This window comes from Mesorhizobium sp. M3A.F.Ca.ET.175.01.1.1, from assembly GCF_004791945.1.
Lineage (GTDB): Bacteria > Pseudomonadota > Alphaproteobacteria > Rhizobiales > Rhizobiaceae > Mesorhizobium.
On sequence record NZ_SRTP01000009.1, the window covers coordinates 115,344 to 170,580 of the forward strand.

The 55,237-nt window shown below is 64.5% G+C and carries 55 protein-coding genes, 1 tRNA gene and 1 pseudogene (2 of these 57 only partly in view); 15 read left to right on the forward strand and 42 right to left on the reverse strand.

Annotated elements, in window-relative coordinates:
- Nucleotides 1–689 carry the 5' end (the start) of a glutamate synthase large subunit gene (gene gltB / locus EN818_RS20490; RefSeq protein ID WP_095806281.1) on the reverse strand. It extends 4,033 nt beyond the left edge of the window, so only the first 689 of its 4,722 coding nucleotides appear in the window; its start codon is at nt 687–689; the stop codon falls past the left edge of the window.
- Nucleotides 690–1,178: 489 nt separating this feature from the next.
- Here gltB and EN818_RS20495 point away from each other — a divergent pair, with 489 nt between their 5' ends.
- Nucleotides 1,179–2,231, forward strand: coding sequence for a low specificity L-threonine aldolase (locus EN818_RS20495; protein WP_095806280.1), 1,053 nt, complete (start codon nt 1,179–1,181; stop codon nt 2,229–2,231).
- A gap of 8 nt (nt 2,232–2,239) precedes the next feature.
- Here the strand turns inward: EN818_RS20495 and EN818_RS20500 are convergent, their stop codons facing one another.
- Nucleotides 2,240–2,992 (reverse strand): sulfite exporter TauE/SafE family protein, encoded by a 753-nt coding sequence (locus tag EN818_RS20500; RefSeq protein WP_095806279.1) that lies wholly within the window; start codon nt 2,990–2,992, stop codon nt 2,240–2,242.
- Between the two features lie 125 nt (nt 2,993–3,117).
- The gene (locus tag EN818_RS20505; RefSeq protein ID WP_095806478.1) at nt 3,118–3,585 is read right to left on the reverse strand and encodes an Hsp20 family protein; all 468 of its coding nucleotides are present in this window, start codon (nt 3,583–3,585) and stop codon (nt 3,118–3,120) included.
- A gap of 467 nt (nt 3,586–4,052) precedes the next feature.
- On the opposite strand from EN818_RS20505, the gene EN818_RS20510 reads away from it, so the two are divergent.
- A complete protein-coding gene (locus tag EN818_RS20510; RefSeq protein ID WP_095806477.1) occupies nt 4,053–5,009 on the forward strand; it encodes an alpha/beta hydrolase in 957 nt (318 codons plus the stop codon).
- A 34-nt stretch (nt 5,010–5,043) separates the two neighbouring features.
- On the opposite strand, the gene hisN is transcribed toward EN818_RS20510, so the two are convergent.
- Together hisN and EN818_RS20520 are read right to left on the reverse strand one after the other, a co-directional pair.
- Complete coding sequence (gene hisN, locus EN818_RS20515) at nt 5,044–5,817, reverse strand: histidinol-phosphatase (RefSeq protein WP_095806278.1); 774 nt, start codon at nt 5,815–5,817, stop codon at nt 5,044–5,046.
- Nucleotides 5,818–6,116: 299 nt separating this feature from the next.
- Nucleotides 6,117–7,073: an N-formylglutamate amidohydrolase gene (locus tag EN818_RS20520; RefSeq protein WP_095806277.1), complete on the reverse strand. Its 957-nt coding sequence runs from the start codon at nt 7,071–7,073 to the stop codon at nt 6,117–6,119.
- A gap of 150 nt (nt 7,074–7,223) precedes the next feature.
- Here EN818_RS20520 and EN818_RS20525 point away from each other — a divergent pair, with 150 nt between their 5' ends.
- A complete protein-coding gene (locus EN818_RS20525) occupies nt 7,224–7,586 on the forward strand; it encodes a response regulator (RefSeq protein ID WP_129554087.1) in 363 nt (120 codons plus the stop codon).
- A 116-nt stretch (nt 7,587–7,702) separates the two neighbouring features.
- A tRNA-Val gene (locus EN818_RS20530) sits at nt 7,703–7,777 on the forward strand.
- Nucleotides 7,778–7,885: 108 nt separating this feature from the next.
- Here the strand turns inward: EN818_RS20530 and EN818_RS20535 are convergent.
- The 3 genes from EN818_RS20535 to EN818_RS20545 form a co-directional block, all read right to left on the reverse strand.
- Complete coding sequence (locus EN818_RS20535; RefSeq protein ID WP_095806276.1) at nt 7,886–8,092, reverse strand: hypothetical protein; 207 nt, start codon at nt 8,090–8,092, stop codon at nt 7,886–7,888.
- 127 nt (nt 8,093–8,219) lie between these two features.
- Nucleotides 8,220–9,695: a hypothetical protein gene (locus EN818_RS20540; protein WP_245420352.1), complete on the reverse strand. Its 1,476-nt coding sequence runs from the start codon at nt 9,693–9,695 to the stop codon at nt 8,220–8,222.
- A gap of 362 nt (nt 9,696–10,057) precedes the next feature.
- Nucleotides 10,058–10,696 carry a 2-dehydro-3-deoxy-phosphogluconate aldolase gene (locus tag EN818_RS20545; RefSeq protein ID WP_095806275.1) on the reverse strand — a complete coding sequence of 213 codons (639 nt, stop codon included), beginning with the start codon at nt 10,694–10,696 and terminating at the stop codon, nt 10,058–10,060.
- A gap of 160 nt (nt 10,697–10,856) precedes the next feature.
- Here EN818_RS20545 and EN818_RS20550 point away from each other — a divergent pair, with 160 nt between their 5' ends.
- The 3 genes from EN818_RS20550 to EN818_RS20560 all read left to right on the forward strand — a co-directional run bounded on the left by EN818_RS20550 (nt 10,857) and on the right by EN818_RS20560 (nt 13,633).
- Nucleotides 10,857–11,786 carry a rhodanese-related sulfurtransferase gene (locus EN818_RS20550; protein WP_095806474.1) on the forward strand — a complete coding sequence of 310 codons (930 nt, stop codon included), beginning with the start codon at nt 10,857–10,859 and terminating at the stop codon, nt 11,784–11,786.
- Between the two features lie 117 nt (nt 11,787–11,903).
- Nucleotides 11,904–12,635 (forward strand): tellurite resistance TerB family protein, encoded by a 732-nt coding sequence (locus tag EN818_RS20555; protein ID WP_095806274.1) that lies wholly within the window; start codon nt 11,904–11,906, stop codon nt 12,633–12,635.
- A 236-nt stretch (nt 12,636–12,871) separates the two neighbouring features.
- A complete protein-coding gene (locus tag EN818_RS20560) occupies nt 12,872–13,633 on the forward strand; it encodes an SDR family oxidoreductase (protein WP_095806273.1) in 762 nt (253 codons plus the stop codon).
- An 11-nt stretch (nt 13,634–13,644) separates the two neighbouring features.
- On the opposite strand, the gene EN818_RS20565 is transcribed toward EN818_RS20560, so the two are convergent.
- On the reverse strand, nt 13,645–14,829 hold the full coding sequence (locus tag EN818_RS20565; RefSeq protein ID WP_095806272.1) for a pyridoxal phosphate-dependent aminotransferase: 1,185 nt from the start codon (nt 14,827–14,829) through the stop codon (nt 13,645–13,647).
- Nucleotides 14,830–14,912: 83 nt separating this feature from the next.
- Between EN818_RS20565 and EN818_RS20570 the strand changes: the two genes are divergently transcribed.
- Genes EN818_RS20570 through denD form a run of 4 tightly spaced genes read left to right on the forward strand, consistent with a single transcriptional unit; the run spans nt 14,913 to nt 17,879 of the window.
- Nucleotides 14,913–15,599 carry a GNAT family protein gene (locus EN818_RS20570; protein ID WP_095806473.1) on the forward strand — a complete coding sequence of 229 codons (687 nt, stop codon included), beginning with the start codon at nt 14,913–14,915 and terminating at the stop codon, nt 15,597–15,599.
- A 13-nt stretch (nt 15,600–15,612) separates the two neighbouring features.
- Nucleotides 15,613–16,644 carry a cation diffusion facilitator family transporter gene (locus EN818_RS20575; protein ID WP_095806271.1) on the forward strand — a complete coding sequence of 344 codons (1,032 nt, stop codon included), beginning with the start codon at nt 15,613–15,615 and terminating at the stop codon, nt 16,642–16,644.
- A 52-nt stretch (nt 16,645–16,696) separates the two neighbouring features.
- Nucleotides 16,697–16,903 (forward strand): hypothetical protein, encoded by a 207-nt coding sequence (locus tag EN818_RS20580; protein ID WP_095806472.1) that lies wholly within the window; start codon nt 16,697–16,699, stop codon nt 16,901–16,903.
- Nucleotide 16,904: 1 nt separating this feature from the next.
- Nucleotides 16,905–17,879 carry a D-erythronate dehydrogenase gene (gene denD, locus EN818_RS20585; protein ID WP_135904630.1) on the forward strand — a complete coding sequence of 325 codons (975 nt, stop codon included), beginning with the start codon at nt 16,905–16,907 and terminating at the stop codon, nt 17,877–17,879.
- Between the two features lie 28 nt (nt 17,880–17,907).
- On the opposite strand, the gene EN818_RS20590 is transcribed toward denD, so the two are convergent.
- The 4 genes from EN818_RS20590 to EN818_RS20605 all read right to left on the reverse strand — a co-directional run bounded on the left by EN818_RS20590 (nt 17,908) and on the right by EN818_RS20605 (nt 22,032).
- On the reverse strand, nt 17,908–19,110 hold the full coding sequence (locus EN818_RS20590; RefSeq protein ID WP_095806269.1) for a nickel/cobalt transporter: 1,203 nt from the start codon (nt 19,108–19,110) through the stop codon (nt 17,908–17,910).
- Nucleotides 19,111–19,117: 7 nt separating this feature from the next.
- Complete coding sequence (locus EN818_RS20595) at nt 19,118–19,786, reverse strand: DUF1007 family protein (RefSeq protein ID WP_095806268.1); 669 nt, start codon at nt 19,784–19,786, stop codon at nt 19,118–19,120.
- 143 nt (nt 19,787–19,929) lie between these two features.
- The gene (locus EN818_RS20600) at nt 19,930–20,829 is read right to left on the reverse strand and encodes a LysR family transcriptional regulator (protein WP_095806267.1); all 900 of its coding nucleotides are present in this window, start codon (nt 20,827–20,829) and stop codon (nt 19,930–19,932) included.
- 3 nt (nt 20,830–20,832) lie between these two features.
- Complete coding sequence (locus EN818_RS20605) at nt 20,833–22,032, reverse strand: amidase (protein WP_129553815.1); 1,200 nt, start codon at nt 22,030–22,032, stop codon at nt 20,833–20,835.
- A 542-nt stretch (nt 22,033–22,574) separates the two neighbouring features.
- On the opposite strand from EN818_RS20605, the gene odc2 reads away from it, so the two are divergent.
- Entirely contained in the window at nt 22,575–23,708 is a 1,134-nt protein-coding gene (gene odc2 / locus EN818_RS20610) for an ornithine/lysine decarboxylase (RefSeq protein ID WP_095806265.1), read from the forward strand.
- A gap of 217 nt (nt 23,709–23,925) precedes the next feature.
- A complete protein-coding gene (locus EN818_RS20615) occupies nt 23,926–24,540 on the forward strand; it encodes an N-acetyltransferase (RefSeq protein WP_095806471.1) in 615 nt (204 codons plus the stop codon).
- A 77-nt stretch (nt 24,541–24,617) separates the two neighbouring features.
- On the opposite strand, the gene EN818_RS20620 is transcribed toward EN818_RS20615, so the two are convergent.
- The 4 genes from EN818_RS20620 to EN818_RS20635 form a co-directional block, all read right to left on the reverse strand.
- The gene (locus EN818_RS20620; protein ID WP_095806470.1) at nt 24,618–24,902 is read right to left on the reverse strand and encodes an SCP2 sterol-binding domain-containing protein; all 285 of its coding nucleotides are present in this window, start codon (nt 24,900–24,902) and stop codon (nt 24,618–24,620) included.
- Nucleotides 24,903–25,128: 226 nt separating this feature from the next.
- Nucleotides 25,129–25,653, reverse strand: coding sequence for a hypothetical protein (locus EN818_RS20625; protein ID WP_095806264.1), 525 nt, complete (start codon nt 25,651–25,653; stop codon nt 25,129–25,131).
- Between the two features lie 79 nt (nt 25,654–25,732).
- Nucleotides 25,733–26,155, reverse strand: coding sequence for a hypothetical protein (locus tag EN818_RS20630; RefSeq protein WP_095806263.1), 423 nt, complete (start codon nt 26,153–26,155; stop codon nt 25,733–25,735).
- Between the two features lie 8 nt (nt 26,156–26,163).
- Nucleotides 26,164–26,733: a rod-binding protein gene (locus EN818_RS20635; RefSeq protein ID WP_245420351.1), complete on the reverse strand. Its 570-nt coding sequence runs from the start codon at nt 26,731–26,733 to the stop codon at nt 26,164–26,166.
- A gap of 447 nt (nt 26,734–27,180) precedes the next feature.
- Between EN818_RS20635 and EN818_RS20640 the strand changes: the two are divergent.
- Nucleotides 27,181–27,766: pseudogene (locus EN818_RS20640) on the forward strand (transglutaminase-like cysteine peptidase).
- 31 nt (nt 27,767–27,797) lie between these two features.
- Here EN818_RS20640 and EN818_RS20645 read toward each other — a convergent pair.
- From EN818_RS20645 to flhA, 3 genes are read right to left on the reverse strand one after another with little or no spacing between them, the layout of a single operon-like run.
- Nucleotides 27,798–28,181, reverse strand: a complete 384-nt coding sequence (locus EN818_RS20645) for a hypothetical protein (RefSeq protein WP_095806261.1) — start codon at nt 28,179–28,181, stop codon at nt 27,798–27,800.
- A 1-nt stretch (nt 28,182) separates the two neighbouring features.
- Nucleotides 28,183–28,935 carry a flagellar biosynthetic protein FliR gene (gene fliR / locus EN818_RS20650; protein ID WP_095806260.1) on the reverse strand — a complete coding sequence of 251 codons (753 nt, stop codon included), beginning with the start codon at nt 28,933–28,935 and terminating at the stop codon, nt 28,183–28,185.
- Complete coding sequence (flhA, locus tag EN818_RS20655; RefSeq protein ID WP_095806259.1) at nt 28,932–31,019, reverse strand: flagellar biosynthesis protein FlhA; 2,088 nt, start codon at nt 31,017–31,019, stop codon at nt 28,932–28,934. Before flhA ends, fliR begins: the two co-directional genes overlap by 4 nt.
- A 220-nt stretch (nt 31,020–31,239) precedes the next feature.
- Between flhA and EN818_RS20660 the strand changes: the two genes are divergently transcribed.
- Nucleotides 31,240–33,021, forward strand: coding sequence for a chloride channel protein (locus EN818_RS20660; RefSeq protein ID WP_095806258.1), 1,782 nt, complete (start codon nt 31,240–31,242; stop codon nt 33,019–33,021).
- Between the two features lie 3 nt (nt 33,022–33,024).
- Here the strand turns inward: EN818_RS20660 and EN818_RS20665 are convergent, their stop codons facing one another.
- The 22 genes from EN818_RS20665 to EN818_RS20770 all read right to left on the reverse strand — a co-directional run.
- Nucleotides 33,025–34,668: an MFS transporter gene (locus tag EN818_RS20665; RefSeq protein WP_095806468.1), complete on the reverse strand. Its 1,644-nt coding sequence runs from the start codon at nt 34,666–34,668 to the stop codon at nt 33,025–33,027.
- Between the two features lie 174 nt (nt 34,669–34,842).
- The gene (gene asnB, locus EN818_RS20670; protein WP_095806257.1) at nt 34,843–36,705 is read right to left on the reverse strand and encodes an asparagine synthase (glutamine-hydrolyzing); all 1,863 of its coding nucleotides are present in this window, start codon (nt 36,703–36,705) and stop codon (nt 34,843–34,845) included.
- Between the two features lie 246 nt (nt 36,706–36,951).
- Entirely contained in the window at nt 36,952–37,218 is a 267-nt protein-coding gene (gene fliQ / locus EN818_RS20675; protein WP_135904628.1) for a flagellar biosynthesis protein FliQ, read from the reverse strand.
- 20 nt (nt 37,219–37,238) lie between these two features.
- Nucleotides 37,239–37,646 (reverse strand): flagellar hook assembly protein FlgD, encoded by a 408-nt coding sequence (gene flgD / locus EN818_RS20680; protein ID WP_095806256.1) that lies wholly within the window; start codon nt 37,644–37,646, stop codon nt 37,239–37,241.
- 6 nt (nt 37,647–37,652) lie between these two features.
- The gene (gene flbT, locus EN818_RS20685; RefSeq protein WP_095806255.1) at nt 37,653–38,090 is read right to left on the reverse strand and encodes a flagellar biosynthesis repressor FlbT; all 438 of its coding nucleotides are present in this window, start codon (nt 38,088–38,090) and stop codon (nt 37,653–37,655) included.
- Nucleotides 38,087–38,434 (reverse strand): flagellar biosynthesis regulator FlaF, encoded by a 348-nt coding sequence (gene flaF, locus EN818_RS20690; RefSeq protein ID WP_095806254.1) that lies wholly within the window; start codon nt 38,432–38,434, stop codon nt 38,087–38,089. Before flaF ends, flbT begins: the two co-directional genes overlap by 4 nt.
- Before the next feature lie 22 nt (nt 38,435–38,456).
- Nucleotides 38,457–39,506, reverse strand: a complete 1,050-nt coding sequence (locus EN818_RS20695) for a flagellar hook-associated family protein (RefSeq protein ID WP_095806253.1) — start codon at nt 39,504–39,506, stop codon at nt 38,457–38,459.
- Nucleotides 39,507–39,509: 3 nt separating this feature from the next.
- Nucleotides 39,510–40,964 carry a flagellar hook-associated protein FlgK gene (flgK, locus tag EN818_RS20700; RefSeq protein WP_129553817.1) on the reverse strand — a complete coding sequence of 485 codons (1,455 nt, stop codon included), beginning with the start codon at nt 40,962–40,964 and terminating at the stop codon, nt 39,510–39,512.
- Nucleotides 40,965–40,996: 32 nt separating this feature from the next.
- Nucleotides 40,997–42,250, reverse strand: a complete 1,254-nt coding sequence (locus tag EN818_RS20705; RefSeq protein WP_095806251.1) for a flagellar hook protein FlgE — start codon at nt 42,248–42,250, stop codon at nt 40,997–40,999.
- 88 nt (nt 42,251–42,338) lie between these two features.
- Entirely contained in the window at nt 42,339–43,007 is a 669-nt protein-coding gene (locus EN818_RS20710) for a response regulator transcription factor (protein WP_095806250.1), read from the reverse strand.
- A gap of 224 nt (nt 43,008–43,231) precedes the next feature.
- Nucleotides 43,232–43,822, reverse strand: a complete 591-nt coding sequence (locus tag EN818_RS20715) for a transglycosylase SLT domain-containing protein (protein WP_095806249.1) — start codon at nt 43,820–43,822, stop codon at nt 43,232–43,234.
- A complete protein-coding gene (locus EN818_RS20720) occupies nt 43,752–45,134 on the reverse strand; it encodes a flagellar hook-length control protein FliK (protein ID WP_095806248.1) in 1,383 nt (460 codons plus the stop codon). Before EN818_RS20720 ends, EN818_RS20715 begins: the two co-directional genes overlap by 71 nt.
- Nucleotides 45,131–46,594, reverse strand: a complete 1,464-nt coding sequence (locus EN818_RS20725) for a chemotaxis protein MotC (RefSeq protein WP_095806247.1) — start codon at nt 46,592–46,594, stop codon at nt 45,131–45,133. The genes EN818_RS20720 and EN818_RS20725 overlap by 4 nt, the downstream gene beginning before the upstream one ends.
- Nucleotides 46,591–48,051, reverse strand: coding sequence for a MotB family protein (locus tag EN818_RS20730; protein WP_095806467.1), 1,461 nt, complete (start codon nt 48,049–48,051; stop codon nt 46,591–46,593). The genes EN818_RS20725 and EN818_RS20730 overlap by 4 nt, the downstream gene beginning before the upstream one ends.
- Entirely contained in the window at nt 48,048–48,665 is a 618-nt protein-coding gene (locus EN818_RS20735; protein ID WP_095806246.1) for a hypothetical protein, read from the reverse strand. The genes EN818_RS20730 and EN818_RS20735 overlap by 4 nt, the downstream gene beginning before the upstream one ends.
- Nucleotides 48,666–48,668: 3 nt before the next feature.
- Nucleotides 48,669–50,336 (reverse strand): flagellar basal-body MS-ring/collar protein FliF, encoded by a 1,668-nt coding sequence (gene fliF / locus EN818_RS20740; protein ID WP_095806245.1) that lies wholly within the window; start codon nt 50,334–50,336, stop codon nt 48,669–48,671.
- A gap of 170 nt (nt 50,337–50,506) precedes the next feature.
- Nucleotides 50,507–51,391 carry a flagellin gene (locus EN818_RS20745; RefSeq protein WP_095806244.1) on the reverse strand — a complete coding sequence of 295 codons (885 nt, stop codon included), beginning with the start codon at nt 51,389–51,391 and terminating at the stop codon, nt 50,507–50,509.
- 239 nt (nt 51,392–51,630) lie between these two features.
- The gene (locus EN818_RS20750; RefSeq protein ID WP_095806243.1) at nt 51,631–52,515 is read right to left on the reverse strand and encodes a flagellin; all 885 of its coding nucleotides are present in this window, start codon (nt 52,513–52,515) and stop codon (nt 51,631–51,633) included.
- 224 nt (nt 52,516–52,739) lie between these two features.
- Nucleotides 52,740–53,471, reverse strand: a complete 732-nt coding sequence (gene fliP, locus EN818_RS20755) for a flagellar type III secretion system pore protein FliP (protein WP_095806242.1) — start codon at nt 53,469–53,471, stop codon at nt 52,740–52,742.
- Nucleotides 53,468–53,962 (reverse strand): flagellar basal body-associated FliL family protein, encoded by a 495-nt coding sequence (locus EN818_RS20760; protein WP_095806241.1) that lies wholly within the window; start codon nt 53,960–53,962, stop codon nt 53,468–53,470. Before EN818_RS20760 ends, fliP begins: the two co-directional genes overlap by 4 nt.
- Before the next feature lie 18 nt (nt 53,963–53,980).
- On the reverse strand, nt 53,981–54,685 hold the full coding sequence (gene flgH / locus EN818_RS20765) for a flagellar basal body L-ring protein FlgH (RefSeq protein ID WP_095806240.1): 705 nt from the start codon (nt 54,683–54,685) through the stop codon (nt 53,981–53,983).
- On the reverse strand, nt 54,682–55,237 hold the 3' portion of the coding sequence (locus EN818_RS20770; RefSeq protein ID WP_095806239.1) for a MotE family protein. Its footprint extends 2 nt past the window's final position; the window shows 556 of its 558 coding nt (coding positions 3–558); its start codon straddles the right edge of the window (only 1 of its three bases is visible, at nt 55,237); it ends in the stop codon at nt 54,682–54,684. The genes flgH and EN818_RS20770 overlap by 4 nt, the downstream gene beginning before the upstream one ends.

Consider the following 55,237-nt stretch of genomic DNA (forward strand, 5'->3'; position numbering starts at 1 on the left):
TAGACGATGGTGCGCGCCGACAGCGACACGCAGTAGGCGCCGATATCCTTGTTGTCGTTCTCGGCGTAGATGCGGCCGGAGATGACCTTGCGCAGCAGATAGAGCCTTGCCTCGTACTCCTCGTCATCGGGAATGTCCGGCGTGCGGCCGATGAATACCTGCCGGTGGAACGGCTCGGACGCCACGATGCCGGGCGCCTTCGACAGCGATGAATTGTCGACCGGTACATCGCGGAATCCGAGCAGCGGCAGTCCTTCGGATTGCGCCGCTTCGGCGATGATGTCCTCGATATGGGAACGAAGGGTCGCGTCCTGCGGCATGAACCAGTGGCCGATGCCGTATTGGCCGGCAGGAGGCAGTTCGACGCCCCGGGCCGCCATCTCCTCGCGGAAGAACCGGTCCGGAATCTGCACCAGAACGCCGGCGCCGTCACCGACCAGCGGATCGGCGCCGACGGCGCCGCGATGGGTGAGGTTTTCCAGCATCGCCAGACCGTCCTCGACAATCTGGTGCGACTTGGCGCCTTTCATGTTGACGATGAAGCCGACGCCGCAGGCGTCATGCTCGTTGCGCGGATCGTAAAGGCCTTGTGCGGTGGGACCGTCGGCGGTGCGGGTCAGATTTTTGACGGCTGCCGCTTTCGTCTGCGCGGCCTGGCCGTCGATCGCAGATGGCGTCAGTTGCGTCATCGTCCTGTCCTCCGTTCCGTCCTCTTGGCGCTGATTGCCTTCGGGCGCTGGTTTGCCTTGGGAAGCGCAACGCTTCCCTTCATCCTTGCTGCACGTCTCGCGAAATCTACCGAACCATACGGCTATACGCCCGGTTCGCATCCGGTATCGTACAGGCCAGAGCCGAGCCGTCTACCCATCGCTCGCGACAATGGCCGGGATGGCAGCAATGATACGCCAGTCCAGCCTGCTTTGCGCGATAAAATAAGACAGCACTACTGTCCTAAATTTTTATGACAGAAATCAGGGGAGCGCACAAGACCGATTCACAAAAAACTTGGCTCGGCGGCGACACAAAATTTCGTGAGAATGGCGCAACACGAAAGCTTCGGTCTCGATCGTTTCCGTCAGAGGACTGGCTTTACCGGTTTTGAGCCGGCTGGCCCTTGCGCTTGGAAAACCAAAGCGATCAAGTCGCGCCCGTTTCAGCAATCAGCTACGGACCATTCGATGTTCTTTGCATCCGACAACTGGGCGGGCGTCCATCCCGACATTTCGGCCAACCTGTCCCGCCACGCCACCGGCATTGCAACCGCCTACGGCGACGGCGACCTGGACCGCGCCGTCTACCAGCGCTTCAGCGAGATCTTCGAACGCGACGTTCAAGTGTTGTTCGTGGCGACCGGCACGGCAGCCAACGCGCTCTCGATGGCGGCGTTGAACCGCATCGGCGGGATCGCGCTTTGCCATTCCGAAGCACATATGAATGTCGATGAATTCGGCGCGGCGGGTTTTTACACCGGCGGAGCACGCATGGCGCCCGTGCCCGGGCCTTTGGGGCGCATCCACCCGCATGCTCTCGACACGGCAATCAGGCGCTATTCGCGCGATCTCGCGCCCGCCGGCCAGCCGATGGCGGTGACCATCACCCAGGCGACGGAAGTCGGCACGGTCTATACCGTGGACGACGTCAAGGCGATTGCCGAGGTCAGTCGCCGGCACGGGCTGCCGCTCCACATGGATGGTGCCCGCTTTGCCAACGCGATCGCCGCCACCGGTGTCTCGCCCGCTGAAATGACCTGGAAGAGCGGCGTCGACCTCGTCTCCTTCGGTGCGACCAAGAATGGTTGCTGGATGGCCGACGCGGTCGTCATCCTCAATCCCGACCTCGGTCGGGATCTGCGCCTGTTGCGCCAGCGCGCCGGGCAGACCTTTTCCAAGGCGCGCTTCATCTCGGCCCAGTTCGAAGCCTATTTCACCGACGAACTGTGGCTGAGAATGGCGCGTCACGCCAATGCCATGGCTGCGCATCTGGGCGAGACGATCGAGGACGCGCCGGCGGGCAGGCTCGCCTGGCTGCCGCAGGCCAACGAAGTGTTCGCCGTCCTCGACCGCGCCGTTGCCGAACGGCTGCAGGCGGCCGGTGCCAAGTTTTATGAATGGGGCGTGCCGCAGGGTTTTGATGGCCACCTCGGCGACAGCGAAGCGATCTATCGCTTCGTCGCCAGCTTCGCGACCACGACAGAAGAAGTCGATCGCCTCGGTCGGTTGCTGGCTGGATAAACTCTGGTCTAGGCGAAAATGGGCCGCGTCAAAAGCTCGAGCCCCAGCAGGATCAGGAACATCAGGAACCAGCGGCGGAACGTCGCCGGACTGATCCGCTGCCGCAGCACCTGCCCCAGCCACATGCCGAGCAAGGCAGGCGCTACCGCAAGCGACGACATCGCCAGATGTCCGACATCGAAGGCGCCATGCGATGCAAGGCCCAGCGCCAAGGCGATGGTGGAAACCGTGAAGGAAAGGCCGAGCGCCTGGATGAGATCGTCCCGGCTCAGGCCGAGCGCCTGGATGTAGGGAACGGCTGGAACCACGAACACTCCGGTGCCGCCGGTGACAAGGCCGGTGAGAAAGCCGACAAAGGGGGAAGACCAGCGCTCGGCTTTCGCGGGAACGCTGGGCTGCCGAGCCAGCAGCGTGTAGGCAGCGTAGAGCACGAGCGCGGCGCCGAGGCCGGCGGTCGTCCATTCGACATTGTCGCTGGCGAGCAGTTGCGAACCTGCAACGGTGCCGAGCACGATGCCCACCATCATCAGCCAGAGCCGGCGCAGGATCGCAGCGACGCTTGGGCCGGCGAACAGTTGCCAGACATTGGTGATGAAGGATGGAGCGATCAGCAGCGAGGCGGCGGTGACCGGCGGCATGACAGTGCCGAGCAATCCCATGGCCAGCGTCGGCAGCCCCATGCCTGTGACGCCCTTGACGATGCCCGCCAGCAGGAAGGTGATTGCGATGGTGGAGGTGAGAGCCAGGGAAGAATCGAACATGGCCCTTCATGAACGGGCAATACGGGCTTCAAAAGGGCCACAAGCGCCGGTTGCCGATGGCACAAGGAAAAAGCGGCGCCTCGCGGCGCCGCTTCGTCTGGGAACAAGACGGCTCTTTTCCTGGGTTACGCCGCGGCCTTGGCTTCGATCTGCTTGGCCTTGTCCGAAGACGAGGTGATAGCGATCTTGCGCGGCTTCAGCTCCTCGGGAATGTTGCGCTTGAGGTCGACGAAGAGCAGTCCGTTCTTCAGCGTGGCGCCCTCGACCTCGACATGGTCGGCGAGCTGGAAGCGGCGCTCGAAGGCCCTCGAGGCGATGCCGCGGTAGAGCAGCTCGGAACCTTCGCCATTGCCCTCTTCCTTGCGTTCACCCTTGACGGTCAGCACATTGCGGTGCGCCTCGATCGAGATCTCGTCTTCCGAGAAACCGGCGACGGCCATCGAGATGCGATAGGCGTTCTCGCCGGTGCGCTCGATGTTATAGGGCGGATAGGTCTGCGCGGTCTCGGGCTGGCCGAGCGAATCGAGCATGGTGAACAGCCGGTCGAAGCCGACGGTCGAACGATAAAGCGGGGAAAAATCAACGTGACGCATGGTGTGTTCTCCTGTGAGCAACATGGTTTGCGTATGGCCGGTGCGAAACCCTTCAAAGGCGTTCCGGATGGGCCAGCGACCCCATGGTTGGCGGCCGCAAAAGTCATTTGGGGATGGGCAAAAGCCATTTCAAGACTTTTTCAACCGATCAAATTGGCGGGACCTGCGCGCCGATGAACGCCAGATGAACCGCGGCTTCGGCATCCGTTCAGCCACGATGCGCTAGTTCTGTGGCCAGGATCCCAGACAAGCGACGCTGTTGGCGCCGCATGAGGCCGAGCCGGGTGCTAACGTCCCTTCCTCCCGGATCGACAGAGGCCGGAAGCGCCACAGGTGCTTCCGGCCTTCCCTGTTCAGGGCAATTCCCACAACGCCTTTGCTTTTGCCGCATGGCCGTCTATCACCATGCCGACGCCTCGCCCCAGGCGGCTGAGAAACAATCGGGCGACAACGCGACGAAGCGCCGAATGACGGATCTCTTCCATCAGACCGAGGACAACCCGGCACCGCAGAACGCCGGCGGCGGGCTCTTCACCACCCGCGACGGCAAGAAAATTCGCTACGGCGTGTTCGGCGCCGTCTCCCGGCCGCTGCAGGGCACGGTGGTGCTGCTCACCGGCCGCAACGAGTGCATCGAAAAATATTTCGAGACCATCCGCAACCTTGCCGACCGAGGCTTCGGCGTCGCCACACTCGACTGGCGCGGCCAGGGTGGATCAAGCCGGCTGATCCGCAACCGGCAGCGCGGCTATGTCCGCAGCTTCTTCGACTATGCCGGGGATCTGGAGCAGTTCTTTGGAGAGGTGGTGCTGCCGGATTGCCGCGGCCCCTATTACATCCTGGCCCACTCGGCCGGAGCGGTGGTTGCGCTGCTTGCCTCGCCTTCAATGGTCAACCGGGTGCGGCGCATGGTGCTGATTGCGCCATTCCTGACCCTGCCGGATCTGCCGGTCTCGATCACCACCGTGCGGCGCATCTGCACGGTGCTTTGCTGGCTCGGCCTTGGCCGCCTCTATGCCGCGTGGGGGCCTCGGCCAAGAGAAACCTTGCCCTTCGAAGCCAACAAGGTGACGTCGGATCCGCAGCGCTACAGGCGCAACACGCGCATCTACGAGACGTACCCGGAGCTGGCTCTTGGCGGCCCGACCATTCGCTGGCTGAGGGCTGCCGCCAAGGCTTCCGAGGCGATCAGCGATCCCGGCTTCATGGCAAGGATCCAGGTGCCGATGCTGATCGTCGCCGCCGGCGCCGACCAGGTCGTCTCCACAAAGGCGGTTGAGGTCTATGCGAGGCGGCTGCGCGTCGGTTCGCTGCTGATGATCGACGGCGCTCGTCATGAGATCCTGCAGGAAAGGGATCTCTATCGCGAGCAGCTTCTCGCGGCCTTCGATGCCTTCATTCCGGGAACCGGCGACGCCGACTGATCGCCCGATCGCAGCCGCTTGCCCCGACTGCCGATCAGTTCCGCAGCGCGGCCATCGCCGCGGCGTGCAACTCCGGCGTTGCGGCGGCCAGTATGTCGCCGCCATTTTCCGCCGGTCCGCCCTCGAAGGTGGTCACGACACCGCCGGCCTTCTCGATGATCGGGATCAACGCCACGATATCATAAGGCTTCAGCCCTGGATCGGCGACGATGTCGACGCTTCCCGCCGCGACCATTGCGAAAGCATAGCAGTCGGTGCCGTAACGGGCGAGCTGGACCTGCTTTTCGAAGGCATCATAGCGCAAGCGCGCGTCGCCCTTGAACAGCGCCGGCGTGGTGGTGAACAGCGTCGCCTTGGCAAGCTCCGTCGTCTTGCGGGTGGCGAGCCGGCGCGGTCCGCCCGGACCTTCATAGTGCGATCCCGAGCCATTGGCGTAGAACAGCTCGCCGGTGAAGGGCTGCGACATCAGACCGGCGACGGCATCCCCGTCGACCGTCAGCCCGATCAGCGTGCCCCACACCGGCAGTCCGGAGATGAAGGCACGTGTGCCGTCGATCGGGTCGATGACCCAGACATGGCGGCTGGCGATATTTTCGCTGCCGTGCTCCTCGCCGAGGATGCCGTGCTCAGGAAATTCCGCGGAAATCAGTGACCGGATGGCCCGTTCGGCTTCGCGGTCCGCTTCCGTCACGGGATCGAAGCTGGCAGCCTCCTTGTTGGTCACGGCGCCCTGGCTGCGAAAGCGCGGCAAGGTCTCGGCGGCGGCGGCATGCGCGATACGCCGCATGAAGTCGATGCTGATATCCACGTGATTCTCCCGCTTGCAGCAACCTGTCGTTTGCCGCTGTTTCCGGGCTGGGACAAGGCCCTTGGGCCTGCCTAACGCCGCGGCAACTGTTGCCCGAATGCCACGTACGCGTCAACGAATCGCAATTTCCACATCATGTTGAATCAAAAAAGACTGAAGTCGATTGACATTTGTGCATCGCACAATAGTTTTGTTCTTGGACAGGCTGTCCTGTCCATGCCCTCCTTGGGCGTTTCCTCCCTAGACTTCGACCGTGTCGTGAAAACGATGCGGTCTTTTTTTGACCCGCTATCGGCTCATCACTCCGCGGCAAGCGGCAGGTCGACGAAGTGATGGTCGGGCATCGACATGAGGTCGGCCGCAAATCGCGTCAGATCGTCGGCGAGTGCATCGAAGCCGCCTGACTTCTGAAATGTCCGCTCATTCATGTAAAGGCCGCGATTGACCTCGATCTGCAGGGCATGCAGATGACGCGCGGGCCGACCGTAGTGCTCAGTGATGAAGCCGCCTGCATAGGGCTTGTTGTGCGCGACCGTGTAGCCCAGGCCGGTAAGCAGGCCGATTGCCGTCTCGGTCAGCGCCGCGCTCGCCGAAATCCCGAAGCGGTCGCCGATGATGAAGTCCGGCCGCGCCCCGTTGTCGCCGACCCGGATGCTGGCCGGCATGGAGTGGCAGTCGATCAGCACGGCATAGCCGAACCTGGCATGGGTCCGCGTCAGCAACCGCTTCAGCGTTTCGTGATAGGGCTTGTAGACGGTCTCGATACGCCCGACGGCCTCGGCCAGCGGCAAGCGCCCGGGATAGATGTCGAGACCCTCGCCAACCAGCTTGGGCACGGTGCCCAGGCCGCCGGCGACGCGGGCCGAGCGGATGTTGCAGAAGGATGGCACCGGTTCCGCGAACATGCGCGGATCGAGTTCCCAGGGCTCGCGGTTGACGTCGAGATAGGCGCGCGGGAAGTTTGCCGCCAGCAACGGCGCGCCGAGCGCAACGGCGCCACCGAACAGCTCATCGACATAGCAATCTTCCGAGCGGCGGATGGCATTGCGGTCCAGCCGCGCCATGGCAAGGAAGCGTTCGGGATAGTGGCGGCCGCTGTGCGGCGAGTTGAAGAGGAAGGGGACGCGTTGCTCGGCGCCCGATCGGATTTCGAAGGGTGGAACGACCGAAAAATCCTCGGCTGCCGTCTTCAATTTGAACGAACCAGGAAACAGCACTGCATCATGATTTGAAGCCTGCCATTCCGGGGCCCGCATGTCCAGCTTTTCGGTAGCCGGAACGCCCCTTGGAAGTAGGCCTGATACGCCCATCGTTCACTTGATGTTTACCGTCACATCCTCATATACAGGATGGTTAACGGGCTTGCCCGGCGGCAGGCTTGGGGCGGGTGATTCGGACGGGATATGATGGCACGCATTCTGCTGGCGGAAGACGACGAGGATATGCGCCGGTTCCTGGTCAAGGCGCTCGAGCGCGCCGGCTATCAGGTCAGCGATTTCGACAATGGCGCCAGCGCCTATGAGCGGTTGCGCGAGGAGCCTTTCTCGCTGCTTCTGACCGACATCGTCATGCCGGAGATGGACGGCATCGAGCTTGCCCGTCGCGCCACCGAGATCGATCCCGACCTCAAGGTGATGTTCATCACCGGCTTCGCCGCGGTCGCGCTCAACCCGGACTCCAAGGCGCCGAAAGACGCCAAGGTGCTGTCGAAGCCGTTCCATCTGCGCGACCTCGTCAACGAGGTCGAGAAGATGCTGCAGGCGGCCTGAAATATTCGTCGGGCGTCGCATCGGCGGCTCCCGCCGGTGCGGCAAAGCGAAGCTTTCTTTTCCCATTCCTGCTATTGACGCGCCGAACCAAAAATGGTGTATGCGCGGCTTCGGATGGGCGTGTAGCTCAGCGGGAGAGCACTGCATTGACATTGCAGGGGTCACAAGTTCAATCCTTGTCACGCCCACCATCCAGCCAAACCAATTGATCGATAGACGCCGATTGCCGTCTTGTGAGAGCACGGCTACGGCTCCGCCCGCCCCGGCAGGACCAGGGCAGGCGAGAACGGTCTGGCGGCTTATTGCGGCGTCGGATCAGGTGAATGCCCCTGGTTGCCGCCCTTGCCTTCGCGGCAGGGCGCATCGCCCACCCCGCAGCACTTGCCGTGGTAGGTGACGGTCGGCTTCAGCTGGTCGCAGGTCCTTGTGGTGGTTGTCTTGCAGCCGGCCAGTAGCGAAACGGCGACGACGGCGAGGAAGACGTTTCTCGAAACAGCGTAGTTCATATGCTCTCCTTGGTGGAACCGCTTTGGTTGTGCAGCGCTGGGTCGCATGCCCCAAGGAAATGGTTCACGGAAATTTCGAGACGCCGGCGAAAAAAGATGCCGGTGACCGACACGATCGTCGAAGGGATCAGCGCCAGCGCAGCAGGCCCAGCCGCCAGCGCGCCTTCGCCAGCCGGCCCGACCTCGGCTTCTTGCCCTGCGCTGCACGACGCCTGATTTGCCGGAAGATTCGGTTGTTCGGCTCTGCCTCAACCAGCCTCGTCGCCATCTCCAGCGCCTGCCGCGCCTCTCCCGCTATGTCGGCCAGCATGTAGGCCGCGCAGGCCATGGCGTGCGGATGCCCGGCCCTTGCCGCGGCAAGGAAAGCCTCAAGGTCCCTGGTGAACATGCAGCGCCCCCCAACCACCTTGATCAAGAGCTCCAGCATCGGCAGGATCCTCCTGCGCGTCCGGCTCCCGTGTTGGCTCCCCATCAATGATTTCAGCCTGGCCTCGCCGGCAGCATGGTCGCCTTGGCGAAAGCACACCGCGGCGAATTTCAGGTCATAGGCGTCGTTTGCCGGATCCAGCGCCGATGCCCTCTCCAGGATTTCTCTTGCCCGCGCGGGGCTCAGATCGTCTTCCATGGCCAGGAAGGCCCATTGATATCCGAAGGCGGCATCGAGCGGATGGTAGTCGGACCCATGCTTGCGCAACTCCTCGAGGATGATCCCGGAAGCCTGGGAATTGCCGAAAACCGCGGCAGCGCTGGGCACATCACCCATCGCCGACGCAACCGCCGCGTAGATGCTGCCTCCTGCATGGATCTGCTGGCATCTGGCCATCAGCGCCATTTCAAAGAAGGTATGCTGGGTCTCGTCGTTGAATTCGCCGGCGCCGAAATCGTCGGTCCGCCATGCTCCTGTCTCGGCCTTGAGATAATCGAGCGTGGTGCGATCCTGGCCGATCAGAAGCGTTCTCAGTCCCCGGGCTGAAAGCTCCGCAACGATCGCTTTGGCCAAGGTGGACGGGATGGCCTTCTCGGCGAAAACCAGCCGTCGGCGATGATGACCGTAGATGATGTCACCGCTGCGCAGGTGAAGGGCGGCCATTGGGCCGGGGAAGCGGCATTTGCCGGCGGCTTCAAGCGCCTGCCGCACCTCGCGCGAGAAGCCGAAGCTCCGCAGGGCTTCGGATCTGCGGACCGGTTCGGCCCCACCGTCACGGAAGTAGTCGAGGACGTCGAAATGATCGCAGACCCAGCCGCGCAGCTTGCCCTGCCTTGCTACGGCATCGAGGTCCGACGGTGTGAAAGGAGCCCCGCCGAGCACGCCAAATTTGGACGCCTTGATCTTGTCGCCCAGCCAATACCGATCGATGAACTCGGCCGAGAATATCTTTTCGACCACGTCGACCGTGTGGGATTGCTGGTCGGTGACGGCCTTGCTGTTCCAGCTGAAGCCGAAGCGGTAGCCAAGCCTGTCGGCCAGGGATTTGGCGTTCGCCATCGCCAGCAGGCGACCGCCGAGCCCGTCGTCCCTGTTGACGGCGATCAACATCGATCGCGGGTCGCCGGGCGCCTTGGCGAGGATCGCCCTTTTCAATATCGCCGCGAAGCCGTGCATTCTTCTATTCCGGTTTGCTGCCAGGCGGATGCCGGTGAAGGTCCGCCTGAGTCGCCCTTGCTTGTCGCTGCGATAGTGTTGGTGAGAAATTCATTGGCAGATTAAATCGCCCACGTCCCCACCTGGGGAAATTCATGACGAACACTTTATTGGCATCGGTTTCTTGCTCGGCCGCATCGGCTGCGTGGCAGCGAGGCAGGCCGAAACCGTTGTCGTCAACGGGGCATTGCATGACCAGATTGGTGATGCACTCGGCTCACCGCCGCCAGGGAATGTGGAGAAGGTCAAGGTCTGCTGCTGACTGCACCCCAAGCCCGTTGCCAGATCGGCGAAAGGCGGTCGGATTTGCGCCGGGGGAGGGGCTATTTCTTCAGCCTGCTGGCCTCACGCGCAAGCGCTTCGATCTCGTCCCACTTGCCGGCCTTGATGAGATCGTCCGGCGCCACCCACGAGCCGCCGACGCAAATGACGTTGGGCAGACTGAGATAGTCGGGAGCATTCTTGGCGGTGATGCCGCCGGTGGGGCAGAACTTCACGTCGGCGAGCGGCGAGGCGAAGGCCTTCAGCGAGGCGATGCCGCCGGACTGCTCGGCCGGGAAGAACTTCAGGAAGCGCAGACCAGCCTCGCGCGCGGCCAGGATTTCGCCGGGCGTGATGGCGCCGGGCAGAAGCGGCACGGCACTGTCCTTTACAGCATCGAGAAGCTGGCCGGTGACGCCGGGGCTGACGATGAATTTCGAGCCGGCGCGCGCTGCCTCGTCGAACTGCTGTGCGTCGAGAATGGTGCCGGCGCCGACAACAGCCTCCTCGACTTCGGCGGCCACGCGGCGGATCGCTTCCAGCGCGTCGGCGGTGCGCAGGGTGATCTCGATCGCCGGCAGGCCGCCGCGCGCAAGAGCCCGTGCAAGCGGCACGGCATCGGCAACACTTGCGATCTTGAGCACCGGAATGACCGGCTGGCCGTTGAGCAGCGACAGGAGCTTCTCGGTCTTGCTGGGCATTCGCTGGTCTCTCCGTTCCGATCGATTTCAACCGATTAGCAGATGGGGTATCCCAAGTCCACGAAGGCAGGCGTGTCGCGATGTCACGCAGCGGACCGCAAAGCCGGGCCCATTTTCCCCTGCCTTGAAACCGCTTTCAGCACGGTCTAGTGGCATGGCCATGACAACAGCCAAGGAAATTCAGCCGGTCCGCGTCGCCGCGCTTTACAGGTTTGCCCGACTTGAGGGCCTCGAGGCCTTGCGCGCGCCGCTTGCGGCCTTCTGCTGCGGCCGCGGCATCAAAGGCACGCTGCTGTTGGCGCATGAGGGCATCAACGGCACGGTCGCAGGCAGCGAAGACGCGATCGCCGCCTTGATCGACCACCTTCAGGCGATCGAAGCGCTGGCCGGCCTGGAGGTCAAATACAGCGGCGCGGCCGAGATGCCCTTCCATCGCATGAAGGTTCGGCTGAAGCGCGAGATCGTCACCATGGGCATAGACGATATCGATCCTGCGACAAGCGCCGGCACCTATGTCGCGCCGGCGGACTGGAATGCGCTGATCTCGGATACGGATACGCTGGTGATCGACACGCGCAATGCCTACGAGGTATCGATCGGTACATTCAAGGGCGCGATCGATCCGAAAACCGCCAGCTTTCGTGAATTTCCGGCCTGGGTGGAACAGCACCGAGAGGAACTCGAGGGCCGCAAGGTCGCGATGTTCTGCACCGGAGGGATACGCTGCGAGAAGGCCACGGCCTATGTGAAGTCTCTCGGCTTTCAGAACGTCTTTCATCTCAAGGGCGGCATCCTGAAATATCTCGAAGACGTACCCGCCGCCGAAAGCCTGTGGCAGGGGGAGTGCTTCGTCTTCGACGAGCGGGTGTCCGTGTCGCATGGCTTGGCCGAGGGCGAGGCCGAACTCTGCCGCGCCTGCCGGCATCCGCTCACCGTCGAGGACCGGCTTTCGCCGCGCTATGCCGCCGGCATTTCCTGTCCGCATTGCTTCGAGACGCGTTCGGACGAGGACCGCGCCCGCTATGCCGAGCGTCATCGCCAGGTGGAAATGGCTCAAGCGCGCGGCGGCAGGCGTCACATCGGAAGCTGAGCGCCGCAGTTTCACCAAAACGCTTCCCGTCATTGTAATGTCAAAGCCTGAAGCCTACCTCTTGCCGGTCCGACACCCCGCCCGGCGTATTCGGCCGGGCCAATTCTGGAGGCATTGATGCTCGACCCCAAGAAGCTGCTCGACGATCTTCTCGGCTCGCAAGTTCCTGGCACGGGATCGACGGTCCGCGACAAGGCGGGGCAGGCGGTGCAGATGGCAAAGGACAATCCGCTGGCCGCCGGCGCGCTGGCCGCCGTGCTGCTCGGCACAGGCGCCGGCCGGGAAGTGACGGGTGCCGCCATCAAGCTCGGCGGACTGGCCGCTATCGGCGGCCTCGCCTACAAGGCCTACCAGAACTACAAAAGCGGACAGCAACCGGCCCAGGCACCGGCAGCCGGCGAGCCCGAACTGCTGCCGCCGCCGGCCGATACCGCTTTCCATCCCTCGCAGGCGCCGCAGGGCGAGGACGAGTTCACCCTGACCCTGGTGCGGGCGATGATCTCGGCGGCAAAGGCCGATGGTCACATAGACGACGAGGAGCGGCAAAAGATTGCCGACAAGCTCAAGCTTGCCGGCATCGGCGCGGAAGCGGAAAAGTTCCTGATGGACGAGCTCGAGCGCCCGCTCGACCTCGACACGCTGGTCGCAAGCGCCAAGACCGACGCACAGAAGCTCGAACTTTATACCGCCTCGCGCCTCACCATCGATCCCGATACCCGCACCGAGCGCGGCTATCTCGACCTGCTCGCTGGCCGCCTCGGCCTGCCGGACGCGCTGGTCGACCATGTCGAGGCGACAGTGGCGGCTGCCAAGGTGCCGGCGGGAACCTCGCCCAATCCGCGCTGGTAGCCCAGCTTGGTAAACGCTGGAGGAGAGCCTTTTCCGGTCGTTAAGCCTTGGTTAACCCCGCAAGCGCATCATTCTAACCAGTCGGACCGGCTTTCCTCCTCCCAAGCACGGTTCAGATCAGGGCGGTCGACAATGACCGCCCTTTTTGTCGGCCCCTGTCGACAACAGCTGCTTGCCACGGCCCGCGTCATTTGCGATGCCACACGTTCTTCCAGCAATGACCCGGGAGCACGTCGATGACCGCCATGCCAGAGAAGACCGCTATCGTCACCGGCGCCGGCACCGGCATCGGCAAGAGCGTCGCCACGGCGCTGCTTACGGCTGGCTGGAACACGGTGTTCTGCGGCCGCCGCAAGCAGGTGCTCGAACACGCGATCGCCGAGGCGGGGAAGACAGAGGCCAAGGCGCTGGCCGTTGCCTGCGACATCAGCAAGGCCGACCAGGTCGATGACATGTTCGAGACCGTGCTGGAGGCTTTCGGGCGCGTCGACCTGCTCTTCAACAATGCGGGCATGGGCTACAAATCGACGCCGATCGACGAAATCCCGGTCGAGGTCTGGAACGATATCGTCGGCGTCAACCTCACGGGCTCGTTCCTGTGCGCCCGCGCCGCCTTCGGCGCCATGCGCCGGCAAAAGCCGATGGGCGGCCGCATCATCAACAACGGCTCGGTCTCGGCCTATGCGCCCCGGCCGGGCTCGGTGCCCTATACCGCGACCAAGCACGCCATCACCGGGCTGACCAAGACACTGGCGCTCGACGGCCGGCCCTATGACATCGCGTGCGGCCAGATCGACATCGGCAATGCGCTGACCGACATGGCGCAGGCGATGACGGTCGGCGTGCCGCAAGCCAACGGCTCCATCGCGGCCGAGGCGGTGATGGATGTGCAGCGCGTCGCCGACGCCGTGCTCCACATGGCGAGCCTGCCGCTCGACGCCAATGTGCTGTTCATGACGGTGATGGCGACGAAGATGCCCTTCGTCGGGCGCGGATAGCGACCCGGCGCTTATTTCTTCAGGAAGGCCTCGATCCGCTCCAGCGCGCGCAGGATGTTCTCCTCGGAATTGGCATAGGAGAGCCTGACATAGCCTTCGCCGAGAATGCCGAAATCGGGACCGCCGATCAGCGCCACGCCGGCCTCCTCGAGCAATGCCGCGGCAAGCTTCTTCGCCTTCCAGCCGGTCTTCGACACGTTGGGGAAGGCATAGAAGGCGCCCTTGGGCGTGATGCAGGAAACGCCGGGCAGCGCATTCAGCCCCTCGACGACGATCTTCCTGCGGTTGTCGAAGGCGCGCATCATCTTCTCGACATCGTCCTGTGGGCCGTCGATTGCGGCGATACCGGCATACTGGCTCGGCGCGTTGACGCAGGACCAGCAATTGACCGCGAGCTTGCGAACCTTGTCGTAGAGGTGGGCGCCCTTCTCGCCGTTCGGCCAGATCGACCAGCCCATGCGCCAGCCGGTCATCGCCCAGGTCTTCGACCAGCCGTTGAGGACGATCAGCCTGTCGCGGATTTCCGGAAAACCAAGCAGCGAGCAATGCATCTCGCCGTCATAGGTCATGACATCGTAGATTTCGTCGGAAAGGATGGCGACTTGGCGGTGCTTCTCCAGCCCCTTGACCAGCTTCTCGATCTCGGCGCGCGGCGTCACGCCGCCGGTCGGGTTGGCCGGCGAATTGAGGATCAGCAGCCTGGTGTTCGGCGTGATCAGCGAGAGCGTCTCCTCGGCCGAGAAGGCGAAGCCGTTCTCCTCGCGGATCGGCACCGGCACAGGAGCCGCCCCCGTGAACTCGATCATCGAGCGGTAGATGGGAAAGCCGGGATCGGGATAGAGGATCTCGGCGCCCGGTTCGCCGAACATCAGGATCGCGGCAAACATGGTCGGCTTGCCGCCGGGCAGGATCATCACGTTCTCGGGCGACACCTCGACGCCGGTGGTGGTCAGCGTTCGGCGCGCCACCGCCTCGCGAGTGGCGAGCAGCCCGTTGGCGGGCGTGTAGCCATGATGGCCGTCGCGCAACGCCTTGACCGCCGCCTCGACGATATGCTGCGGCGTCTTGAAGTCCGGTTGGCCGATGCCCAGGTTGATGATGTCGCGGCCCTGCTGTGCCAAGGCCGTGGCGCGCGCGAGCACCGCGAACGCGTTTTCCTCGCCGAGACGGTCGAAGGCCGCAATCGTGTGGAGCATTTTTCCCGTCCCTGTGGTTCTTTCTGTGAGCGAACGTTTTTGTGAGCGTCCGCTGGCAAATGTCAAACGGATTGGAGTTCCCGGTGCCCGAAAACCTCAAGGATTGGCAGCCGCGCCCGCGCCCTGAGCGCAAGGCGCTGGAGGGTCGCTATGTCAGGCTCGAGCCATTGAGCGCTGCAAGGCATGGCGACGGGCTGTACGAAGCCTCGTCGGTGCCCGATGCCGGGGGCCGCTTCGCCTGGCTGCCGGATTATCCGCCGGAAACCAGAGCTGCGTTCCAGCCCTGGCTGGACAAGGTCGAGGCGAGCGAGGATCCGCTGTTCTTCACCGTCATCGACAAGGCAAGCGGCAAGGTCGCCGGCCGCCAGACGCTGATGCGCATCGATGCCGGCAACGGCGTCATCGAGATCGGCAACATCTATTGGGGGCCGCTGATCTCGCGCAAGCCGGCGGCGACCGAGGCCCAGTTCCTGTTCACCAAATATGCTTTCGACGAACTCGGCTATCGTCGCTACGAATGGAAATGCAACAACCGCAACGAGCCGTCGAAGCGGGCGGCTGAGCGTTTCGGCTTCAAGTTCGAAGGCATCTTCCGCCAGCATCTTGTGGTAAAAGGCGAAAACCGCGATACGGCGTGGTATTCGATCATCGACAAGGAGTGGCCGGCGTTGCGCAAAGCCTATGAGGCCTGGCTCGATCCGGCGAATTTCGACGGCGATGGCCAGCAGAGGCGGCGGCTCGAAGATTTCCGCGCCGGGCTCGGGGCGTAACAGGAGTTCGGCGATGGCGCACGACGATGAACGACATGACCACGCCCCACATGACAATGACCACGCCTCACATGACCACGCCTCACATGGGCACGGCCATGGGGCCGGTCACGTGCATGGCGCGGCCGACAAGAAGCGGGTGCTGATCGCTGCTTGCCTGACGGGCGGCTTCATGGTTGCCGAGGCGCTGGGAGGCCTGCTGACGGGATCGCTGGCGCTGCTTGCCGATGCCGGCCACATGCTGGCGGACGCCATCGCGCTCGGCCTCGCCTGGTACGCCTTCCATCTCGCTGGACGTCCGGCGACGGGGCGTCTCACCTACGGGTTCGCGCGGGTCAAGACTCTGGTCGCCTACACCAACGGCGTCGCCATCTTCGCCATCGCGCTGTGGATCGTCTATGAAGCGTGGGGGCGGCTGATCCATCCCGCGCCAGTCTTGGGCGGGCCGATGCTGGTGGTGGCGCTCGCCGGCCTGCTGGTCAACATCGCCTGCTTCTTCGTGCTGCATGGCGGCGATCGCGAAAGCCTCAACATGCGCGGCGCAATACTGCACGTGCTGGGCGACCTGCTGGGATCGGCCGCGGCAATCGCGGCAGCCCTGATCATCCTGGCGACCGGCTGGACGCCGATCGACCCGATCCTTTCCGTGCTGGTTTCACTGCTGATCCTGTCGACGGCATGGTCGCTGATGCGCGAGGCCGCCCATGTGCTGCTAGAGGGCGTGCCGGCAAGCCTCGACAGGGATTTGATCGCCAAGGATCTGGAAGGCGCCGTCAATGGCGTGCGCGAGGTGCATCACATGCATGTCTGGTCGCTCGACGGAACCAGCAACATGGCGACGCTGCATGCCTGCCTGAACGATGGTGTCGACGCCTACGCCGCCGTCAGCGCCATCAAGAAGCGGCTTGCGGCCATGCACGGCATCGATCATGCCACGGTGGAGCCTGAGTTTGGCCAATGCACCGACAGCCATGACGAGCACGGCCACCATCATGACCTCGACCATTCCCATGATGCGCCACGCGATCGACGCCACTATCACTGATGCCCAATTCCATGATGATGCCGAACGGCCTCGAAGCGAGGAGCGCCTGCTGATGGATCGCGAGACGCGAAACGCGGCGATCGCCGCTGGCTTGATACTGCTGCTGTTTGGCCTTGCCGCCTATTTCCTGCCGACTGTCATGCTGGCCGCCGGAAAAGTATCAACGGTCCTTGCGGCTGTCATCGCCGCAATCTTCATGGTGGGGCTATTCGTGGTTCTGTGGCTGCGCGGGCGCAGCCAGCGCAAGAAGGGTCTTTGACATGAGAATTCATATCACGGGCGCGGCCGGCATGGTCGGCCGCAAGCTGACCGCGCGGCTGGCCAGGGACGGGATGCTGCGCGGGCGCAAGATATCGGCTCTCGACCTGCACGATATCGTGCCGCCGCAGGCGCCGGCGATCGAAGGCGTGGATGTCTCAATTCACACCGGCGATCTCGCGGCAGCGGGCGCGGCGACAAGCCTTGTCGCCTCACGCCCGGACGTGATCTTCCACCTTGCGGGTGTTGTCTCGGGCGAGGCCGAGGCCAATTTCGACCTCGGCTACCGGGTCAATCTCGACGGCACGCGCGCGCTCTATGACGCCGTGCGGCTGGCGGCGTTTGCGCCGCGCCTGGTCTTCACCTCGTCGATCGCCGTGTTCGGGGCGCCGTTCCCGGACGTCATCCCGGACGAGTTCCACCCGACGCCGCTCACCTCCTACGGCACGCAGAAGCTGATCGGCGAGGCGCTGCTTGCCGACTATACGCGGCGCGGCTTCTTCGACGGCGTCGGCATCCGGCTGCCGACGATCTGCGTGCGTCCGGGCAAGCCCAACAAGGCCGCTTCCAGCTTCTTCTCCGGCATCATCCGTGAGCCGCTCAGCGGCCAGGAAGCGATCCTGCCGGTGCCGCGCTCGGTGCTGCATACGCATGCCAGCCCGCGCTCGGCGGTGAACTTCCTGATCCATGCGGCCGAGATCGACGGCGATGCGGTCGGGCCGCGCCGCAACCTCACCATGCCGGGTGTCGCGGTGACGGTCGGCGAGCAGATCGAGGCGCTGGAGCGCATCGCCGGAGCCGAGGTGGTGAAGCGGATCCGCGAGCAGCCCGACGAGACGGTCTGGGCGATCGTGAAAGGCTGGCCGACGCGATTCGAGGCGCGGCGTTCGCGGGAACTGGGTTTTGTCGCCGAGAAGAATTTCGACGAGATCATCCGCGCCCATATCGAGGACGAGCTGAGCGGGGAGATCGGCTAGCTAAAGCGGAGTCGCAGCGTCCGTGTGTTCAGGCGCCGCCGCTAAGGCTCGCCGACAAGAGCAGCAGCCCGACCATGAAGATGAAGGCGGCGCCGCCGATCTCGACGATCGAATGGATGCGGTTGCCAAGGCGTCCCTCGCCGGCGAAATAGACGGCCCAGTTCTTGGCCGTCACGGCGAGCGTCGCGAGGGCCGAAACGGTAATCGCGGTGCCGATCGACATCGCCAGCACCGACAGCAGGCCGCCCATCCAAAGCCCGTTGAGCAGCGCGAAGCTCAGCACGATCAGCGCACCGGAGCAGGGACGGATGCCGACGGCCGCCACCGCCGACCAGGCCGTGCGCCAGTCGAAGCGGTCGCCCGAAAGCAGCGCCGGGTCCGGCGCGTGCGAATGGCCGCAGGTGTCGCAGACCTCGCCGGGACCATGGTCATGATGATGACCAGCATGATCGTGTGCGGAATTGTCGTGATGGTGGTGCGCGCTGCGGTCATGGACCTCGTGACTGTGCGCATGCCCTGCATGATCATGGTCGTGATGCGCGTGCAAGGCATGGACATGGGCCGCATGCGCATGCGCGTGCGAAGGGCCTGCATGCGAGTGCCCGGCGTGCGTGTGCCCAGCATGCGAATGGCCGGCATGGGCGGCCGACAGGCTGTGGGCGTGGCGGGCGCCGAACAGGCGCAGGATGGCCGGGCCCGCCTTGCGCCAGAGCAGCCAGGCGCCGAAGAGGGTCACCAGCACATAGCTCGAGATTTCGAGGAACCACGCCGCATCGGTCATCGACACCGCGGTGCCGCGCAGCACGAAATAGGCAAGCACCATGACGACGACCGCCGTGAGACCCTGCAGCAATGCGGAGACGAAGGACAGCATGATGCCGCGCTTCAGCGCCACTTCGTTGGCGACCATGTAGGAGGAGATCACCGCCTTGCCGTGGCCAGGCCCGGCGGCGTGGAAGATGCCATAGGCGAACGAAAGGCCGACCAGCAGCCACAGCTTGCTGCCGTCCTGGCGCATCGCCTTCATGGCGGCGGCAAGCGAATGATAGAATTCCTGTTGCTTGAGATTGATCCACATCAGGACATGGGCGAACGGACCGGTGGTGCTGGGAGCCATCCCGTCATTGGTGCCGATGCCGAGCGAGCTCTGAGCGTGGGCGACGCCGGCAGTATGCGTCATCACCAGGGTGGCGGCCGCAAGGCCGACTGCCAAGCGCAGCGATGGTCTCATCACCGGGTCATCCTTCTGGCTGGCAGTTCAGTTCGAGCTTGGTGGCGAAGATCTTGCTCATGTCGGTGCCGGTCGGATCGTTGAAGAAGGCTTCTGTCAGGGTCTTTTGGTTTTCCTTTATCGCTTCGTCGGGATCGGGACGGACGACCTTCTTGGTGCAGGTAGATGGCAGGCCCTCCACAGTGAGGTTGGCGTCGTCGGTGAAGTCGATCGCGGTATAGAAGGTCGGATCGTAGACGCCGATGTCGATCTTGCCGGCGAGCTTGATCGGCGTCTTCGGCTCGGATTCGAACAGGATGATCAGCTGGTCATTGTCGAAATTGGCCATCAGATGCGGCGGCGGAACCATCGGCACGTCCTTGCCGTCCTGGGTGACAAGCTGGAAATAGTTGAACTCGGCAAGCGAGGAATGGACGGTGTCGGCCACTTGCTTGAGCTCGTTGTCGTCAAGCTTCAGATCGGAGTTCTTGTCGAACTCCATCATCACCGTACTCGAAAAAAGGTCGTCGAAACGCCAGAGATGGCGCAACGCTTTCACAGTTTGGTGATCTTCACCCAGAATGACGTCGAGGCGGGCTTCGGCAAAGACATGCGGATGCACCTCGGCAGGTTCGACCGTGGTGAATGTTGCGGCAATGGCCGAAGCCAGCATGGCTGCGTGCCGTTTCAAGTTCATTCTGGCTGCGATTCCATCGATTTCGGAGGTGGCCCCGAGAGTTATCAGAAAGCGGGCGAAATTGGGACGTGCCGCCAAAGCGTGTCGCGCGAAACGGATTCAGCCGGCGCGCTCTTACGCTGCAGACTTCTGGGCGACATGCATCACGCGCCGTCGCGGGTCCTGAACCAGTGCACCAGGAAATCAACGAAGACACGCACCTTGGCAGGCAGATAGCGGCGGTGCGGGTAGACGGCGAAGATGCCGCTGCCCGACAGGATGCGATCGTCGAGAACGCTGACCAGCCGGCCGGCCTCGATGTCGGGAGCAGCGATGAAATCGGGCAGGATGGTGAACCCCAGCCCCGACACGGCAGCAGCCCGAGCCGCCATCGGGCTGTTGACTTCGATCGGGCCGGAGACGGTCACGCTCACCGTATCCTCGCCGTCACCTTTGAAGCGCCAGTTGGCGAGCGAGCGGCCATTGGTGTCGACGATGCAAGGCATGCTGGCGAGATCCTGGGGGCGCGTCGGCTTGCCATGCCTTGCAAGGAACTCCGGCGACCCGCAGAGCCTGACCGAGAACGGCGCCAGGCGCCTGGCGATCAGCGACGAATTCTCCAGCCGCGAAATGCGCACGGCAAGGTCGAAGCCCTCCTCGACAAGGTCGACGAAGCGGTCGTCGAGATGGATGTCGAGCACGATGTCGGGATGCTGCTTGGCAAAGTCGATCAGCGACTGGCCGATCGGCGCATCGGCGAAGGTGCGGGCCGCGGAAAGCTTGATCCTGCCGCGCACGTCGCCGGAGGATTCGCGCACGGCATCGGCCAGGCTGTCGACCTCGCGCACGATTTCCGAGGCGCGCTGATAGTAGGTGTGGCCGGCCTCGGTCATCGAGAACTGCCGCGTGGTGCGGTTCAGAAGCAGCGCGCCAAGCTCGTCCTCCAATTCCCGCACATATTTCGACAGCAGCGCCTTCGAGCGGCCGATCTTGCGCGCGGCGGCCGAGAAACCTTCCGCCTCGACCACGTCGATGAAGGCGCGCATGCGGGTCAATGTGTCCATGGCTCAGGCCTTTCGCGCCGCCTCGAGAAGTTTGCGGCCGAGCCGTATCAAGGCCATGTCGCTGCCGGAAGGGCCTAGCAGCGACAGACCGAATGGCGCGCCGTCGACAGACCCGAGCGGCAGCGTGATCTGTGGGAAGCCGGACAGGCCGGAGAGGCAAAGAAGATGCAGCGCCCGCTCACGATAGGCCTGCAACTGGTCCGGCGAATTGCCGATGAGCGGGGCCGCGCCCGGAACCGTCGGCAGCACGAGAAAGCTATTGGCGCCGAGCAGATCGGCGAGCTCGGAGCGGAAGGCCAGCCGACGAGCGGTCTCGGTCTCGACAGTCTTGGCGTCGATCGCGCGGCCGAAAGCGAAGCGCTCGTCGACTCCGAGGCCCAGCCCACGATCGCCGCTCGAAATCCACTCGCCATGCACCTGCCAGGCTTCAAAAGCCTGCAGCCGGCGAAAGCACCAATAGAGCTCGTCTGGCGAGGAGGCGAATTGACGATCGACGGCCTCCGTTTCGCCGAAGACGTCGGCTGCTCGCGCCTTCATCGTCCCATATTCGCCGGTTTCGGCCGGACCGGCGACGAAGGCGTCCAGCCAGCCGATCGACAATGGACGATCGAGCGCCTGCTGATGCGGATCGGCCCCCAGCAGGAGCTTGCCGACCCTCTCATAAATATCGATGTCGCGCGCGAACCAGCCGAATGTGTCGAAGCTGGGGGCAAGTTTCATCGCACCGTCGAGCGAGATGCGGCCGTGCGTTGCGCGCAGTCCGATCAAGCCGCAGAAGCTGGCCGGCGCTCGGATCGAGCCGCCGGTGTCGGAGCCAACGGCGATATCGGCGAGCCCGCCCGCCACTGCCGCAGCCGAGCCCGACGACGAGCCGCCGGTGACGCGCTCGGGCGCGGCCGGGTTCACCGGGAAGGGGAAATGCGCATTCTGGCCCATCAGCGAGAAGGCAAGCTCGTCGGTCTGCGTCTTGCCGACGAATCGCGCGCCGGCATCGAGAATCACCTGCACGGCGGCCGCCGTCTGGCTGGCGGCGGCAGCATCCTCGAACTTACGCGGGTTGCCGCAGCCGGTCCGGAAGCCGGCGACGTCGTAGATGTCCTTGATGGCCAGGCGCAGGCCGGCAAGCGGACCAGATTCCGCATTGATTACGGGTAGTTGGCCTAAATCGAGGAAGGCGTTCAGTGGGCCATGAGTTGTTGGCATCGTTCGATTTCCGGATACGGTGTCCCAAAGATTGTTCGATGCCGCAAATTTTACAACCGGCGCCTACGATTTTTATTGATTGTGAAAACCTTCGCTCTTATATCGCGGTTGCCCAAAGTCGCACGTGCCTGTGGGTGTCCGCCGATCCTCGAATGGTGAGGGCAATCGGTAAGGTAACTGGAGCCAACCACTCCAGTCGGTCAGTGGCCAACCACAAGATCGAGGACACCTTGAAGCAACGACGGTGCGGGCCTTTCTGGTTCTCTTCCGGTTGTCCAAAGACCGGGGTTACTAAAGAGGCACACCTTCATTGCCGGCAGTGCGGACGGGTTCTCCCATCCAAGCCAAGGCAGACAAAGCGAACCGAGGCCGGGCAAGGCCAAGGTTCACCGCCGCGAGACGGCGATCCGTGGTTCCGGGGTCTCCACCGGCTGGTTCCATGGATTTTCCGTCCCGCCTTTGTCCACCGCGAGTTCGCGAGGCCGAGCGCCCGCGTCCCGCAGCCTTTGTGCGCGCCGCAAGGCGCAGATGGAGAGACTTTGATGGCAACCCAGCGCATCCTCGACTTTCTCGCCACCCGACGTCCCAACGGCCCCTGCCTCGTCGTCGATCTCGACGTCGTGCGCGACAATTTCCGCGCCTTCCAGAAGGCGTTGCCCGATTCCAGGATCTACTATGCGGTGAAGGCAAATCCGGCACCGGAGATCCTGCGCCTGCTTGCTTCGATGGGCTCGTCCTTCGACACCGCATCCGTTGCCGAGGTCGAGATGGCGATGGATGCCGGCGCGCCGGCGGACCGCATTTCCTTCGGCAACACCATCAAGAAGGAACGCGACATCCTGCGCGCCTATCAGCTGGGCATCCGCCTCTATGCGGTGGATTGCGTCGAGGAGGTGGAGAAGATCGCTCGCGTCGCGCCGGGCTCGCGCGTGTTCTGTCGCGTGCTCACCGACGGCGAGGGCGCCGAATGGCCGCTGTCGCGCAAGTTCGGCTGCGTGCCGGCGATGGCGGTGGATGTGCTTCGCCACGCCAAGGGGCTGGGACTCGACGCCTACGGCGTGTCGTTCCATGTCGGCTCGCAGCAGACGGATCTGACGGCCTGGGATCGCGCGCTGGGCGATGCCAAGAAGGTGTTCGCGACGCTCGCCGAGGAAGGCATCGTGTTGAAGATGGTCAACATGGGCGGAGGCTTCCCGACCCGTTACCTGAAGGACGTGCCGGTGGCACAGGCCTATGGCCAGGCGATCTTCTCGGCGCTGCGCAAGCATTTCGGCAACGCGCTGCCGGAGACGATCATCGAGCCGGGCCGCGGCATGGTCGGCAACGCCGGCGTCATCAAGTCGGAAGTTGTGCTGATCTCGAAGAAGGCCGACAACGACAACGTGCGCTGGGTGTTCCTCGACATCGGCAAGTTCGGCGGCCTCGCCGAGACCATGGACGAGGCGATCCGCTATCCGATCGTCACTCGCCATGACGGCTCGGAGACCGCGCCTTGCGTGCTCGCCGGTCCGACCTGCGACTCGGCCGACGTGATGTACGAGAAGACGCCTTATCCGCTGCCCTTGTCGCTGACCATCGGCGACGAGGTGCTGATCGAGGGCACCGGCGCCTACACCACGACCTATTCGTCGGTGGCGTTCAACGGCTTCGAGCCTCTCCGATCCTACGTGATCTGAAGGCGCAAGCCTTCAGATCATCCGGTGCGGGCGAATTCACCGCCCGCTCCGGCTCGCTTGTGGAACAGATCTCCGCCGGTGAAGGATCGCGGATATGGACGTTGCAGATTTCATAGTTGAGAATTCCGTGCGCTGGGTAGTCTCTCCCCTCGAGGGAGAGATTGCCGCGCATCGGCCCGAGGGGGTCGGTTTGACCCGACTCGGCCGCCTGCGGCAGATGGACAGGGGCGCTCCACGCGCGGCGACCCCCTCAGTCGACTTCGGCGACATTTCTCACTCGAGCGGCGAGATTGCCCGCGCGTTTTCGATTGTTGCCGAAGGCATCGCCGACGTGGCGGCGCGCGAGCTTCTGCTCGACCGGGCCATGGGGCCGAAGCGCAAGAAGAAGTCGTCCGAGAAGCTGCGGCGCGGCCGGCGGCCGTCGGAAGGCCTCGCCTTTGTGGCACGCGATCTGTCGGGCGCGATCGTGGGGACCGTGCGGCTCTGGGACATCACGCTTGGCGAGAATGGTCCGGCAGCGCTCCTGCTTGGCCCGCTCGCCGTCGAGCCGACGTCCAAGAACGCCGGCATCGGCTCGGCGCTGATGCAGCACGCAATCGCCGAGGCGGCGCGGCTCGGCCATGGCGCGATCCTGCTCGTCGGCGATGCGCCCTATTACGGGCGGTTCGGCTTCTCGGCCGATCGCACCGGCTCCCTTGCGATGCCTGGCCCTTACGAGCGGCACCGGTTGCTTGCGCTGGAATTGAAGGAAGGTGCGCTGAACGGCGTCAAGGGCACGATCAGGGCGGCGGGCCGCAAGATCAAGGGGCGGGCGCTGGGCTTCGCCGCCTGACGCGGAACGAACTCGTCACCTGGTGCTGCCGATGCGGCGTCTCGCGGCGCCGCATCGCGCCAACTTCTTATGGTCGATCAGCCGAGCAGCTGGCTGAGCGCCATGGCGACCGTCATGTCGCCCTCGACCTTCAGCTTGCCGGCCATGAAGGCCATGGTCGGGTTGAGGTCACCGGCGATCAGCGAGTCGAGGTCCTCGAGCGAAAGCTTGACCGTGCAATCGGTCGGGGCGTCGGTCGTCGAGACTGTGGCGCCGTCGATGACGATGACACCGTCGCTGCCGGTGTCGAACTTGACCGAATGCTCGAACCCCGCGCTCGCCACGCGCGACCTGATGCTTTCGGCAATCTCCTGAACGCCCATGGCGGTTCTCCTATTCATTGCATTGAAGCGCATCGGCGCTTTCTCGGCCGAGCCGCATGTCGCGACCACGGTCGCTGCCGCATATAGCTTCGGATTGACGTTTACGTCAACGCGGTCGCCATGCGCCATGTCGCGCCGCCGCGCGAAGGACGCTTTAGGCCTTTATTCTGATGCATGTCGTTGTCCCAGAACCGTTGCACACTTCTGGGCCACATGCATCGCGCGATCAATGCTCGGTCTTGAATGCCTTGGTCATTTCCTGCGCGGTTTCACCGGCGCCCTTGCGGCGGCGCAGGGCGTTGTCGCGGATCTCGTCCTTGGACAGGAAATTGACCTGGTCGATCAGCACCTCATGCACCAGTTCGACGCCGACGCGGGCGTTGATGGTGTCGCGAAGGGCCTTGCGGAAGGCATCGAGATCGATCGTGTCCTTCTTGGTGAAGTCGATCTGCGGGTTGGAGTAGAGGTAGGAATAGACCTGGTCGGTGATCAGCGCGGGCGCCGGGATCGACAGCTTCTTTATCTGGTCCGGCTCCACCGTGTAGACCAGCTTGGTCAGGAAGTATCCGTCGATCCTGGCGTTGCGGATCAGCGGCACCGAGATGATGTCGGTCTTGACGTAGTCGAGACCGCCCAGCATCGGCTTCGGCGGTTCGCCGACGCCTCGCTCGCTCGCCGCCTGGAACGAGAAGAAGACTGCGCCGAGCGTCACGGCGCAGATCCACAGCGCGGCGGCGATGAACTTGATCATGCTTTATCGGTCTGTCTGAGCATGATGCCTGTCCAAGGACCGGCAGCACTTTTTGCCCACGCAGTCCAGCGGTCCGGGATCATGTTCTTGCCCATCCGAACTCGCTGGCGGAGTAGGTGCCGTCGGCATCGGCGCGCTGGATGGCGTTCTTCAGCAGCGTGGCGACCTCGTTGACGGCGTTGAGGTGGGCAAGGATCGCGGCCTCGTTCTTGGCCAGCTTCTGGCGCAGCCTCGACAGACCCTCGCGATGCTGCTCGAGGAATTCGATCTCGTTGGCGCCCTTCAAGGCGCGGGTCAGTTCGTAAAGATAGCGGCTCTTGCGCGCATTCGAAGCCTTCAGGTCGTAACTGGTCCCACTGCGGATGCCGGCCGTCTCCTCATCCACCGCTTCCTCGATGCGGCCGATGATGGCGGCGAGGTTGCCCGGCCGCGCGAAGGCGGCCGGCGTTTCCGGCGCGCCGGTCCGTGCAGGCAGATAGGAATAGTCCGATTGTTCGGCCATGTATGTCCCTAGATATTGATGTCAGTCTTTGTTGCCGCGTCGTCGCCGGTCATCGACCGCGCGGCCTTGCGCTCGAGTTCCTCGAGCATCGAGATAGACAGTCTGGTTTGCTGGTCGATCTCCGTCTTCTGCGGCCCGCCGGAAACCGGGCCGACCGGCACCTTGCGCTGTCCGTCGAGATAGTGGTCGGTCAGCATCGATTTCGCGATGCCGATGCCGCCGCGCGCCGCCATGACATTGGCGAGCTGTTCCGATAGTTGCGATTTCCACATGTCGCCGGCCAGGCCCTTGCCGTAAACGCCCTCGACATCCTTAGGCATCATGTTCTGGATGAAGGTCTGCAGCACCATCGCCTCGAAGCGCTGGAATTTCTTCGCAGGGTTTGCCGCTTCGGCCTTGTCGGCCGTCGCGCGCGACAGCAGCGAACCGGCATCAACGGATGCGGTCTGGTCAACCGAGAACGGTCCCGCCGCAGCGCCAACGCGCTTCGCGAGCGCCGCACGCGCAGCCTCGACATCGGCCGGCTCGGCGGCGCGCGCAACGTCCATCACGATGTCGCTGGGGGGTGAGATCGCCAAGAAGGGTCCGCCTTTTGCCGCGCTTTGGTATCTGCACAATGGCTCAACAAGCTTGTGGCAGGCTTGCGAGGAGCGGAAAGGCGGCAGGCACACTCTGCTGTAAGAATCACAAGCGGCGGCCCCGCTTGGGATCTCCTTCTATGTCGCGGCCGAACCCGGTCCTGCTTGGGCCATGGCCGAGTCCGCTTCGTTTCGATCCCGCCGATGACCGAACGCATCAATGTGGTGACATGGATAGTATTTCATATTGAAAGCCGTGGGAGCGTCTGAACGCGGCCGAAGCCCATCCTGCACGGCCTTGGCTTTCCGCTCATAGCTCAAGTGTTATTTTCCGACGTTGTAATATGTTAGCGACCGTGCCCCGCTGCCGGCCAGATTTGGCGCTTTAGAAACCGCTCATTAACTCGGCCCGCTCATCCTTAAAGCCACGCATTGGAGACCTCGATTGTGAAACGCGATGTCGCGCTGTTCGCATTTTTGCTGTCGCTTGCCTGCCCATTTGCCGCGCAGGCCGGGACGATGATGGAGACCAGCGGCAAGGTGTTCGCACCGCCCGCCTTCTATTCGTTTTGCAGCCGCCAACCCGGCCTGTGCAGCACGGCGGGCGAGAAAAAGGTCGTCACGCTGCGGCCTGGGCTGAGCGCGCAATTGAACCAGGTGAACCGCTCGGTCAATTCACGCATCACCGAGCTAAGCGACCAAGCCACAGTGGGCAAGGACGACGAGTGGCGCGTGCCGACCGTTTCCGGCGATTGCGAGGATATCGCGATCTTGAAGAAGCTTGAGCTGATGAAGCGCGGCTGGCCGCCCTCGGCGCTGCTGCTTACCGTGGCAAGCCGTCACGGCGAAGGGCACGGTGCTGACGGTGCGCACCAGCGAAGGCGATCTGGTGCTCGACAATCTCACGAACTCCGTTCGCGACTGGGCCAGCACGCCTTACAGCTATTTCGCTCGACAGGCGCAGGGGAATGGCAGGCGCTGGGAGCGGATCGGGGCCGCCAAGCCGGTCGGGACGACCGCGACTGGCAGCTGACGCGAGTTTTCCTCGCCGCGGTAGACCGCTTCTATTCATGTCCCCGCTTCTGGCTGATGAGGTCCAGCCGCTCGCGGTCGGTGCGCTCGCGCTCGTCGCGACGGCGAACATCCTTGTAGGCGCGCTCGACCATGTTGGTGCGTGCCGTCGCGGTGGCGATCAGCGCCGCTTCCTGGCGAGCACTCTCAAGGTTCGCCTCCTGCTGCTCCAGCGCATTGGCGATGCGGCGATGGTATAGCTCCGGAAACAGGCCGGCCAGCGAGCCGTCGGCGTCGAAACGCTCGGTAAGCTGCCTCGCCTCGGCTTCGGCCGCGGCGGCGGCCGCGAGGAAGCCGGCATGGCGGGTCTCGTGCAGCGCCTTCAATTGCTCCTGCACCAGCACCAGCTTCTTCAGGCGATCCTTGCGCGTGGTCATTTCACCTCGCCAGCGTCAGGTCGACGAACCCATCGACGAACAGCGACAGCAAGGTTCCGATGGCGAAATAGAAGATGATCAGCCCGCCGGCGATGACGAAGGGCAGCGAGATGAAATAGACCGGAATCTGCGGCGTCAGCTTGTTGACGAAGCCGATGGTCAGGTTGACCAGGATGGCATAGGCGACGAAGGGGCTGCCGAGGCGGATGACCAGGAAGAACGCGTCCGACACCGTGTCGGTGAGGTCGACCAGCGCGGCCTGCGGGTTGAAGAAGACGTTGACCGGGGCGACCGTGTAGGACGCGACCAGCGCGCGCACGATCTCGTGGTCGAAATCGAAGACGAAGAGCAGAAGCAGCGCCGAAAACGAGATGATGGCGGCAAGCGCCGCCTGCGGCTCGGGCTCCTCGATCGCCGGCCCGCCGGAGCCGCCATAGCCGATCATCATGGCGATAGCCGAGCCCATGAAGCGCAGCGCCTCCATGTAGAGCCTGGTCATGGCGCCGATCAGCCCGCCGACCAGAAGCTCCGAGACGATCATCGGCGCCAGGATCTGCGGACGCGGATCGACGAAGGGGAAGATGCGGTCCCACAGGAAGGCGAGCAGGCCGCCGGTGGCGGCGACCGAAACGAACAGCCGGACCTGGAGCGGCACGCGGGCGCTCGACAGGCCCGGCATCAGCATGAAGCAGGCGCCGATGCGGCAGAAGGCGAGGAAGGCGGCGATGACGACGCCTTGCGAGAGCGCGTTCACGAGATCGTCCCGAGCACCTTGATCTCGACGCCCTTGGCGATCTCGACATGGGAGAGCACGGGAAGCGTCGTGAACAGCCGCTCGATGATCATGCGCACATAGGGGCGCGCGTCCGGCGCGGTGACAAGAACGAAGCGCTCGCCGGCCTCCAGATGCTTGCGGATCGCCTTGGTGGCGTCCTGGCCGAATTCCTCGAGTTGGCGCGGGTCGATGTCGAACTCGCGCACCTCGCCTTTGGCGTCACGCTTCAGGCTCTGATGGAAGGCGAGGTCCCAGCGGTTGCCGAGGCGCAGCACCTTCAGCATGCCGCCCTCCGAGAGGTCGCCGCAAATCTGCTGCGCCATGCGGATGCGGACATGCTCGACGATCTGCTCGGTGCGGCGCACATGCGGCGCGATCTCGGCGATGGCCTCGATGATCAGGTGCAGATTGCGGATCGAGACGCGCTCGGCAAGCAGCAGCTTCAGCACCGCCTGCAGGCCGGGATAGGAGATATGCGAGGTGCAGATCTCGTCGGCGAGCTTGCGGTATTCGGGGTCCTGGCGTTCGAGCAGCGCCTTCATGTCCTTGTAGGACAGGAGCTGCGGCAGGTTGTTGCGGATGACCTCCGAGAGATGGGTGAGCAGCACCGACATGTTGTCGGCAAAGGTGAAGTTCTCGCGTTTCAGATCCTCGGCGAAAGTCTCCAGCACGGAATAGGCGCGCATGCCGAAGGCCGGCTCGCGGATCTCCTCGCCGGGGATGTCGGGCACGCCACGCGTGCCGAGCAGCACCATGATCTCGCCGACCCGCATCTGGTACTCGGCCACGACCGTGCCGTGGACCTTGATCTGGTAGCTTTTCGGCGGAATGGCGAAGTCGTCGGCGACGCGCACTTCCGGCACCACGAAGCCGTATTGCTGGGCGAATTTCTTGCGCATCTTGGACATGCGGAACACCAGCTCCTGGTGCGCCACCAGCAGCCTGGTCGACAGCTGCTTGCCCATCAAAAGCTCGATCTCGGCGGTGGCAAGCGAGGCCTTGACCGAGTTCTTCTCTTCCTCGGCCTTGTCGGCCTTCTCCTTGTTCTTCTGGGCTTCGGCGACGGCCAGCGCCCGGCTGTGGCGCAGCGGTATGACGTAGCCGAGACCGGCCATGGCGCCGGCGAGCGCAAAGAACGGGAACAGCGGCAGGCCGGGCATCAGGCCCAGGATGATGAGCAGCGAGGCCGCCACATAAAGCGCGCGCGGATGCGCGCCGAGCTGGCCGAAAACGGCCTGGTTGGCCGAGCCGCGGGTGCCACCCTTGGAGACGAGCATGCCAGCCGCGAGCGAGACGATGAGCGCCGGAATCTGGGTGACGAGACCGTCGCCGACCGACAGCTTGATGAAGACATCGGCTGCCTGGCCGAGGCCCATGCCGTGGCGCAGGTAGCCGATGGCGATGCCGCCGACGATGTTGATGGCGGTGATGATGAGGCCGGCGATGGCGTCGCCGCGCACGAATTTGGAGGCGCCGTCCATGGAGCCGAAGAAGGAGGATTCCTCCTCCAGCTCGCGGCGGCGCAGTTGCGCCGTCTTCTCGTCGATCATGCCGGCCGAGAGGTCGGCGTCGATCGACATCTGCTTGCCGGGGATGGCATCGAGGGTGAAGCGCGCGCCGACCTCGGCGATGCGGGTGGCACCCTTGGTGATGACGATGAAGTTCACCACGATCAGGATCATGAAGACAATGAGGCCGATCACGAAGTCGCTCGACATCACCAGCTTGGAGAAGCCAGAGATCACATAGCCGGCGGCATGCGTGCCTTCGTTGCCATGCGACAGGATCATGCGGGTGGTGGCGATGTTGAGCGACAGCCGCAGCATGGTCGCGATCAGCAGCACCGTCGGGAAGGACGAGAAATCCAGCGGCCGCTGGATCCACAGCGCCACCATCAGGATCAGCACCGAGAGCGCGATCGAGAAGGCGAGGCCGATGTCGATCAGGAAGGCCGGGATCGGCAGGAATAGCACCGCCAGGATGACGACGATGCCGAGGGCGAAGAAGACGTCGCGGCCGTTCTTGGCCACCAGGCCCGACGGGAGTGTTTCGCTGATCGCCATATCGTCCCCAAATTCCAGTCTGCCGCGCAAGGCAGCCTTTCGACCGTAGTCCTCCAAGCTTGCGCGAAGGTGGGAGACCGGCTACGTCCCGAGCTTCGTATTTCGGCGCAGCGCCAAAATGGCGCCACAAGCGATCGGCATTGCGGTTGCCACGCAATGCCGCCGGGCGTATCAGGCACGGCAGCTTTCCATCACCCGCATACGCCGGCGAGCCGCTCCGTTGCCTGCCAGAAACGAACCGCAAGTCTATGCCCGCCGGCTTCGCGCGGTGCTGATCAGTTCGATCCCCGTGCTCGAGGCGCGCGGCATCGTCATCGTGCTGATGGCGGGCCTTGTCGGCGTGATCGCGGGCGCGCTGGTCACCGGCATGAGCGAGTTCGTGCAAGGCATGCACTGGCTGCTCTTCGACGTGCAGCCGGGCGGAAGGCTCTCGGCGATGTTTTCGCTGGCCAGCCCGGCGCAGGCGACATTTCCGGCAATCGGCGGCCTGCTGCTCGGCCTCTCCGTGATCTGGCTGCGGAAGCGGAAATTCCGCACGCCGGTCGACCCGATCGAAGCCAATGCGCTCTATGGCGGGCGCATGTCGCTCACCGATACGTTCATCATCGTCGGCCAGACGATGATCTCCAGCGGCTTCGGCGCCTCGGTCGGGCTCGAGGCAGGGTACACCCAGATCGGCTCCGGCATCGCCTCGCGGCTGGCGCGCGCCTTCAAACTGCGCCGCAACGACGTCCGCGTCCTGGTCGGCTGCGGCGCCGCGGGTGCGATCGCGGCCGCCTTCGACGCGCCGCTGACCGGGGCATTCTACGGCTTCGAGCTGGTCATCGGCATCTATTCCGTCGCCAATGTCGCGCCGGTGATGACGGCATCGATCGCGGCCTCGCTGACGGCGGAAATGTTCGGCGGCGTGCCGTTTCCGCTTGAACTGTCCGGCCTGCCGACGCTGACCGCCAGCCAATATGTGCCGTTCCTGCTGCTCGGTCTGCTCGGCGGCGCCGCCTCGATCGCCATCATGCATCTGGTGAGCATCGTCGAACGCCTGTTCGTGCGACTGACGATCGACGCCTCGCTTCGACCCTTCATCGGCGGCATCGTCGTCGGGCTGCTCGGGCTGGTCACGCCGCAGGTGCTTTCCAGCGGCCACGGCGCACTGCACCGCGAATTCGCGATGAACTATGCGATTGGCGTGGTAGCCAGCGTCTTCGTACTGAAACTTGCCGCCTCCGCCATCTCGCTGGGCTCGGGATTTCGCGGCGGCCTGTTCTTCGCCTCGCTGTTCCTGGGTGCGCTGCTCGGAAAAGTCTTTGCCGGCGTGATGGCGCTGGCCGCGCCGGCGACGGGCATCGACCCGGCGGTCGCCGCCGTCGTCGGCATGACCTCGCTTGCCGTCGGCGTCGTCGGCGGCCCGCTGACCATGACCTTCCTGGCGCTGGAATCGACACGCGACCTGACGCTGACAGGCGTGGTGCTGGCGGCCTCGATCATATCGGCGATCCTGGTGCGCGAAACCTTCGGGTATTCGTTCTCGACCTGGCGCTTCCATCTGCGCGGCGAGACCATCCGCAGCGCCCACGACGTCGGCTGGATGCGCAGCCTCACCGCGGGGTCGATGATGCGCAAGGACGTCCGCACCATCGATGCCGCGACGACGCTGGCCGAGTTCCGCAAGGAAATCCCGCTCGGCTCGGCGCAGCGCGTCATCGCGGTCGAGCAGGGCCAGCACTATGTCGGCGTGCTGCTGGTCGCCGAACTGCACAGCGATCTGTCGGACGGCGCCACACCGGTGCGGGCGATGGCCCAATTCAAGGATGCGGTGCTGGTGCCGTCGATGAACGTCCAGTCGGCCGCCGAAACCTTCCAGCGCGCGGGCGCCGAGGAACTGGCCGTGGTGGAGGATTTCGACGATCGCATCGTTCTTGGTCTGCTCACTGAAAGCCACCTGATGCGGCGCTATGCCGAAGAACTCGACAAGGCGCGGCGGGATCTCTCCGGCGAGGGGTAGAAGTCAGTGCTCGATCGGGCCCTTTGGCGAGACAAGGGCCGTGCCGGCGGTCGTCGGGCGCTCGATCATGCGGCGCACGCGCGGTGGGTTCTCGCCGCTGTGAAGAGCGCGGATGCGCTCGCCGACGACGGCGTCGGCATGGGTCGCACGCCGGTTGTGGCGGATGTACTCGATCCAGGTCGGTGTGTGGTAGTGCTCGATCCAGATGCCGGGATTTTCCAAATCGCGGGCGAGCGTCCAGTTGCGGGCGCCGTCGCGGCGGCGGATGCGGCCGCGCTCGGCCATGGTGGCGAGGAACTCCGGCACGTCCTCCTCGCGAATGATGTATTCGATCATGATGGCGATGGGGCCGCTGCGTGGCTTTAGATCGAGCGCCAGCATCGGTTCCTTGAAGCGGTTGAGCGGATCGAGATTGAGCGTCGGCTGCTGCGGCAGCGGCAGGAAGAAGCCGATGGCGCCGCCGGCCAGCATCGCGACCGCGGCCGCGATCAATGCGGTCTCGGCGCCATGCGCGTCGGCGACGACACCCCAGATCCAACTGCCCAGCGCGATGCCGCCGAAAGTCGCTGTCTGGTAGACGGAAAGCACGCGGCCGACCACCCAGCGCGGCGTCGACATCTGCACCGTGACGTTGAAATGCGAGAGCGCAATCACCCAGCAGGCGCCGCCGATGAGCAAGCCCGCCGATGTCTGCCAGGCATTGAGGCTGACGGCAGCGTTGAAGGCGCAGAGCGCGAAGCCGGCGAAGGCCATGCGCACCATCATCTCGCTGGATAGCAGTTGTCTCAGCCTGACGCTGATCAGCGCGCCGCCGACGGCACCGATGCCGAAGGCGCCGAGCATGATGCCGTAGGTCAATGCATCGCCTTTGACGACATCGCGCGCCACCAGCGGCAGCAGCGCCAGCACCGCGCCGGCACTGAAGCCGAAAGCCGAACTGCGGACCAGCACCTTGGCGATGTTGGGCGACATGGCGACATAGCGCAGGCCGGCGCCCATCGCGGCGCCAAGCGACTCGCGCGGCAGCGTCGGCTCGGGCAGGCTCGGCTTCCAGCGGAACAGCACGAAGATCAGGCCGATATAGCTGATGGCGTTGGCGGCGAAGGCGGCGGCTGCGCCAGCGGCGGCAACGATGACGCCGCCGATCGCCGGGCCAACGCTGCGCGTGATATTGAAACCCATCGAGTTGAGCGCGATGGCGGCCGGCACCTTGGCGCGCGGCACAATATCGCCGACGGAGGCTTGCCAGGACGGGCTGTTCAGCGCCGTGCCGCTGTCGATCAGGAAGGTGAAGGCAAGCAGCGTCCACGGTGTCATCCAGCCGAACCAGGTGAACATGGTGAGCAGCGCCGAGACGACCAGCATGAAGATCTGTGCCACCAGCATGACCTTGCGGCGGTTGAAGCTGTCGGCGATAGCGCCGGCGACGAGCGCGAAAAGCATGATCGGCAAAGTGGTGGAGGCCTGGACCAGCGCCACCTGGTAGGAAGAGGTGGCAATGGTGGTCATCATCCAGGCGGCGCCGACGCCCTGGATCAGGCCGCCGAAATTCGACACCAGGCTGGCCGACCAGACGGCGCGGAAGATGCCGTGCTGGAAAGGCGCCAGCGCGGAGACGCGTTCGCTTTCCGGCTCGTCATCGATCATGATCGTTGTCCCGCCTTTGCTGCAGGTTTCCGCCCGCCCCACAAGCCTCGGCCGCGCGGCGACTCGCCAAGGATCGTGGTCCAACAACAGTAAGGCAAAGGCGAAAATGCGTCGGTGCGGCCTTAGGCCAAGCATCTTGCGGGTCTGGACCAACCAGCCCTTCCTGAAACTGCGCTAGCGGCCGTCCCTTGCTGCGGCGTGCAGCGCCTCAGTCAGGCCGCTGATCGTTTCGCCGCCTGTATTGAGGCGCAGCAGCATTTCCATGCCGACGAGCCGCAGCCGGGACGATTCCTGGCTCCTTGCCAGCTCGATAAGATCATCCAGCTCGGATGCCGACCATTTCATAGCGTCACGCAAGTGACCGCCGCGCAGCAGGCCTTGCGTTCCGGCCGAGAATGCCGCTGACATCTCAAAACCGATCTTTGACGCATTGACGTTTTCTCGCGGCAGGTGCTGTTCCGCGACCTTCTTCAGCAGCCATTTGCCGGTTCTGTTGCGGTACTTCTGACGCCTCGGCAGATGGATGGCGAAATCGATCAGCCGGTTCTCCAGGAAGGGAACGCGAAGCTCGACGGACGCAGCCATGCTGAGACGGTCATGCCGGTGCAGCAGGTCCTGCAGATGCGAATAGAGATCGTAAAGGCAACTTGCCAGGAAGGCGCGGTCGCTCTCCGGGTTCACGCCCTCGAGCCGGTCGAACAGCTTGGTTTGCAGGAAATTCAACTCCGGCGACAAGGCCCTCAGCACGATGTTGCGATCCCATGGCGAGCCGCGGCCGATCGAGTTGCGGAAAGGAGCGCGGCGAAGCTGCGCGAATTTCCGATCGACCGACTTTGAGCGAAGCAGGCGCCGCAGCCACGAGGGGCGCCACAACCTCATGGTGGACGCCTGCCATTTGTAGCCGCCGAACAGTTCGTCCGCGCCCTCGCCGGTGAGCAGCACCTTGACGCCATCTGCCCGGCATCGGTCGGCGAGCGCCAACAGGCCGGCCACGCTGGCGTGCCAGCCGTCGCTTTCGAGATGCCAGATCGCGCGCGGCCAGAGATCGAAGAACCCGTCCCGGTCGATGGGCACGCGGCGGAGACTGACGCCGACGTGGCGTCCGGTCCGCTCGGCGCTCCCAGCCTCGCTGCGGCCGAGCTTTGGATCGACGACATAGCCGTGCATCCGAGGCCTGTAGCGCCTCGCAAGTGCCGTGATCAGGCCGGAATCGATGCCGCCGCTGCAGGCGGTGGCGAGGTTGGCGTCGGCGATGCAGTGCAGCTCCACGCTTTGTTCCAGCAGTCCCGCAAGCGCCGCCATCTGCTCGGCGTCGGACGTCCTGTCGCCGACGATGCGCGATGTGTCGAGGACGTCGAGCACATGCCAGTACCGGCGTTTCTCGACCGTGTCTTCGGTGATCTTCCAGAGCCCCGCAGGCGGCAGGCGTTCGATACCGTCGAAGACGCTGAAGCTCGAATCGCGGCTCTGCCAGGCCAGCCGCAATGTGATCTCACGCGCGTCTGCTTTCAGCGCAAAGCCGGCGCAGGCGAGGATCGCCTTATCCTCGGAGGCAAACAGCAGCCGCTGGCCGGTGTCGGCGAACGACATCGGCTTGATCCCCAGCCGATCGCGGGCAAGCCAAAGCGCGCCGTCGCGGGCATCGAAATAGGCGAATGCGAACATGCCGTCGAACAGCGGCACGGCTTTGTCAGGGCCCCAGTGATGCAGGGCCAGGAGCACCACCTCGGTATCGGAGACGGTGCGAAATTGCAGGCCTTCCGCTTCCAGGTTCTTGCGCAGCGAGCGGTAATTGAAGACCTCGCCGTTGTAGCACAGCACGCCGTCGCGGGCCGCGGTCAGCATCGGCTCACGCGCTGCAGGGGAGGGGTCGATGATGCTGAGCCGGCGATGGCCGAGCGCCAGCCTAGCGTTGCTCCAGCTGTCGTGATCGTCAGGGCCGCGATGCGCCAGAGCCTGCATCATGCGGGCAATGTCGGAACGATCACCGGCGCCGATCGGAGCGCGCTTTCGCCAGACGCCGGCTATCCCGCACATGGCCCCTCGGCCGCCTTTGCCTGATCCATCGCGTCCCCGAAGACCGTCCTACACCGCCGAAGACGGCGCGGGTCACAATCTAGAGCAGTTCACCGTTTCACGGAAACGGCAAACCGCTCTATCCCTTTGTTTTGACGCAACTCCGGACGGAAAGCCGTTTCACGTTTTTCCTGGAATTGCTCTAGCCGCGACAAGACGGGCCGCAAGCGGTCTTCCGGCTCAGGACATCGAGGTGACGGGCACGGATCAGAAGCCGTGCTCGATGCGCTCGAAGATCACATTGGTGAAGGCCGAGATCTGGCTGCCGATGAACGGGCCGGTCAACGCCACCACCAGCATGATGGCGACGATCTTCGGCACGAAGGTCAGCGTGATCTCCTGAATCTGGGTCAGCGCCTGGATGAGCGCGATGCCGATGCCGACCGCCGTCGCCACCAGCACCACCGGCGCGGAGGCGGTGAGCACCGTCCACACCGCATACTGGACGATATCGAGGGCGTCGGCCTCGTTCATGGCTGGATCGCGCTGTCTGCCTAGCTGGCCGGCTTGATCGAGACGCCGGTGCCGACCGGGACTTCCGTGCCGTTCTGCAGCACGGCGATCAGGCCGCTACTGGCGAGCTTCACCGAAGCAACCGTTCCGGTCGTCTTGCCGTCGGCGGAGGTGATCGAGCGGCCGATCAGGGCGTCTGCCTGCGACAGCGCCGAGGACTGGATGATCTGGTCGAGCTTGGTGTTCGCCTGGACCGACTGCTCCACCTGCGAGAACGTCGCGAGCTGCGCGACATATTGCGTGGAGTCCATCGGCTTGGTCGGATCCTGGTTCTTCATCTCGGCAATCAGAAGCTTCAGGAACGACTGGTAGTCGACCGCGGTCTTGGAGGTCGCCGTGGTGGTCGAGTTGGCGCCCGCCGGAATGGTCGTCGTCATGTCAACGGTCATCGTCCCCTATGCTCCCATTGCCAGCGCGCGCGGCGGTTCCACAACGTCGTCATTGCCGCCAAGCGCGCGGCGTTCCAGTGGATACAGCGCCCGGATCGCCTTCAGCGCTTCGTAAATGTGATCCTCGCCGACCATGCGATCGATCTGCTTCAACGCGCTGCAGATTTCACCGTCTTCGAAGCTGGCGATCAGCAAGGGCAGCGAGCGGCGGAACATCTCGCGGGCTTCGGAGGCGCCCTGCGGGTTCATCAGCATGATCTGCACGATGAAATAGAGCTGCTTCAGCGGCGTCGAGGCCTGGTCGGCCTGGATGACATGGCTCTCCAGCAGAAACTGGACGTCATTCATCAGCTCGAGCGAGACCTTGCGGTCGACGCGGATGACGGCACCGTTGATGTAGATCTTCTCGTTCGGCTTCAGCGAGATCTTGAGCGTGTTGGTCATTGGATACCGTCCCGGATGATCTGCGACACCTCGATCAAGCCTTCGAAATTGCTGGTTCGGCCCTGCCGAATGTCCTCCGTCTCGCGCAGCAGCCACAGGCCGATCGAGATCAGGTTGGCGCGCAGTTCCTTCGGCAGGGCATTCTCGCTGGAGCCGAGATCCTCGACGAAGGTGGTCCAGATGCGATTGGTGAAATGCAGCGCCTCGACCGCTTCCATCGAGTCATGGCCGACGGCCGCTGCGGCGGCCAACATGTCGATCGAACGGGTCAAGAGCTGCCGCTCCCGGTCCTTGGCATCGGCGACGGAGTCGGTCTGGATGTCGGCGTAGGAGAATTGATACATCGTGGAAGCTCGGTTCCGGTTGTCAGGTCAGGTAGTTCAACAGGCTGAGTTGCTGCAGGCGCGCGGTCAGGGCGAAGGACGTCTCAATATGCTGCGTCAGGTCGGCAACGCGGGTCGCGGCCTCGGAGGGATCGACGCCTTCGAGGTCGATGATGTGCTTCTCGAAGAGATCGACCTGGGTCTTCATGCGGTCGCTGGCGTCGGAAACGCGCTTCTGCGCGAGGCCGGCTTCGGACTGCACCTGGACGATGCCGCCGATGGCTTCGCCGACCAGCTTCTGCGCGCGGCTGACGATCGTGTTCTGGCCCGCCTCGCTGATTTTGCCGGTAAAGAGAGTGCTGACCATGGCAGCCGCCATGGCGAGCTTGCGGATGCCCTGCTCGTTGGCGCTGACCGAGGTCTGGGTGGTCTCGCTCAAGGCGATGCGGCTGGTGATCTGATCGTCCGTCGCGCTCGACCAGTTGGTCTGCCAGCCGGAGCCCAGGAATTGCGGCTCGACGGCGGTGGTGATGAAATCGTCCATCTGGGCGGCGGTGATGCCCGCGGCGGCCGGGTCGTTCTGGGGGAATCCGAAGTAGCTGGTGAAGGCAGCATCGAACGCTGCCTTGGCGGGTGAACCGGCGGCGCTGAAATCGTCTATCGGCTTGACGTCGGTGTTGGTGCCGGCAAACAGATATTCGCCATTCACGCTGGTGTTGAGGATGGCCGTCATCTGCTGCAGCGCGGTGGCGCCGGAGGTCTGCGTGACGCTGGTCGAGGAGTCGCCCGACACGGCGCTGGTCAGCGCCGTCAGCAGGTCCTGCGCGACATCCGACAGCTGGCCAAGCGAATCCTGCGTCGATGTCAGGCGCGCGGCGACCAGCGAATTGGAATCGATGATGCCGTTGAGCCGGTCGAGATCGCGCTGGAAGGTGACGGCCTGGGTCGTGCGCCCGCCAAGCGCGAGGCCGACATCCGCCACCTTGCCGGTCTGGGTTTCCGTCGTCGCTTTGACGAGATCAGCCTGCATGCGCATCTGCTGGTAGCGCAGGGCGTTGGAGATGGCGGCTGAGGAAACGGCTGTCGCTTTCATGGCTTATCCCACCGCGCCCAGCAGGGCATCCAGCATGTCGTCGACGGTCTTCATCATGCGGGCCGATGCCTGATAGGTGTGCTCGAGGTCGAGAAGCAGGGACATTTCCTGGTCGACATTGACGCCGGTGTCGTTCGACAGCGCCTCGGCCGTGCGCGTGGCCAGCGCCTCCTTGGCGTCGGCATTGGTCGATGCCTGCTGGCGCACGCCCTCGAACCAGCCGATCGCGTTGGCCGCATAGTCGGAAACGCCGGAGGTGATGGTGATGCCGGCAGACGTATCGAATGCCATCGGTTGATCCAGCCTGTCGGAGTAGGCGATCAACAGGTCGGAATAGGAAGCGGCGCCAGCGGTGTTTGAGACATAGGCCAACCCGTTGGCACCCCCGTCGCGCAGGAGCGCGGGGTTGCCGCCGGCGCTCGGATCGAAGGCGGCGTTGACGCTGATCGAACCCGCGAGGCCGTCGACCAACGTGCCCGCCGGCGGGATCGACGGCGCGCCCGACCAGGTGAACAGGCCCGCGGCGTCGGGCTGTGCCGGCGCGGTCTCGGCGAAGGCGGTGATGAGGCCGCGGGCGATTTCGTCGAGCTGGCTCTGCATGGTCGAGGCGACGCTGTCGCGCAGCTTGATCATGCCGGCAAGCTTGCCGACGGCGGTGGTGTTGTCGCCGGAACCGGCCGACAGCGGCACGTTGTCGATGTAGACCCTGCTGCCGGCAGCGCCGGCCGAATAGCCGGACGACGGCGTGAATGTCACCGAACGCGGCACCGTCTCGAACAGCGTCGTGCCGTCGGTGGTGGTGATCACCATGTCGTTGTCGCCGCGCGTGAAGGTCGAGATCGGAACGTATTCGGCGATCTTCTTCAGGATCGCGTCGCGCTGATCGAGCGCGTCGGAGACGTCGGTGCCCGAGCGGGTGCCCGAGATGACAGCCTTGTTGGCGTCCTGAAACTGACCGAGCAGCGAATTGAGATCGCTGACGGCGGTGGCGATCTGGCTGTCGGTCTGGGTGCGGAAGTCCTGGATTGCCGTGGTGCCGTCGTTCAGCGATCGCACCGCCTGCTTGGCCGCGTCGATGACGTTGGCGCCGAGGTTCTGGTTCGACGGCGTCGTCGCGTAAAGCTGCAGCGCCTGCTGCAGATTGGCGATCGCGGTCGAGGCGGACGATGCGTTGTCGACGCCGTTGACCGACAGGTCGAGCTGGTCCATGCCGGCATACAGCGCGCTCTGGCCGCTGGAAGCCGAAAGCGCGCTCAGGTTCTGGCGAAACAGGAGATCGTTGGTCGCCCGCTGGATTTCCACCGATCGGGCGCCGGGCGCCGTGCTGGTGACCACGGCGACGCGGCGAGCATAGTCTGTGTTCGACGCGTCGGCGACATTGCGCGAAACAACGCTGGTCTGCTTCGAAGTGGCCAGAAGCGCCGACTGGGCGATGCTCAATGCGGTGGAAAGCGACATGCGGGTCTTTCACGCGGGCCGGCGCCCGCCGGTTATCTCTTCAAGTTGACCAGGACATCCATCAAATCGGAACCCGTCTGGAAGACCTTGGAATTGGCAGTGTAGCTGCGCTGCGCTGCAATCATGTTGGTCAGTTCCTCGGCGATATCGACGTTGGAGTTCTCCAAAGCCCCCGAGACGATGGAGCCAAGCTTGCCTTCATTCGCGAAGCCGATGCGCACAGTGCCGGAGTCGGCGCTCTGCACGTAGACATTGCCGGGCATGGCGGTGAGGTTGTCGGGACTCTGGACGTCGGCCAGCGGGATTTTCCAGAGCGGCTTGGTCGAGCCGTCCTCGAACTGTGCGTAGATGATGCCGTCGCTGCCGATCTGGATCTTCTCGATCGTGCTTGGCGGATTGCCGTTGACGTTGGCATTGGAGACGGTGAAGCCGGCGCCGAGTTGCGTCAGCTTGGACAGATCGAGGTCGAGGGTCGCGCCGTTCGGCACCGTGAAGGAGATGCCCGTGGTCGCACCGGTGAGCTTGCCGGTGGTGGTGTCGAAGGTGAGATTGGCTGTGCCCAGCGCGCCGCCCGTGTACGGGAAGGACGTGCCGGCGGTCGCTTGCGACTGGTCGAAGACCGAGACCTCCCAGGTGCCGGTGCCGGTGTTGGTGAAATAGACGTCGAGCAGCACCTTGTTGCCGAGATTGTCGTAGGCAACCAGCGAGGACTTCGAGGTGTACTCGGCGGTGGGATCGTTGCTGGAGGGCAAGGGACCGGAGGGCGGCGTCGCGCCGGCCGGCAGGTTGCCATTGAAATTGCCTTCCGTGCTCGGCGTCGCCGTCATCTCCTGATCGGAGATCTGCACCGGCACGAGGCCTTCGAAACCGTTGGCGGTCGCCGCCGGATCGCCATTGGCGTAGCTGTAGGCCATCAGCTGATAGCCGGCGGCGTTGACCAGCTTGCCCTCGGCGTCCGGCACGAAGGCGCCGGCGCGCGTGAGATAAGGGGTGCCGCCGGCATCCTGCACGACAAAGAAACCGTCGCCGTTGACGGCGAGATCCGAGACCGAGGTCGTGTATTGCAGCACGCCCTGCGAACCGATGGCCGAGCGGATGGTGGTCGTGACGCCGCCGGAATTGTATGCGCCGCCGGTGGTCGGCATGATCAGCGTCGAGAATTCCGCCGAGGAGCGCTTGTAGCCGGTGGTGTCGGAGTTGGCGATGTTGTCAGCCACGGTGGACAAGCGGTTGGCCTGGGCATTCATGCCGGAAACGCCGGTCCGCATCATTCCGTAGAGGCTCATCGATACTTCTCCGCAGTGCCTGGTGGAAGCTACAAGCTATGCCTCTTGTCTTGCGCGAGGCTGGCGGGGCAAATGGTTGCGCCGGCCATCAAAACACCAGCCGATAGCCGAGGAACCGCTTGGAATCGATCGGGTCGTGACCGAGCCTCTCGCGCAGCTTCTTGCGCAGCTTGCTGATGTGGCTCTCCACCACGTTCTCCTCGACCTCTTCGTCGAAGATGCCGTAGATGGCGTTGAAGACCTGTGTCTTGGTCACGCGCCGGCCGCGATTGCTGGCCAGATATTCCAGTATCCGGCGCTCACGGCGCGGCAGCGGCAGCGGCTCGCCATCGATCTCCGGATCGCGCCCGTCCATGAAGATGCGCATCGAGCCGACCTCGGTATAGGCCGCTTCTTCATGGGCTCGGCGGCGTATGGCGCTGATGCGGGCCAGAATCTCGCGGATATGGACAGGCTTGCGCACCACGTCGTCGACGCCGCTTTCGAACAGCCGCAATGTGTGTTCGAGCGAATGCTGTTCGCTGAGCGCGATCACTGGCGCGCCGGTGCGGTCACGGATCTGGCGCGGCGAGATGGCGCCTTCGCGGCAGTCGCCGATGAGGAAGGCCCTGACCGATCTCAGATCGGTGTCGGCTGCGGAACTCACCCACTCGCCGAACTCGCCCGGCGCGAACCCCGCGGTGGCAACGCCCTCGCGATCGAAAAGTGAGCTGTAGCCTTCAGTTACGAGCTCGCGCTCATCAACGATCACGATCATCGGCCCGCCCTCCGAATCATCTCATCTGCCCCGTGCGGAAAGGCCTAGCGGGTGCGGCGAATCCTGAAAAACCGTCATTTCTTGTAGCTATTTTCTTGGGAGTTTTTTGGAGAGCCGTAATAAAGCGGTCGCGCGGGTGACGTGGCAGCGACAAGGCGCAGGCGACGCCGGGCCTCTGAGAACGGCGCGCGGAGAGGATGGTTGGCCGCCGTCCGACGTAGCAACTATTGGTTGCAGAAAGCGCTGGCGTTCGGCGTCCACTTGCCGAAGCCGGTCGCGACCATGTTGGCGATGACCCGGCAGACATAGATCTTCTGCGCGGGGTCGTTGTCGGGGCCGGCATGGTAGCGGGCGACGGCCATCGACCAGGTCACGTGACGGGCATGGAGACTGGCCAGGAAGCGCGCCGCGTAATCGACGTTCTGGTGCGGGTCGAGCATGTCCTGAACACTGCTGAACTGCGCGCCGTGATAGCGATGGTTGATCTGCATGCAGCCGAGGTCGATCAGCGTCTTGCCTTCGCGGCGGGCACTCTCGAACCTGGCAAGCGCCTCGCCCCGGCTGCGCGGAAAGACGGCTTTTCCTTCTATATTCATGGCGTTAGGCTGAAGGCTGCCCTTTTTGCCGGTCTCGGTGAGGCCGACCGCATAAAGGATCCCGGCCGGCACGCCATAACGATCGGCAGCGCGCAGGATCTCCGGCTCGCATGGGTTGGCGGCCGCGGCTGCGGCGCCGGAACCGACGCTAAATATACATATCGTCGCCAGCGCGCTCGCGAAGAGGCGAAGCCGCGCGGCCGAATTCCTGTGCGCCATGGCCGTCGTTCCTTCCCGGTTGCCGGTCGCCCCCGGCACTGTTGCCTCCCGAATTCCCCGGTTGGAACGAAGGCTGATCACGGCCCCCCGACAGCGGCGACGCGCTGGTTGCATCGGCGCGGCCGGCCGCATGGGCTGCTATCGAGGGTTGCAGGATGGTGACCGTGTCGACGTCGAAGCCGAGGCTGCGCATGGACTTGACGATGGCATCGCTGTCGGCGGTCAGACGGCGGTGAGCCTCGTGCGTCTCCGGCTTCATCTCGATCGAAAGCTGCTCCCCGGAGAGGCGCAGGCTGGCCGTCACCGCGCCAAGCTCGGCAGGGTGCAACTCGATCTTCAGGACATGTGTCGGAACGGCAACAGAATTGGTCGGCTGTGAGCGCGTCGGAGCGCTCGAGAAGGCCTGCTGAACGCCTTCGTCCGAGGCGATCGCCTCGATCAGCGCCGATGCCGTCTGGCTCATCGGATTTTGCGCCGGCACGGGAAAGCTCTGCTGGGCGACCACATCGATGCGCCCGGCCGACGAAGCCTGTTTCACCTGCGCGGACGAGGTGGACAGCTTGATTGTCTCGGGCTCCTTCGTCTCCGGCGCCGGCCGCTTGGAGGTCAGCTCCGCGATATCGACTGCGTCACGGTCCTGCTGCTGTGCAGGCGACCGATCGCCACGCTGCACCGGTTCGTCGAACCCGGTCCCGGCAGTCAATGCCTGGCTGCGTTCGATAGCCGAATACGCAGTGGCGGTGGTGGCGCGGCTGAAGCGAGCGACGGCGCCGGCGGCGGCATCTTCGGCCAGCACGGATTGCGCCTTATCGCCGGCAGCCAAGAGTTCGGGAATTCGCGGTTCGTGGGTCCCAGCCGGGACCGAGGTTTCCGCAGCGACTTCGTCCGTGGCGGCGCCGGGCGAGGTCGAGAACTGCCTCATCTCATGCAGCGCTACGAGCAGCGGTAGCCGGTCCTGAAGCGAAGGCATATTCGCGGCCACGCCGGTCGCGTCGCCGCCGACGCCGGCGTCGAGCTGCCCAGGCTCGCGGTGCTCCTTCTCGGCCTTGCCGGCCGTCGGTCCTGAAGAAGCAGCGGCGTCCGGTTCGTCGTCGGCCAGTTTCGTCTGCGCGGAATCCCTGGCTGCGCGCGCCGACGGTGGCGTGGTCTGCAGTGCTGCCTGCCGCTGAGCGTGCCGGCCCGGCTGCTTTTCGGTGCCCTTCACCATGTCGCCGAAACTGTCATCCTTGCTCTTGGCATCCGCAGCGGACGGCTTCGAGTGGGCAGCGGCGGACACAATTCCCGAAAGGGCCTGGCCAAGGCTGGGGGTCATTGGGGAGCTGCTCCAAGTAGCTGGTCGATCTGTTCGAGTTTTCGGCGCGCGGTCATCATGGCGGCGTCGGTGGGGTCGTGGGGATCGAGCCCTGCCGGCGCCGATGCCGAAGCTGGCACGACGGGGGCCGGCACGACCGTTCCCGGCGCTGCCGGTTCCGCGGCGGCGGCCGTCGGCTCTGCCGATGCCGGTGCTGTTGGGGGCGCGTCGCCAGGTGCCGAGGCGTCCAGAGGCGCGGGCGCGGCTGGCTCGCTCGATGCCGCGACGGCCGGCTTCTCGGACGTCGCGCCTTCCACCGGCGGCAGGCCCGCCGCGTCTGGGTCGGTCTCCGCGGCGTTGTCAGCCGCCGATTGCGGCTCAGGCACCTCGACGGGCTTGGGCGCAAGGCCTGCTGCTACCGCTTCTGGCGAGGCAGCGGCAGGCCGCGCAACGACCCCGTCGGCGATGGCTTGCGCTGCGTCGAGCAAAGCGCGATCGCCCTCGGAGAGCTTGCCGCGGTCGATCTTGCCGAGCTTTTGGCGTACGTCTTCTATGGTGGCCGAGGTCACCGTGGACAGGCTGGAGTAGAGCTGGGCACGGGGATCGTCCTGATTGTCGTTGCCGTCCCGGCCCTGCTCGGCACGCGCCGAGGCGAAGGCGGAAAGGTCCGCAAGTCCATCGATCGCGGCCCGGCGGGCGATGCGCAGATAGATCACCTTCTCGCGCTCGGGATCCATCATCGCGGTGATGTCGGCGAGCTTGTCCTGGCTGATCGACATATGCAGCGCGATGACCCCGGAAACGAAGGAATCAGCGAACTGGCTGGCATAGGGCGAATAGAGAAAGGCTTCGACATACTGGGTCGAGGCAAGGGCGAAGCGTGCCGCGTCGCCCTGCGCCGCCGCGATGCCGACCGAACGGCGAAGTGCCGCCTCCTCGACCAGAGTGCCGGGACTGAGCAGGCGGGCCTCGTCGAGCAGGGCAAGCGCCGCGGTGGGCTGTTCGGGCGCAAGCAGCGAACCCTTGACCAAGGCCAGGAAGGCACCAAGGTCGCTCGGGACGCTCATCGGATCGATCGGCCTCAGGATTTCGATCGCCACCGCGGGTTGGCCGTTCAGGTAGGCAACGATGCCCTTGGCGATGGTGAGGCTCTGCGGGTCGGCCGTCGCACGCGAAGCCGCTGCCGCGACCGTGACGGGATTGCCGCCGCTCATGCCGTAGACGAGCAACGCGCGAAAGTTCTTGGGGTCCTTGAAGTCCTCGGCATCGGCGGCGCGCAGCCTGGCATCGGCCAGCTCGAGAAGCTTGGCCTGCATGGGCAGCGCGGCATGGTCACCGCCGGCAATGCGATCCTGGACCAACTGCAGCGAGCGGACCAGCTGGTAAGGCTGCAAGGCGTCCTGCGCGAAGGCCGCGGGAATCGATCCTGCACCGAGCAGCAGCAGACCGATGGCGCGGCCGATGACGGTCCTGGCTCTCATCCGCCGGTCGCCATCAGGATCTCGATGCGGCGGTTGGCCGCCGCCAGCGGATCGGTTGCGATCTTGGGCTGACGGTCGGCGAAACCGGCGACCTCGGTGATGCGGCTTTCGTCGACGCCGCCGCGCACCAGCATGTAGTAGGCGGAATGGGCGCGCGCGGTGGACAGCCGCCAGTTGTCATAGGCATCGCTGCGAAACGGCCGCGCATCGGTATGGCCGCCGATGGTGATCGTGCCCTTCTTCTCGTTGATGATGTGGCCGATTTTCTCCATCGCCAGCACCATTTCGCGTCGCGGCACGGCGGAGCCGATCTCGAACATGCCGAAGTCGAGCTGGTCGGTGATCGAGATGACGACGCCCTTGTCGGTGGCCTCGACGGAGACGCCCTCCGCCAGCTTCTCGCCCGGCGCGAAGGCCTTGGCCAATTCCTGCTTGATTTCGGCCGCGGCCTCGAGGGCGGCGCTGCTCGGGCCCCTTTCGCCCTTGTCGGAAACCGGCTCAGCCTCTGCCATCTCCGGCTTGGCCGGCTCGGCCTGTTCGATTTCGGTTTTCGCATCGGTCGCGATGGCCTGTTCGGCCTGAGCTTGTTCGGCCTCAGCCTTGTCGACCTCGGCTATCCGTCCCCGGATTTTCTCGCCCTTGCTCTCTTCGCCTTCGCCGGCCGCGCCTTTCGCCCCAGCCGATCCGGCGACTGGCTTGGCGCCCGGCTTCTGCGGCCCCGTCAAGGGCTCGAGCGGCGCTTCCAATTGCGGCGGCGCCGGTGGCACGGCCTTGACCTTCGGCACCTGGCTCTCGGCGATCTTGTCTCCGGGCTTGGCCGGATCGCCTTCGATCTTCTGTCGTTCGGCACTGGCTTCGGCACCGGGCGTGGCTACCTGCTGCGACCAGAAATCAGGCGCGAACGGATCGCGATAGGATTCGCCACCGGAGGCGCCGGTCGCCGGGCCGGCATTCCGCGCGCCGCCTTCGCCCTTGGCGCTGACGTTCTGCATCACGCCGGTGTCGGTGGCGATTTCCGCGAGTACGGCATAGGGATCGGCGAATAGATGCTCGTCGGAGAAGTCGGACGGTTTCTGCGTGGCTTCTTTCGTCTGCTTGCGATCGGAAGAGCCGGCACCGCCCTTGCCGTCCTCGCCCGCCTTGCTTGCGCCATCCTGCGGGTTGTCGGCGGTCAGGCCCACCTTGCTCGGGCCGTCGCCGAGGTCCTCCAGGCCCTTGCGGCTGGAGTTGCGGTCGATCAACTCGACCGGATTGAAGTAGCTGGCGACGGCGGCCTTGGTCTGCTCGTTGGCTGCATTGATCAGCCACATGACGAGGAAGAAGCACATCATCGCGGTCATGAAGTCGGCGAAGGCGATCTTCCAGACGCCGCCGTGGTGGCCGTCGTCATGCCCGTCGTGATTGCGCTTGACGATGATGATCTCGTGAACGGCCTCGCCGTGGTCGACGGCGCTCATGACAAGGCCTCCGAAAGCGAGGCCGACCATTCGGCGATGCGCGTCTCGAACACCGCCTCATCGATCGTCACGGTGAGGTCGAAGCCCGGGACTTCGGCGAAATCGAGATTGGCGGCACGGGACCCAAGCGCCTGCCTCAGCGGTTCGAACAGCGAAAGCGGTCCGCGAACGCCGATGCGCACCGCCTCGCTGTCGGCGACTGCGGCGCCTATCGCGCGGGAAAGCGCGGCCAGCGAACGCTTTTGCAGATCCTCGCTGAGGAGGCCACCGATGATGCGGGCAATGGTCGCGCCGGCGAGTTCGCTGACGCGGGCCTCCATGGTGTCGATGCGGGCGGCGACCGCCGCTCCAAGATCGCCGCCGAAACTTTCCAGAAATGCTTGCGCGGCCTCGTCGTTAGCCTGGCGCTCGGCGTCGAGCGCCGCCTGGTGCGCCAGCGCCAGACGCGCCTCCAGCGCGGCTTCTGCATCGGCGACCGCCTCGGCGATCAGCGCGCCGATATCGGCTTGCGGCGCCGGTTCGGCCGGCTTGTGCTCGGCGGCGGGCGGCGCCTGGCCGGCGCGAGGAGCGCGCGCGCCGAAATCGGGCAGGAGATCGAAGAGTGCCGAAGCCATGGCCTATACCGCTGCCTCCGGCGCTGCAGCCCATTTGCGCAGGATCTGCGCGGTGCGCTCCTCATTGAGGTCGACCATGCGCGCCAGCCGCTCCTGCGGAGCCGGCCGGATCTTCTGGCGCAGGTCATCGAGCGGGGTGGCGCCGGGGCGTGTTCCCGGTATGGCGCCGATGGACGGCGGCGGGGCCTCGGCGGTGATCGCGGCCACCGGTGCTTCGGGTGTCGGCAGCGAGCGCTGGACGTCGTCGAAGCTCGGGCCGGTGAGAGCCGCCGGCTTGGCCGAGGCGGTCAGCGCGGCAGCCATCGGTTTCAGGCCGAAGAAGGCGACCAGGAAGACGACGATGATGAAGGCGCCGGCATTGATGAGCGTGCCGGTGTACGTGCCGATGGAGGCGAGGATACCAGGCTGGTCGACCGGCTCGCCGTCGAGGCCGTCGATGAACTCGACAGCAGAGACGTCGATGACGTCGCCGCGCTTGTCGTCGAAGCCGCTGGCGGAAGCCACCATCTTCTGGATTTCGGCGACGCGCTTGGCGATCTGCTCCGGCGTGGCGTCCTTGCCGAGGATGGTCTTGAGCCGCTCCTGGTTGACGACCACCGCGATCGACATCTTGTTCACCGAATAGCCGTTGGAAACGGTGGCGATCTTCTTCGAGTTGATCTCGTAGTTGGTGATCTCTTCCTTGCGATCGTTCTGTGAGGACGACTGCGGCCCTTCGGTGCTGGGCGCCTCGGTCTGGGGCAGGTTCTGCTCGACGCTGGTCGGGGTCGTGGCCTGTTTCTGGTTGCTGGCCTCGTTGGTGCGCACCGACTGCACCGACCGCTCGACGCGCGATTCCGGATCGAAGATGGTCTCTTCCGTCTGGCGGGTATCGGTGTTGACGTCGGCCTTGACGCTGGCGCGGAAATTGTCGGGACCGAGATAGGGCGTCAGCGCCCGGCGGATGTTGTCGCCGATCTGCGCCTCGACCGTCTGCTCGACGCCGAGCGTGCGGGCGGCGCTGGTGTTGGAGGGATCGTCACCGGCAGCAAGCAGGTTGCCGTTGGAATCGAGCACCGTGACCTTGTCGGCCGAGAGCCCGGGCACCGCCGCGGCGACGAGGTGACGGATCGACATCGCGCTCTTCTGGGCGTCAATGCCGGAATAGCGGATGACGACCGATGCCGAAGGCTGCTGCTCGTCGCGGCGGAAGTTGGCCCGCTCGGACATCACGATGTGGACCCGGGCTGCCTTGATGCCGGCGATCGACTGGATGGTGCGTGCGATCTCGCCTTCCAGCGCCCGCACGCGGGTGATCTGCTGCATGAAGGAGGTCAGGCCGAGCGAGCCGACATTGTCGAACAGCTCGTAACCGGCATTGGCGCTGGTGGGCAGGCCTTTTTCGGCCAGCAGCATGCGCGCCTGCGCCGTGGTCCCGGCGGGCACCAGCACCGAGGTGCCGTCGGCACCGACATCGAAGCCGATGCCGGCCTCGCCCAGCACCAGGCCGATCTGGTTCACATCGGAGCGATCGAGCCCGACATAGAGCGTCTCGTAGGCGGGACGGTTGAGGTAGATCGAGGCGACGCCGATGACGGTCATGACCAGGGCAGCGATGCCGCCCATCAGAGCGAGACGCCTGACGCCGAAGTTGCGCAGATTCGCAATGATGCTCTGGATCTGTTCCGGCACGATTCAACCGCTCCCAGCATGACTGTCCGCCGGCAGACTAGACGGTGAAGCTTGTGCGAGGATGATAGTGCGCTGTCCGACGCCCGTGCGGTGGAACCGACCCGCCGCGAAACAAAAAAGGCCGCGCTGGGGGCGCGGCCTTCCGAAGAGCGAGGAAGTCAGGCTGGGGATCAGCTCTTGAACAGGGCCAGGATCGACTGCGAGTTGCCATTGGCGATCGACAGCGCCTGGATGCCGAGCTGCTGCTGCACCTGCAGGGCCTGCAGGCGGGTCGATTCCTTGTTCATGTCGGCGTCGACAAGCGCGCCGACGCCCTTGTCGATCGAGTCGGAGAGGTTCGACAGGAAGCTCTGCTGGGTGTCGATGCGCGATTTGGCGGCGCCGAGATAGGCAGCGCCGGTCCCTAATTTGGCAAGCGCCGTTTCGACGCTGTCGAGGGCGGTGTCGATTGCCGTGTCAGCGACAGCAGCCGAGCTCGGATCAAAGAAGGTCGTGGCGAGCAGGCCGCCGACGATGCCGCCAGTGCCGGCGATGTCGAGCACCTGCGTGTCGGTGGCCGCAACGTTGATCGTGTCGATGGCTACCGTCGTGCCGGTACGGTTGTAGGAGGCGACGATCTGCAGGTCGGAAGCGGCCGTGCCGTCGTTCTGCAACAGGTTGGAGCCGGCATAGCTGGCATTGGTGACCGACGACTTGATCTGTTCCTGGATGGCCTTGATTTCGGTCGCGATCTTCTGCTGGTTGTCCTGGCTGGCGCCGCGGGCGGTAACCAGCTTGGCCTTGATCGAGTCGACCTGGTCCTTGATGTCGGTGATGGCGGTATAGGCGGTGTCGACCTTGCCGGCGCCGAGGCCGAGCGCGTCCTGAACGGCCGAGAGAGCCTTGTTGTCGGACTTCATCGACGTGGCGATCGACCAATAGGCGGCGTTGTCGGAAGCGGTTGCGACGCGATAGCCGGTCGAGATTCGCGCCTGGGTGGTCTCGAGCTGCTTGTTGGTGTTGTTCAGGCTCTGAAGCGCGGTCAATGCCGCGGCGTTGGTCATGATGCTTGCCAAGATACACCCCTTTCAAAGCAGACATGCCTGCGCATGCCGGTCAACCTTCGGCGGGGGCGTCATGCCTTTCGACCTACCGGTCTGCCCGTCATAGCGATTGGTTAACCATAACTAGCGCGTCATCGTTAATGGCGCGTTAAAGCCATGCTCTGAACACGGGAAGGCAAACATTCACGCAACGAAAATCGGGCCGCGCTGGTCGCGCGGCCCGATGCAAATGACTGGAGCGTTTGGAGCGATCAGCCGCGGAAGAGCGACAGGATCGACTGCGAGTTGCCGTTGGCGATCGACAGCGCCTGGATGCCGAGCTGCTGCTGCACCTGAAGCGCCTGCAGACGGGTCGATTCCTTGTTCATGTCGGCATCGACCAGCGAGCCGACGCCCTTGTCGATCGAGTCGGAGAGGTTCGAGAGGAAGCTCTGCTGGGTATCGATGCGCGACTTGGCGGCACCGAGCGAGGCGGCGCCGGTAGCGAGCTTGCCGAGCGCCGTTTCAACCGTGCCGAGCGCGGTGTCGATGGCCGTGTCAGCGACGGCAGCCGAACTCGGGTCGAAGAAGGTCGCGGCGAGCAGGCCGCCGACGATGCCGCCGGTGCCGGCGACGTCGAGAACCTGGGTGTCGGCAGCAGCGACGTTGATGGTGTCGATGGTGACGGTCGCGCCGGTACGGTTATAGGAAGCGACGATCTTCAGGTCGGACGCCGCCGTGCCGTCGTTCTGCAGCAGGTTCGAGCCGGCGAAGTTGGCGTTGGTGACCGACGATTTGATCTGGTCCTGGATGGCCTTGATTTCGGTCGCGATCTTCTGCTGGTCTTCCTGGCTGGCGCCGCGGGCAGTGACCAGCTTGGTCTTGATCTCGTCGACCTGGTCCTTGACGTCGTTGATGGCGGTATAGGCGGTGTCGACCTTGCCGGCGCCGAGGCCGAGCGAATCCTGAACGGCCGAGAGAGCCTTGTTGTCGGACTTCATCGACGTGGCGATCGACCAGTAGGCGGCGTTGTCGGAAGCGGTGGCGACGCGATAACCGGTCGAAATGCGCGACTGGGTGATCTCGAGCTGCTTGTTGGTGTTGTTCAGGCTCTGGAGGGCGGTCAGAGCCGCAGAATTGGTCATGATACTGGACATGGCTACTCGTACCTTGATTTTTTTACGCTGGTTTTTTTGACATACCGGCTCTTCCGGTATGACGGTGCGGCATCATGCCAATGATCGCTGAGACCCGATCACCCGCCATCTGGAGGGACTATGCAGATGAGTCCCTACCAAAGAGCTAAACCCGACGGTTAATCGAAGCTGTATTTGTGCGATAGTTGCGCGTGACGGCACCAGCCCGGCGCCGCATGCGGCAGTCAGGTAAAGGATCGCACCAGACTGCCGACCAAAAGGTTCCAGCCGTCGATCAGCACGAAGAAAAGGATCTTGAACGGCAGCGAGACCACCGTCGGCGGCAGCATCATCATGCCCATGGCCATGGTGATGGTGGCGACGATCAAATCGATGACGAGAAACGGCAGCACGATGAGGAAGCCGATCTCGAAGCCGCGCCTGATTTCCGAGATCATGAAAGCCGGAACCAGGATGCGCAGGTCGACGGTCTCGCGCGAGACGGTCTGGCCGCGCTCGCGGGCCAGGTCGGCAAACAGGTCGAAATCCTTGTCGCGCACATTGTGCAGCATGAAGGTGCGGAACGGGTCGGAAATCTTGTCGAAGGCCTCGGCCTGCGTGATCTGGTTGTCCATCAGCGGCTTGACGCCGGTATTCCAGGCCTGATCGAAAGTCGGCGCCATGACGTAGAAGGTCATGAACAGCGACAGCGAGATGAGGATCAGGTTGGCCGGCGTCGACTGCAGGCCGATGCCCGCACGCAGGATCGAGAAGGCGATGACGAAGCGGGTGAAGCTCGTCACCATGATCAACAGGCCCGGCGCCACCGAGAGCACGGTGAGCAGGCCGAACATCTGGATGATGTAGCCGACGGTGGTGCCGTCGGCCCGGCCGATGCCGCCGAGATCGAGCTGCTGGGCCGTGGCGAGCGAAGTGGTGAGGACGACGAGCGCCGTGGCGACGAGGAACTTTCTCATTCGAGCAGCATCGTCCTGATCAGTATCTGTTTGGCGTGGCCGCCGCTGCGCAGTGCCGCGCGCTCCTCGAGATCGGCTTTCAGATGCTGATAGCCGCTGGCGCCCTCGATCTGGTGCATCTTCAGCGTGCGTATGAACGCGAGCAGGTCCTGATGAATCTGGTCGGTCATTTCCGACGATTGCGGCGCGTCATAGAGCACCGATGCCTCCAGCCTCATCCAGACCTCGCTGGGCGAGGCGAGATTGGTGGTGATCGCCGCAAGCGGGACAACCGTGGGACCGGCAACCGGCTTGCCGGTTTCGGCTGGCCTTTCGCCCTCGCCGGCGTTTTCCGGTGCGACGGGGACCGGCTTCGGGCCTTCGCCCTCTTTGAGATAGCCGCCGGAGACCCAGCCCATGCCGACCGCGGCGCCCGTCATGACCAGCAGCATGGCGAGCTGGACCACAAGAGATGGTCCCTTCCTGGGCTGCGCCTGCTCGACATTCGCCACGTCCGCGGTGCCCCCGTGCTAGAATGGAAGAACTTGGTCGAGGATTTGCTGGCCGTAGGCCGGCTGCTGGATCTCGCTGACGCGGCCGCGGCCGCCATAGGAGATGCGCGCTTCGGCGATCCGCTCATAGGGGATCGTGTTCTCGGCGCCAATGTCGGACGGCCGCACCATGCCGGCGATGGTCAGCACGCGAAGCTCGTAGTTGACGCGCACCTCCTGCGAGCCCCTGATCATCAGGTTGCCGTTGGGCAGCACCGCGGTGACGACCGCCGCGACGTTGAGCTCCAGATTCTCCGACCGCTTGATCTCGCCATCGGCATTGGTTTCGGTGCTGGAGCTCAGGCCGGCGTCACCCTTGCCGCTTGTGCTCGTGCCGTCCCATCCGAGCATGACGTCATAGCCGAGCTTGCGTGCCGCGGTGCGGCTTCGGTCGTTCTGGTTCTTGAAATTGGCTTTGTCGTTCAGCTTGATGTTGACGGTCAGGATGTCGCCTTCGCGCAGCGCCCTCGGATCGGTGAAGAGCCGGCTCTGGCGGTCGTCCCAGAGCGAAAATTTTTTGACTGGTGCGGCCGGCGGCTCGGGGTAGCTGTAGGGGGCCACGCCGCCATTGCCGATGCCGGAGCCGACGGGCGACAGCGCAGGTTCCCGGCCGACCTCCTTGAGGTCGGTGCCGCAGCCGGAAAGTGCCGCGATGGCGAGAAGGACGAGGAACCTGCTTCTCATGATGGATCAACCCTTCGCGCCGCACTGGCCATGATGCCGGTGAGCGCCGCCGCCGCCTTCTGGTCCATTTCGTTGAGAATGACGCCGGCCTTGCGTGAATCGAGCTTCATCAGAATGGCGGCTGCGAGCTCGGCATTGACCATTGCCAGGCGCTCCGCCGCGGCGTCGGGTTTCATGCCGGCATAGATTTTGACGACGCTGTCCTCGGCGCGGGCCAGGAAGACTTCGCGGCGCTTCAGCCATTGCTCGTATTCGGCGCGCTTTTCCTCCAGCGCCTTGATGCGCTCGTCGACGCCGGCCTGAAGCTGCTTCAGCTCCTCGGCTTGCAAGGCATAGCGGCGGTCGCGCGCGGCGTCGGCGATGTTGGAGCAGAAGCGCTGGATCTCGCTTTCGTCCGGTGCCTTCTGGTGTGCCAGCTGGCCCGGCTGTGCCGGCGCCTGGCCGCCGGGCAGCACCTGACGCACTTCCTCCGCATGCCCGGAGGCACTGGCCATCAAGGCAAGCACGGCGGCGGCGAGCAGGCTATGCTTGTTCGGGGAGAAGAGGTCGATC

What these genes read in the sequence shown, in the direction of transcription:
- EN818_RS20725 (WP_095806247.1), bottom strand. Translation starts at nt 46,594, where the DNA reads ATGAGAGCCAGGACCGTCATCGGCCGCGCCATCGGTCTGCTGCTGCTC.
- EN818_RS20505 (WP_095806478.1), bottom strand. Translation starts at nt 3,585, where the DNA reads ATGCGTCACGTTGATTTTTCCCCGCTTTATCGTTCGACCGTCGGCTTC.
- EN818_RS20615 (WP_095806471.1), top strand. Translation starts at nt 23,926, where the DNA reads ATGGACAGGGGCGCTCCACGCGCGGCGACCCCCTCAGTCGACTTCGGC.
- flhA (WP_095806259.1), bottom strand. Translation starts at nt 31,019, where the DNA reads ATGGCGATCAGCGAAACACTCCCGTCGGGCCTGGTGGCCAAGAACGGC.
- EN818_RS20705 (WP_095806251.1), bottom strand. Translation starts at nt 42,250, where the DNA reads ATGAGCCTCTACGGAATGATGCGGACCGGCGTTTCCGGCATGAATGCC.
- EN818_RS20710 (WP_095806250.1), bottom strand. Translation starts at nt 43,007, where the DNA reads ATGATCGTGATCGTTGATGAGCGCGAGCTCGTAACTGAAGGCTACAGC.
- fliP (WP_095806242.1), bottom strand. Translation starts at nt 53,471, where the DNA reads ATGAGAAAGTTCCTCGTCGCCACGGCGCTCGTCGTCCTCACCACTTCG.
- EN818_RS20665 (WP_095806468.1), bottom strand. Translation starts at nt 34,668, where the DNA reads ATGATCGATGACGAGCCGGAAAGCGAACGCGTCTCCGCGCTGGCGCCT.
- EN818_RS20625 (WP_095806264.1), bottom strand. Translation starts at nt 25,653, where the DNA reads ATGATCAAGTTCATCGCCGCCGCGCTGTGGATCTGCGCCGTGACGCTC.
- odc2 (WP_095806265.1), top strand. Translation starts at nt 22,575, where the DNA reads ATGGCAACCCAGCGCATCCTCGACTTTCTCGCCACCCGACGTCCCAAC.
- EN818_RS20620 (WP_095806470.1), bottom strand. Translation starts at nt 24,902, where the DNA reads ATGGGCGTTCAGGAGATTGCCGAAAGCATCAGGTCGCGCGTGGCGAGC.
- EN818_RS20715 (WP_095806249.1), bottom strand. Translation starts at nt 43,822, where the DNA reads ATGGCGCACAGGAATTCGGCCGCGCGGCTTCGCCTCTTCGCGAGCGCG.
- denD (WP_135904630.1), top strand. Translation starts at nt 16,905, where the DNA reads ATGAGAATTCATATCACGGGCGCGGCCGGCATGGTCGGCCGCAAGCTG.
- flgK (WP_129553817.1), bottom strand. Translation starts at nt 40,964, where the DNA reads ATGTCGCTTTCCACCGCATTGAGCATCGCCCAGTCGGCGCTTCTGGCC.
- EN818_RS20510 (WP_095806477.1), top strand. Translation starts at nt 4,053, where the DNA reads ATGACGGATCTCTTCCATCAGACCGAGGACAACCCGGCACCGCAGAAC.
- EN818_RS20600 (WP_095806267.1), bottom strand. Translation starts at nt 20,829, where the DNA reads ATGGACACATTGACCCGCATGCGCGCCTTCATCGACGTGGTCGAGGCG.
- flgD (WP_095806256.1), bottom strand. Translation starts at nt 37,646, where the DNA reads ATGACCGTTGACATGACGACGACCATTCCGGCGGGCGCCAACTCGACC.
- EN818_RS20695 (WP_095806253.1), bottom strand. Translation starts at nt 39,506, where the DNA reads ATGAAAGCGACAGCCGTTTCCTCAGCCGCCATCTCCAACGCCCTGCGC.
- asnB (WP_095806257.1), bottom strand. Translation starts at nt 36,705, where the DNA reads ATGTGCGGGATAGCCGGCGTCTGGCGAAAGCGCGCTCCGATCGGCGCC.
- EN818_RS20630 (WP_095806263.1), bottom strand. Translation starts at nt 26,155, where the DNA reads ATGGCCGAACAATCGGACTATTCCTATCTGCCTGCACGGACCGGCGCG.
- EN818_RS20565 (WP_095806272.1), bottom strand. Translation starts at nt 14,829, where the DNA reads ATGCTCCACACGATTGCGGCCTTCGACCGTCTCGGCGAGGAAAACGCG.
- EN818_RS20535 (WP_095806276.1), bottom strand. Translation starts at nt 8,092, where the DNA reads ATGAACTACGCTGTTTCGAGAAACGTCTTCCTCGCCGTCGTCGCCGTT.
- EN818_RS20720 (WP_095806248.1), bottom strand. Translation starts at nt 45,134, where the DNA reads ATGACCCCCAGCCTTGGCCAGGCCCTTTCGGGAATTGTGTCCGCCGCT.
- EN818_RS20595 (WP_095806268.1), bottom strand. Translation starts at nt 19,786, where the DNA reads ATGAACTTGAAACGGCACGCAGCCATGCTGGCTTCGGCCATTGCCGCA.
- EN818_RS20580 (WP_095806472.1), top strand. Translation starts at nt 16,697, where the DNA reads ATGGATCGCGAGACGCGAAACGCGGCGATCGCCGCTGGCTTGATACTG.
- EN818_RS20550 (WP_095806474.1), top strand. Translation starts at nt 10,857, where the DNA reads ATGACAACAGCCAAGGAAATTCAGCCGGTCCGCGTCGCCGCGCTTTAC.
- EN818_RS20590 (WP_095806269.1), bottom strand. Translation starts at nt 19,110, where the DNA reads ATGAGACCATCGCTGCGCTTGGCAGTCGGCCTTGCGGCCGCCACCCTG.
- flgH (WP_095806240.1), bottom strand. Translation starts at nt 54,685, where the DNA reads ATGAGAAGCAGGTTCCTCGTCCTTCTCGCCATCGCGGCACTTTCCGGC.
- EN818_RS20750 (WP_095806243.1), bottom strand. Translation starts at nt 52,515, where the DNA reads ATGTCCAGTATCATGACCAATTCTGCGGCTCTGACCGCCCTCCAGAGC.
- EN818_RS20645 (WP_095806261.1), bottom strand. Translation starts at nt 28,181, where the DNA reads ATGACCACGCGCAAGGATCGCCTGAAGAAGCTGGTGCTGGTGCAGGAG.
- flbT (WP_095806255.1), bottom strand. Translation starts at nt 38,090, where the DNA reads ATGACCAACACGCTCAAGATCTCGCTGAAGCCGAACGAGAAGATCTAC.
- flaF (WP_095806254.1), bottom strand. Translation starts at nt 38,434, where the DNA reads ATGTATCAATTCTCCTACGCCGACATCCAGACCGACTCCGTCGCCGAT.
- EN818_RS20500 (WP_095806279.1), bottom strand. Translation starts at nt 2,992, where the DNA reads ATGTTCGATTCTTCCCTGGCTCTCACCTCCACCATCGCAATCACCTTC.
- EN818_RS20730 (WP_095806467.1), bottom strand. Translation starts at nt 48,051, where the DNA reads ATGAGCGCCGTCGACCACGGCGAGGCCGTTCACGAGATCATCATCGTC.
- EN818_RS20605 (WP_129553815.1), bottom strand. Translation starts at nt 22,032, where the DNA reads ATGCCAACAACTCATGGCCCACTGAACGCCTTCCTCGATTTAGGCCAA.
- EN818_RS20575 (WP_095806271.1), top strand. Translation starts at nt 15,613, where the DNA reads ATGGCGCACGACGATGAACGACATGACCACGCCCCACATGACAATGAC.
- EN818_RS20520 (WP_095806277.1), bottom strand. Translation starts at nt 7,073, where the DNA reads ATGCGGGCCCCGGAATGGCAGGCTTCAAATCATGATGCAGTGCTGTTT.
- EN818_RS20495 (WP_095806280.1), top strand. Translation starts at nt 1,179, where the DNA reads ATGTTCTTTGCATCCGACAACTGGGCGGGCGTCCATCCCGACATTTCG.
- EN818_RS20735 (WP_095806246.1), bottom strand. Translation starts at nt 48,665, where the DNA reads ATGGCTTCGGCACTCTTCGATCTCCTGCCCGATTTCGGCGCGCGCGCT.
- EN818_RS20555 (WP_095806274.1), top strand. Translation starts at nt 11,904, where the DNA reads ATGCTCGACCCCAAGAAGCTGCTCGACGATCTTCTCGGCTCGCAAGTT.
- EN818_RS20545 (WP_095806275.1), bottom strand. Translation starts at nt 10,696, where the DNA reads ATGCCCAGCAAGACCGAGAAGCTCCTGTCGCTGCTCAACGGCCAGCCG.
- EN818_RS20560 (WP_095806273.1), top strand. Translation starts at nt 12,872, where the DNA reads ATGACCGCCATGCCAGAGAAGACCGCTATCGTCACCGGCGCCGGCACC.
- EN818_RS20525 (WP_129554087.1), top strand. Translation starts at nt 7,224, where the DNA reads ATGGCACGCATTCTGCTGGCGGAAGACGACGAGGATATGCGCCGGTTC.
- EN818_RS20540 (WP_245420352.1), bottom strand. Translation starts at nt 9,695, where the DNA reads ATGCACGGCTTCGCGGCGATATTGAAAAGGGCGATCCTCGCCAAGGCG.
- fliQ (WP_135904628.1), bottom strand. Translation starts at nt 37,218, where the DNA reads ATGAACGAGGCCGACGCCCTCGATATCGTCCAGTATGCGGTGTGGACG.